This is a genomic window from Agreia sp. Leaf335, assembly GCF_001423605.1.
In the GTDB taxonomy this organism is placed as follows: Bacteria; Actinomycetota; Actinomycetes; order Actinomycetales; family Microbacteriaceae; genus Agreia.
The window spans coordinates 792269-849660 of record NZ_LMOQ01000001.1 but is presented as its reverse complement, the minus strand read 5'-3'; the positions used below and the strand labels follow the sequence as shown (position 1 = coordinate 849660).

The 57392-nt window shown below is 66.2% G+C and carries 53 protein-coding genes and 1 tRNA gene (2 of these 54 running past the window's edge); 21 read left to right on the top strand and 33 right to left on the bottom strand.

Annotation, left to right across the window (positions count from 1 at the left end):
• From ASF79_RS04065 to ASF79_RS04050, 4 genes are all read left to right on the top strand, one after another.
• Positions 1-320, top strand: partial view of an LLM class flavin-dependent oxidoreductase gene (locus tag ASF79_RS04065; protein WP_200920076.1) — the end only. Its footprint begins 631 nt before the window's first position; only the last 320 of its 951 coding nucleotides appear in the window; its start codon lies beyond the left edge, outside the window; its stop codon occupies positions 318-320.
• Between the two features lie 7 nt (positions 321-327).
• Positions 328-1194 carry a DNA-3-methyladenine glycosylase family protein gene (locus ASF79_RS04060; RefSeq protein ID WP_235500621.1) on the top strand — a complete coding sequence of 289 codons (867 nt, stop codon included), beginning with the start codon at positions 328-330 and terminating at the stop codon, positions 1192-1194.
• Between the two features lie 70 nt (positions 1195-1264).
• Positions 1265-2188 carry a dihydropteroate synthase gene (folP, locus tag ASF79_RS04055; RefSeq protein ID WP_055852147.1) on the top strand — a complete coding sequence of 308 codons (924 nt, stop codon included), beginning with the start codon at positions 1265-1267 and terminating at the stop codon, positions 2186-2188.
• Between the two features lie 20 nt (positions 2189-2208).
• Positions 2209-2958 (top strand): pyrimidine reductase family protein, encoded by a 750-nt coding sequence (locus ASF79_RS04050; protein WP_055853121.1) that lies wholly within the window; start codon positions 2209-2211, stop codon positions 2956-2958.
• A gap of 12 nt (positions 2959-2970) precedes the next feature.
• Here the strand turns inward: ASF79_RS04050 and ASF79_RS04045 are convergent, their stop codons facing one another.
• Together ASF79_RS04045 and ASF79_RS04040 are read right to left on the bottom strand one after the other, a co-directional pair.
• A complete protein-coding gene (locus ASF79_RS04045) occupies positions 2971-3405 on the bottom strand; it encodes a VOC family protein (RefSeq protein WP_055852144.1) in 435 nt (144 codons plus the stop codon).
• 134 nt (positions 3406-3539) lie between these two features.
• Entirely contained in the window at positions 3540-4313 is a 774-nt protein-coding gene (locus ASF79_RS04040; protein WP_055775157.1) for a hypothetical protein, read from the bottom strand.
• Between the two features lie 190 nt (positions 4314-4503).
• Here ASF79_RS04040 and ASF79_RS04035 point away from each other — a divergent pair, with 190 nt between their 5' ends.
• The 5 genes from ASF79_RS04035 to ASF79_RS04015 all read left to right on the top strand — a co-directional run bounded on the left by ASF79_RS04035 (position 4504) and on the right by ASF79_RS04015 (position 11434).
• Complete coding sequence (locus tag ASF79_RS04035) at positions 4504-6516, top strand: DUF262 domain-containing protein (protein WP_055852140.1); 2013 nt, start codon at positions 4504-4506, stop codon at positions 6514-6516.
• Positions 6517-6582: 66 nt separating this feature from the next.
• Positions 6583-7638, top strand: coding sequence for a permease (locus tag ASF79_RS04030; RefSeq protein WP_055852137.1), 1056 nt, complete (start codon positions 6583-6585; stop codon positions 7636-7638).
• Positions 7631-8401, top strand: a complete 771-nt coding sequence (locus tag ASF79_RS04025; protein WP_055852135.1) for a TIGR03943 family putative permease subunit — start codon at positions 7631-7633, stop codon at positions 8399-8401. Before ASF79_RS04030 ends, ASF79_RS04025 begins: the two co-directional genes overlap by 8 nt.
• A complete protein-coding gene (locus ASF79_RS04020; protein ID WP_156366152.1) occupies positions 8391-9839 on the top strand; it encodes an Ig-like domain-containing protein in 1449 nt (482 codons plus the stop codon). The genes ASF79_RS04025 and ASF79_RS04020 overlap by 11 nt, the downstream gene beginning before the upstream one ends.
• Before the next feature lie 170 nt (positions 9840-10009).
• Complete coding sequence (locus ASF79_RS04015; RefSeq protein WP_055852127.1) at positions 10010-11434, top strand: HNH endonuclease signature motif containing protein; 1425 nt, start codon at positions 10010-10012, stop codon at positions 11432-11434.
• 15 nt (positions 11435-11449) lie between these two features.
• On the opposite strand, the gene ASF79_RS04010 is transcribed toward ASF79_RS04015, so the two are convergent.
• From ASF79_RS04010 to ASF79_RS03980, 7 genes are all read right to left on the bottom strand, one after another.
• Positions 11450-13912 carry a lamin tail domain-containing protein gene (locus tag ASF79_RS04010; RefSeq protein WP_055852124.1) on the bottom strand — a complete coding sequence of 821 codons (2463 nt, stop codon included), beginning with the start codon at positions 13910-13912 and terminating at the stop codon, positions 11450-11452.
• Between the two features lie 86 nt (positions 13913-13998).
• Positions 13999-15126: an FAD binding domain-containing protein gene (locus ASF79_RS04005; protein WP_055852121.1), complete on the bottom strand. Its 1128-nt coding sequence runs from the start codon at positions 15124-15126 to the stop codon at positions 13999-14001.
• Between the two features lie 147 nt (positions 15127-15273).
• A tRNA-Gln gene (locus tag ASF79_RS04000) sits at positions 15274-15345 on the bottom strand.
• Between the two features lie 132 nt (positions 15346-15477).
• Positions 15478-16467: an NAD(P)/FAD-dependent oxidoreductase gene (locus ASF79_RS03995; RefSeq protein ID WP_055852111.1), complete on the bottom strand. Its 990-nt coding sequence runs from the start codon at positions 16465-16467 to the stop codon at positions 15478-15480.
• Between the two features lie 3 nt (positions 16468-16470).
• Entirely contained in the window at positions 16471-17988 is a 1518-nt protein-coding gene (gltX, locus tag ASF79_RS03990; RefSeq protein WP_055852109.1) for a glutamate--tRNA ligase, read from the bottom strand.
• A gap of 74 nt (positions 17989-18062) precedes the next feature.
• On the bottom strand, positions 18063-18767 hold the full coding sequence (locus tag ASF79_RS03985) for a hypothetical protein (RefSeq protein ID WP_055852106.1): 705 nt from the start codon (positions 18765-18767) through the stop codon (positions 18063-18065).
• Positions 18768-18770: 3 nt separating this feature from the next.
• The gene (locus tag ASF79_RS03980) at positions 18771-20165 is read right to left on the bottom strand and encodes a DHA2 family efflux MFS transporter permease subunit (RefSeq protein ID WP_162239062.1); all 1395 of its coding nucleotides are present in this window, start codon (positions 20163-20165) and stop codon (positions 18771-18773) included.
• A 116-nt stretch (positions 20166-20281) separates the two neighbouring features.
• On the opposite strand from ASF79_RS03980, the gene ASF79_RS03975 reads away from it, so the two are divergent.
• The gene (locus ASF79_RS03975; RefSeq protein ID WP_055852101.1) at positions 20282-20932 is read left to right on the top strand and encodes a TetR/AcrR family transcriptional regulator; all 651 of its coding nucleotides are present in this window, start codon (positions 20282-20284) and stop codon (positions 20930-20932) included.
• 14 nt (positions 20933-20946) lie between these two features.
• On the opposite strand, the gene ASF79_RS03970 is transcribed toward ASF79_RS03975, so the two are convergent.
• The gene (locus tag ASF79_RS03970) at positions 20947-21717 is read right to left on the bottom strand and encodes a fumarylacetoacetate hydrolase family protein (protein WP_055852098.1); all 771 of its coding nucleotides are present in this window, start codon (positions 21715-21717) and stop codon (positions 20947-20949) included.
• A gap of 84 nt (positions 21718-21801) precedes the next feature.
• On the opposite strand from ASF79_RS03970, the gene ASF79_RS03965 reads away from it, so the two are divergent.
• Entirely contained in the window at positions 21802-22038 is a 237-nt protein-coding gene (locus ASF79_RS03965) for a hypothetical protein (RefSeq protein WP_055775196.1), read from the top strand.
• 44 nt (positions 22039-22082) lie between these two features.
• Here ASF79_RS03965 and ASF79_RS03960 read toward each other — a convergent pair whose 3' ends face one another.
• Genes ASF79_RS03960 through ASF79_RS03950 form a run of 3 tightly spaced genes read right to left on the bottom strand, consistent with a single transcriptional unit; the run spans position 22083 to position 24959 of the window.
• Entirely contained in the window at positions 22083-23189 is a 1107-nt protein-coding gene (locus tag ASF79_RS03960; RefSeq protein WP_055852094.1) for a branched-chain amino acid aminotransferase, read from the bottom strand.
• Between the two features lie 30 nt (positions 23190-23219).
• Positions 23220-24290 carry a 3-isopropylmalate dehydrogenase gene (locus ASF79_RS03955; protein WP_055852091.1) on the bottom strand — a complete coding sequence of 357 codons (1071 nt, stop codon included), beginning with the start codon at positions 24288-24290 and terminating at the stop codon, positions 23220-23222.
• 57 nt (positions 24291-24347) lie between these two features.
• Positions 24348-24959 carry a TetR/AcrR family transcriptional regulator gene (locus ASF79_RS03950; RefSeq protein ID WP_055852088.1) on the bottom strand — a complete coding sequence of 204 codons (612 nt, stop codon included), beginning with the start codon at positions 24957-24959 and terminating at the stop codon, positions 24348-24350.
• A 54-nt stretch (positions 24960-25013) separates the two neighbouring features.
• On the opposite strand from ASF79_RS03950, the gene ASF79_RS03945 reads away from it, so the two are divergent.
• From ASF79_RS03945 to add, 5 genes are all read left to right on the top strand, one after another.
• Positions 25014-25811, top strand: a complete 798-nt coding sequence (locus ASF79_RS03945) for an SDR family NAD(P)-dependent oxidoreductase (RefSeq protein ID WP_055852085.1) — start codon at positions 25014-25016, stop codon at positions 25809-25811.
• Positions 25812-25917: 106 nt separating this feature from the next.
• Entirely contained in the window at positions 25918-27363 is a 1446-nt protein-coding gene (locus ASF79_RS03940; protein ID WP_055852080.1) for a purine-cytosine permease family protein, read from the top strand.
• On the top strand, positions 27360-27815 hold the full coding sequence (locus ASF79_RS03935) for a nucleoside deaminase (protein WP_055775214.1): 456 nt from the start codon (positions 27360-27362) through the stop codon (positions 27813-27815). Before ASF79_RS03940 ends, ASF79_RS03935 begins: the two co-directional genes overlap by 4 nt.
• A complete protein-coding gene (locus ASF79_RS03930; RefSeq protein WP_055852077.1) occupies positions 27812-29188 on the top strand; it encodes an NtaA/DmoA family FMN-dependent monooxygenase in 1377 nt (458 codons plus the stop codon). Before ASF79_RS03935 ends, ASF79_RS03930 begins: the two co-directional genes overlap by 4 nt.
• A gap of 4 nt (positions 29189-29192) precedes the next feature.
• Complete coding sequence (gene add / locus ASF79_RS03925) at positions 29193-30269, top strand: adenosine deaminase (RefSeq protein WP_055852074.1); 1077 nt, start codon at positions 29193-29195, stop codon at positions 30267-30269.
• Here add and ASF79_RS03920 read toward each other — a convergent pair.
• Positions 30216-31766: an MFS transporter gene (locus tag ASF79_RS03920; RefSeq protein WP_055852069.1), complete on the bottom strand. Its 1551-nt coding sequence runs from the start codon at positions 31764-31766 to the stop codon at positions 30216-30218. The genes add and ASF79_RS03920 overlap by 54 nt on opposite strands.
• Positions 31767-31935: 169 nt before the next feature.
• On the opposite strand from ASF79_RS03920, the gene ASF79_RS03915 reads away from it, so the two are divergent.
• The gene (locus ASF79_RS03915; RefSeq protein ID WP_235500620.1) at positions 31936-32538 is read left to right on the top strand and encodes a TetR/AcrR family transcriptional regulator; all 603 of its coding nucleotides are present in this window, start codon (positions 31936-31938) and stop codon (positions 32536-32538) included.
• Positions 32539-32636: 98 nt separating this feature from the next.
• Here the strand turns inward: ASF79_RS03915 and serA are convergent, their stop codons facing one another.
• The gene (gene serA / locus ASF79_RS03910; protein ID WP_055775227.1) at positions 32637-34226 is read right to left on the bottom strand and encodes a phosphoglycerate dehydrogenase; all 1590 of its coding nucleotides are present in this window, start codon (positions 34224-34226) and stop codon (positions 32637-32639) included.
• Between the two features lie 88 nt (positions 34227-34314).
• Between serA and ASF79_RS03905 the strand changes: the two genes are divergently transcribed.
• Positions 34315-34716 carry a DoxX family protein gene (locus ASF79_RS03905; protein WP_055852066.1) on the top strand — a complete coding sequence of 134 codons (402 nt, stop codon included), beginning with the start codon at positions 34315-34317 and terminating at the stop codon, positions 34714-34716.
• On the opposite strand, the gene ASF79_RS03900 is transcribed toward ASF79_RS03905, so the two are convergent.
• The 10 genes from ASF79_RS03900 to otsA form a co-directional block, all read right to left on the bottom strand.
• A complete protein-coding gene (locus ASF79_RS03900; RefSeq protein ID WP_055852065.1) occupies positions 34713-35075 on the bottom strand; it encodes a hypothetical protein in 363 nt (120 codons plus the stop codon). The genes ASF79_RS03905 and ASF79_RS03900 overlap by 4 nt on opposite strands.
• A gap of 9 nt (positions 35076-35084) precedes the next feature.
• A complete protein-coding gene (locus ASF79_RS03895) occupies positions 35085-35582 on the bottom strand; it encodes a hypothetical protein (RefSeq protein WP_055775235.1) in 498 nt (165 codons plus the stop codon).
• Positions 35583-35612: 30 nt separating this feature from the next.
• Positions 35613-36416, bottom strand: a complete 804-nt coding sequence (locus tag ASF79_RS03890; protein WP_055777293.1) for a DUF1684 domain-containing protein — start codon at positions 36414-36416, stop codon at positions 35613-35615.
• A gap of 16 nt (positions 36417-36432) precedes the next feature.
• Positions 36433-37188 (bottom strand): DUF998 domain-containing protein, encoded by a 756-nt coding sequence (locus ASF79_RS03885; protein ID WP_055852062.1) that lies wholly within the window; start codon positions 37186-37188, stop codon positions 36433-36435.
• Positions 37154-38179 carry a ketol-acid reductoisomerase gene (ilvC, locus tag ASF79_RS03880; protein ID WP_055775241.1) on the bottom strand — a complete coding sequence of 342 codons (1026 nt, stop codon included), beginning with the start codon at positions 38177-38179 and terminating at the stop codon, positions 37154-37156. The genes ASF79_RS03885 and ilvC overlap by 35 nt, the downstream gene beginning before the upstream one ends.
• A gap of 70 nt (positions 38180-38249) precedes the next feature.
• Positions 38250-38759, bottom strand: a complete 510-nt coding sequence (gene ilvN / locus ASF79_RS03875; RefSeq protein WP_055775244.1) for an acetolactate synthase small subunit — start codon at positions 38757-38759, stop codon at positions 38250-38252.
• 3 nt (positions 38760-38762) lie between these two features.
• Positions 38763-40592 carry an acetolactate synthase large subunit gene (locus ASF79_RS03870; RefSeq protein WP_055852060.1) on the bottom strand — a complete coding sequence of 610 codons (1830 nt, stop codon included), beginning with the start codon at positions 40590-40592 and terminating at the stop codon, positions 38763-38765.
• Positions 40593-40673: 81 nt separating this feature from the next.
• Positions 40674-42368: a dihydroxy-acid dehydratase gene (gene ilvD, locus ASF79_RS03865; protein WP_055852057.1), complete on the bottom strand. Its 1695-nt coding sequence runs from the start codon at positions 42366-42368 to the stop codon at positions 40674-40676.
• A 19-nt stretch (positions 42369-42387) separates the two neighbouring features.
• Complete coding sequence (gene otsB / locus ASF79_RS03860; RefSeq protein WP_055853115.1) at positions 42388-43224, bottom strand: trehalose-phosphatase; 837 nt, start codon at positions 43222-43224, stop codon at positions 42388-42390.
• A complete protein-coding gene (otsA, locus tag ASF79_RS03855) occupies positions 43221-44753 on the bottom strand; it encodes an alpha,alpha-trehalose-phosphate synthase (UDP-forming) (RefSeq protein ID WP_055775257.1) in 1533 nt (510 codons plus the stop codon). Before otsA ends, otsB begins: the two co-directional genes overlap by 4 nt.
• Positions 44754-44947: 194 nt before the next feature.
• Here otsA and ASF79_RS03850 point away from each other — a divergent pair, with 194 nt between their 5' ends.
• Complete coding sequence (locus ASF79_RS03850) at positions 44948-45142, top strand: hypothetical protein (RefSeq protein ID WP_055852054.1); 195 nt, start codon at positions 44948-44950, stop codon at positions 45140-45142.
• 3 nt (positions 45143-45145) lie between these two features.
• On the opposite strand, the gene ASF79_RS03845 is transcribed toward ASF79_RS03850, so the two are convergent.
• Genes ASF79_RS03845 through ASF79_RS03825 form a run of 5 tightly spaced genes read right to left on the bottom strand, consistent with a single transcriptional unit; the run spans position 45146 to position 50186 of the window.
• The gene (locus ASF79_RS03845; RefSeq protein WP_055852051.1) at positions 45146-45913 is read right to left on the bottom strand and encodes a FadR/GntR family transcriptional regulator; all 768 of its coding nucleotides are present in this window, start codon (positions 45911-45913) and stop codon (positions 45146-45148) included.
• 14 nt (positions 45914-45927) lie between these two features.
• Positions 45928-46719: a 3-oxoacyl-ACP reductase gene (locus ASF79_RS03840; protein WP_200920079.1), complete on the bottom strand. Its 792-nt coding sequence runs from the start codon at positions 46717-46719 to the stop codon at positions 45928-45930.
• Positions 46716-48083 carry an aldehyde dehydrogenase family protein gene (locus ASF79_RS03835; protein ID WP_055852049.1) on the bottom strand — a complete coding sequence of 456 codons (1368 nt, stop codon included), beginning with the start codon at positions 48081-48083 and terminating at the stop codon, positions 46716-46718. Before ASF79_RS03835 ends, ASF79_RS03840 begins: the two co-directional genes overlap by 4 nt.
• Complete coding sequence (locus ASF79_RS03830) at positions 48080-48832, bottom strand: gamma-glutamyl-gamma-aminobutyrate hydrolase family protein (RefSeq protein WP_082495664.1); 753 nt, start codon at positions 48830-48832, stop codon at positions 48080-48082. The genes ASF79_RS03835 and ASF79_RS03830 overlap by 4 nt, the downstream gene beginning before the upstream one ends.
• The gene (locus ASF79_RS03825; protein ID WP_055852044.1) at positions 48819-50186 is read right to left on the bottom strand and encodes a glutamine synthetase family protein; all 1368 of its coding nucleotides are present in this window, start codon (positions 50184-50186) and stop codon (positions 48819-48821) included. Before ASF79_RS03825 ends, ASF79_RS03830 begins: the two co-directional genes overlap by 14 nt.
• A 246-nt stretch (positions 50187-50432) precedes the next feature.
• Here ASF79_RS03825 and ASF79_RS03820 point away from each other — a divergent pair, with 246 nt between their 5' ends.
• Together ASF79_RS03820 and ASF79_RS03815 are read left to right on the top strand one after the other, a co-directional pair.
• The gene (locus tag ASF79_RS03820) at positions 50433-52004 is read left to right on the top strand and encodes an amino acid permease (protein ID WP_055775276.1); all 1572 of its coding nucleotides are present in this window, start codon (positions 50433-50435) and stop codon (positions 52002-52004) included.
• 130 nt (positions 52005-52134) lie between these two features.
• Complete coding sequence (locus ASF79_RS03815) at positions 52135-52497, top strand: hypothetical protein (RefSeq protein ID WP_055775279.1); 363 nt, start codon at positions 52135-52137, stop codon at positions 52495-52497.
• A 28-nt stretch (positions 52498-52525) separates the two neighbouring features.
• On the opposite strand, the gene ASF79_RS03810 is transcribed toward ASF79_RS03815, so the two are convergent.
• The 3 genes in view from ASF79_RS03810 to ASF79_RS17650 are tightly spaced (each overlapping or abutting the next) and all read right to left on the bottom strand, a layout consistent with a single transcriptional unit that may run on beyond the window.
• Positions 52526-53215: a response regulator gene (locus ASF79_RS03810; protein ID WP_055852041.1), complete on the bottom strand. Its 690-nt coding sequence runs from the start codon at positions 53213-53215 to the stop codon at positions 52526-52528.
• Positions 53212-54426 (bottom strand): sensor histidine kinase, encoded by a 1215-nt coding sequence (locus ASF79_RS03805; RefSeq protein WP_055852039.1) that lies wholly within the window; start codon positions 54424-54426, stop codon positions 53212-53214. Before ASF79_RS03805 ends, ASF79_RS03810 begins: the two co-directional genes overlap by 4 nt.
• Positions 54423-57392, bottom strand: partial view of an efflux RND transporter permease subunit gene (locus ASF79_RS17650; RefSeq protein WP_055852035.1) — the 3' portion only. The gene runs 597 nt beyond the window's last position; 2970 of the gene's 3567 nt are visible here — the last part of the coding sequence; the start codon falls outside the window, past its right edge; it ends in the stop codon at positions 54423-54425. The genes ASF79_RS03805 and ASF79_RS17650 overlap by 4 nt, the downstream gene beginning before the upstream one ends.

The following is a 57392-nucleotide window of genomic DNA, read 5'->3' as shown; positions in this document are numbered from 1 at the left end:
TCGATGACGATGCCTCCGTCGCACGAGACCGCGCGCGGCCGGCCCTCGAGTGGATCGGCGACCCGGATTGGGCGCCGCACATCGAGCCGCTGCCCTTCGCCGACGAGTTCGTCGCGCTGAGGGAACGCTCGGCAACCCGCGCCGAATTCGTCGCAGCGCTTCCCGACGAGTGGGTCGACGCCCTCGCGCTGGTGGGAACCCCCGATCGGGTACGCGAGCGCATCGCCGAACTTCACGCGAGCGGCGTCACCAGCGTCGTCTTCATTCCCGCCGGCGACGACCCGATGGGCCGACTCGACTCGCTCGCCCGCGCGCTCTGATATCGCGGTGACGCCCTCGTCGACCACGATCGATCTTCCCTTCTCTCCGCCTTACGAGCGCGAGAAGGCGCTCGCGCTGATCGCGGCGCACGCCGTTCCCGGATCCGAACGGGTCGACCCCCATGGCCTGTCCGCCACGCGCATCATGAGCGCTCCGAGCGGACCGGTCGCAGTTCGCGTCGAGCTCGGCACCCGGTCGGTGACGACGACCATCTCGAGTGACGAGCCGAACGACGTCGAGGCCGTCGCATCCCTCGTTCGTGCGTGGCTCGACCTCGATCTCGACCCGTCGACGATCACGGATGCCTTCGGCCGCGATCCGCTACTCGGCCCGATGGTCTCGGCCCGGCCCGGCCTGCGGGTGATCGGCCATCCCGACGGGTACGAGGCGGCGATCACCACGGTTCTGGGTCAGCAGGTCTCGCTCCTCTCGGCCCGCACCTTCTCCGGACGGCTCGTCGCGGCATTCGGAGAACCCGGGCCGGATTCGCTACTCATCTTTCCCCGACCCGAGGTGCTCGCCTCGGTACCGACCGATGAACTGCAGCGGGCCATCGGTCTGACCGGGGCACGCACTCGAACACTCCAGGCCGTGGCCCGGGCCTGTGCAGAGGGCCTCGTACTCACCCCGTCTGTCGACCTCGTCGAGACGAGGGTGTCCCTTCTCTCCATCGTCGGAATCGGTCCGTGGACGGCCGACTACCTGGCCGTTCGAGCCCTCGGCGACCGCGATGCGTATCCGGCGGGAGATCTGGTCTTACGCCGAGCGCTCGGTGTGAGCGCGGCCGGCGAGGCCGAACGCCTTGCCGAGCCATGGCGCCCCCTCCGCTCGTATGCACTGATCCACATCTGGACGACGACGGCGTTCTCCTGACTCGCCTGCCGAGAAGGTGAACAACTCGGGCACACAGGCCGCACGCCTTCGCGAGAGGCATGATGGATCCATGACGACCCCCTCGGCGACCTCCGGGTTTCCGCTGCCCCCTCTCACCACACCGGTTCGCACCATCGGCGCCCGCACCATCGACTTCTCCGCCCGCATCGCGGTCATGGCCATCATCAATAGAACGCCCGACAGCTTCTTCGACCGCGGCAAGACCTTCGCCCTCGACCGCGCGATCGAGGCCGCTCTCGCCGCGGCGTCCGCCGGCGCCGACTGGGTCGACATCGGCGGGGTCAAGTTCGCGCCCGGTCCGGAGGTCTCCGCAGCCGACGAGCTCGACCGCGTGCTTCCGGTGGTTCAGGCCGTTGCGGCAGAGTCAGACGTCGTCATCTCGGTCGACACCTTCCGGCCGGAGGTCGCCGAAGCGTGCATCGCCGCAGGCGCGTCGGTCGTCAACGACACCACCGGGTTGCAGAACCCGGCGCTCGCCGAGTTGGCCGCATCCACCGGCGCCACCCTCGTCATCACCCACAGCCTTGCCCAGCCGCGCACCGCCTACGCGGCGCCGCGGTACGACGACGTCGTGCAGAACGTCGTGGACTTTCTGCGCGAGCGCGTCGACCTGGCCATCGGCCTGGGCCTCGACGAGACGCAGATCATCATCGACCCGGGGCACGATCTCAACAAGAACACGCTGCACTCGCTCGAGATCACGCGCCGCTTCGACGAGATCGCCCACATCGGCCTTCCCGCCATCGCGGCCGTGTCGAATAAGGACTTCGTCGGCGAATCGCTGGGTGCAGAACGAGACGACAGGGTCGACGGATCCCTGGCGGCCGCCACCGCCTGCGCGCTGCTCGGCGCCCGGATCGTGAGAATGCACGATGTCGCGCGGTCGGTTCAGGCCATGCGCATGACCGAGAAGATTCTGGGTCTGCGCCAGCCGCAGTATCTGCGACACAACATGGCAGACGTGAATGAGTGATCGACGAGAAGACTGCTGACATGACCGACACCCGCATCACTCTGCTCTCCCCCGGCGCTGCGCCACTCGACGCCGCCGCCCTCGCCTTGGCGTACTCGGTCGCCGATCGCAGCGTTACCACCCTGCGCGTGAACTTCATCACGAGCCTCGACGGCTCCGCCACCGTGAAGGGTCTCTCCGGCGGCCTCGGTGGCCCCGCCGACAAGCTCGTGTTCGACACTCTCCGACGCCTGAGCGACGTGGTTCTCGTCGGCGCCGGAACGGTGCGCAGTGAGGGGTACGGCGCCATGCGCCTGTCGGATGCTGACGTCGAGTGGCGAGAGGCGCGCGGCTTGGCCGCGCAGCCGGCTTTCGCGCTCGTCTCCGGTCGACTCGATCTCGACCCGACGAGCGACGTCTTCGCGAAGGCTCCCGTTCGACCGCTGGTCCTGACCTCGGCTTCGGCCCCGGCCGGTGCGCGAACGGCGCTCGGCCGCGTAGCCGATGTGATCTCGTGCGGAGACGACCAGGTCGAACCGCAGCGCATCGTCGACACCCTCGTCGAGCGCGGGCTCACTCAGATTCTCTGCGAGGGCGGTCCGAGCCTGTTCGGCACGTTCATCGCAGCCGACCTCGTCGACGAGCTGTGCCTGACCGTCAGCCCTCTTCTGGAGGGCGGGGCCGGCATCCGGATCTCACACGGCGAGAGCGACGCGGCTCGCCGGATGCGACTCGTGCACGTGCTCGAATCCGACGGGCTGCTCCTGACGCGCTATGCGCGCCGACGCTGACTCACACGCGCCTCACGACTGAGGCGTCGGCTCCTCGGGCGAACCGCCGATGTTGACCATCCAGCTCACGCCGAAGCGATCGCGGAGCTGACCGAAGCTGTCGCCCCACGGCGCCTTCTCGAGCGGCACGAAGATGGACGCGCCCTCGCTGAGCTTGTTCCAGAAACCCGTCAGTTCGTCGACGTCTCGCCCACTGAGCGAGACCGAGTAGTTGTCACCCGGGGTGAACGGCATGCTGTTCGGGGTGTCGGCCGCCATGAAGATGAGCCCACCCGGCGCGACGAGCTGGGCGTGCATGATCTTGTCGGCCTCAGACGGATCTTCGTTCATACCGAAGTCCGCATAGCGGCTCATGGTGAGTTCTCCTCCGAAGACCGAGTGATAGAACTCCATCGCCTCTTTCGTATTGTCGCGAAAACCGAGGTAGGGGGTGAGGATCGATGGCATCTGAGTCTCCTTCGTGGAACGCCGATATTCCTAGTAGGAATATTCTGCAGCAGCGACGTTTCGGTCGCAATACCCAAGAGAGGCCCTCGCCCGTGGGCGAGAGCCTCTCTCGTATGACGCCGAAGCGGTTTGGCCTAGGCCTCGCTCATCACGAGCTTCTCGGCCTGTCCGCGAGCGGCGAGGGCCGCGGCGCGAGCGGCGAGGCGGCGGGTCTGCTCGGCCTGTCCTGCGTCGAGCACCTCCTGGTCGACCTCGAAGTTCGGAACGTGCTTCACACCGTTGTACTTCTCGATGTAGGCGTCGAGCTCGGGGCCCGACTCCCACGACGTGATGAGGCAGTAACGGGGGTCGCTGCCGAGGTGGGTGGCGGCGTGCCAGAGACGCTGGGTGTCGATGATCAACTGGGCACCGGCCGGAAGGGCGATGCGGTATTCGACGCTGGGGTCTGTGCGGTTCTCGCGCAGAACGAAGAAGCTCTCCGTGTCGTCGGTCAGGTTGAAGAAGCCGCGAACGACCCAGCCCGTTCCGTCGGGGTTCAGGCGGTTGTTGTCGTCCTGGTGCAGGTTGTAGAGGCAGTCGGCGTAGGAGTTCGGCTGCAGCTCGATGACGCGGCAGCGGCCGACGTTCGCGCCGGGCTCCTGAGCACGGGCGGTGAGGGTCGGGGCCTTCTCCGTCTGCGACGGGATGAACACGCCGTCCTTGTCGGTGCGCGGCGGCTTGTGGTTCCAGAAGCCGTTGCACTCGATGTCACCGAAGGCGCTCGCGAGAGGAGCGAAGCGGGTGTCACCCGACGACTTCCAGTCGACGTACTCGATGTCGAGCCATTCTTTGGGGTCGATCTCTTTGTTGTAGCGATCGAGTACGACATAGCCGGTCTCTTCCAGAGCGGCAGATTTGATGTAACCCATGATTAGAAATCATGTCCTTTCGTTGGGGGCCAGCACGTTTTAACAGGCCCAACTTAGGCAAGGCTAACATCGAGGCTCTATCTGTTGTAGAAGAAGTGCCGCAAACCCGATCTACTAGACTCGACGGCTGCGCGGCACCGCAGCACACCACCCAACGAGACGTGCGAGACGAGACGGGTTCAACAAAGACATGGTCACTGCCACGAACATCGATGCGACCGCCGTCAATACGGTCGCGTGGCTCTCTGCAGACGACACCACCATCGTCGTTCCTGTCTATCAACGGCAGTACCGCTGGGACATCGGCGCGTGCGAGAAGCTGCTCACCGACATCCGGGCGGTCTCGCAGACGCACGACCGGCACACCCACTTCATCGGCTCGATCCTCTCGTCGAAGAGCACCGACGACGCAGACGATTCCGAGCTGGTGCTCATCGATGGCCAGCAGCGCATCACCACGTTGATGCTGCTGATCGCCGCCCTGCACCACACGGTGGAGCACAGCGATCCGACCCTCGCCGCAGAATTGCAGAGAGTGCTCGTGCGCGCGGCCGACCCGAGCCGAACCAAGTTGCGCCCCCACCGCGCCTGGGCTCAGGTCTTCGAAAGCGTCGTTCTCGATCGGCTCGGCGCCGGCGACGAGCTGCGCGACTCCCGCTTCGACGACAACTACGCCTTCTTCCGCAGTCAGGTCCGACTCGACGAGGTGCCGCGCATCTGGCGCGGACTGCAGAAGCTCGAGCACGTCGCCATCACCCTCGGTGCCGACGCCAACGCCCAGCAGATCTTCGAGAGCCTCAACTCCACGGGCGAACCGCTGCGCGACCACGAGCTCATCCACAACTACGTGCTGATGGGCCTGACCCACCTCGAGCAGAGCGAGATCGAGGAGTCGTTCTGGCTGCCGATCGAGCAGAACACCGGCGAGCAGATCGCCTCGTTCTGGCGGCACTACCTGGTCATGACGACGGGCCGCGAGGTCACCGTCGTCGGCCAGCGCGGGGTGTACGACGCCTTCCAGCAGCAGTTTCCAAGGCTCGATGTCGAGACTCTGCGCGAGCACGCCGCCGAGTGGCGCTCCTACTCCGCCGCCTACCGGGTTCTTCTCGAGCCGAGCCTCGAGTCCGACCCCGAGGTGTCGCGCCAGCTCGGCTACCTCAACACCTTCGGCCGGGGCATGTACCCGCTCGTCATGCGCGCCTACCTCGACTATTCGCGTGAGACGCTCGACCGCACGTCTCTCGTCGAGCTGCTCGAGAACATCCAATCTCTGATGCTGCGCCGCACGCTCGTCGGGGTGAGCAACGACCGCCTGGTCGCTCGGCTGAGCAGGGCGCGCGCCGACGGCCCGGATGCGCTGGTACGCGCGATCTCCCGCATCACCCCCAGCGACGAACGCGTGCGCGTGGCCCTGAAATACGCCGAGTTGCCTCACGCCGCCTACGTGCTGGGGCGACTCAGCGATGTCGAATCAACCGTCGATCTCGACGTGGAGCACATCGTTCCACTCGCGCCCGGCGACTCGTGGAGTGGAGACGGCGCACGCGAGTGGGCCGATTACACCGACGACGAGCAGAACAGCCACCGGGCCCTCGCGCAGACCATCGGCAACCTCGCTCTGCTCGAGGAGCACCTCGCCGAGCGGGCCGCAGACAAGTCGTTCCCCGAGAAGCGCGACCGCTCGTATGCGAAGAGTTCGATCGCCTTGACGAGCGAACTGGCCGAGACGGAGCTCTGGGGCACGCGCGCGATCGCCGCCCGCACCGTGCGTCTCACCGAGAAGTTCTTGCGGGTCTGGAAGCGACCGGCCGTCGTGATGATCGACGACGACGGACTCACGCCCATCCTCGACGCCCAGAAGAGACGCGGCTGGCCGCAGGGCTGGCAGCGCGAGTTCGAGTACGTGGAGTACCGCGGCGAGCACTGGGAGGTCTATGACATCAAGTACCTCTTCAACCGCATCTTCAAGCGGCTCTGGGCCGACTCGCGTGCCGACGTCGTGGCGTTCAGCGCCCGCCGGGGCGGACCGATCTACGACGCGCAGTCATGGAACGGTCACTGGGACACGCTCGACGAGGAGCACTTCCTCTACATGGGCTGGGACTCGCGCTACATGCTCACGGCGGTGCAGGGTGTTCTCGAGGAGGCCGGCATCGCGGCCGAGGTCTTCGTGAAGTACTCCTACATCGGCGCGGTGATGTAGCTCGGCGGGTTCTCGCGCTCCGGCTGTTCACGTTCGCACTCAGCGGCCATGCCTATGCTTGACACGATGATCTCCTCGCCGCCCCTGCCCGTAGCTGAGGCGAGCGCGAGTGCTAGTGCGAGCGCGTCTAACAGGCGTCGTCGCGGCATGATCGGCGTCGGCGTCGGACTCGCCCTCACCGCAGCCGTCTTCGCCACCCGAGTGTTCGCGCCCTCGTCGACGGCCGACCAGCTGCCGAACATCGCCCGCGATTTTCTGACGCTCTCGATCAGCGTCGTGGTCGAGTCCATCCCCTTCGTCTTTCTGGGCATCATCCTGTCGATCGTGGTGCAGATCTGGTTGCCCGAATCACTGATGCAGCGAGTGCTGCCTCAGCGACCCGTGCTCAGGCGTGCCGTGATGTCGCTGCTCGGGGTGCTGCTTCCCGTCTGCGAGTGCGGAAATGTGCCGCTGACACGGGGAATGATGGTGAAGGGCCTCACCGTCTCCGAATCCATGACGTTCCTGCTTGCGGCGCCGATCCTGAATCCCGTCACGATCATCACGACCTATCAGGCGTTCGGGTGGGACAACGGGATCCTCGCTGCGCGCATCATCGGCGGCTTTCTCATCGCCAACCTCATCGGCTGGCTGTTCAGCCGGCACCCGAGGCCCGAGGAGCTGCTCACCCGTGGATTCGAGGCGACGTGTCGCGTCGGCCATGATCACGCCTCGCACACGCCTCGTCTGAAGCGCAGCGTCTTGGCGTTCTCGAGCGAGGCGAGTGCCATGCTGCCGGCCCTGTTCATCGGCTCGGCGATCGCCGGACTCATTCAGGTCGGCGTCAGCAGGGACGTTCTCATCGCACTGGGAAGCAACCCCGTCTGGTCGGTGCTCGCGTTGATGGCCCTGGCCTTCGTGATCGCCATCTGCTCGAACGTCGACGCCTTCTTCATTCTGTCGTTCGGCTCGACCTTCATGCCGGGCGCCATCGTGGCCTTCCTGGTGTTCGGCGCCATGGTCGACGTGAAGATGCTCGCGCTGCTTCGAACGACGTTCACCACGTCGACCCTCGCCAGGCTCACGGCGGTCGTCGCGCTGGCCTCGCTGGTACTCGGATTGGGAGTGAACCTCATTGCTTGAACGAATCCTCGCGCGCTGGCAGGGTCTCGCCCTGAGCCTGATCGGCATCGTCTCCATCTCGTGGCTTGCGCTGACCGGCCAACTCGGGCTGTACATCCACCCTCGCTATTTCGTCTTCACCGTGATCATGGCCGTGATCGGCGGCCTGCTCACTCTCGCCGCCTTCGCCATCGCCCCGGAGAAAGACGACCACGAGCCCGAGCAGGTCGACACCACCGTGACGCGGCCCCGATGGCGCTCGCTCCTCCCCCTCGCCGGGATCGCAGCCATCGGCGTGGCCTTCGTGGCTCTCGTGATCGTTCCGCCGTCGACGCTCACCACGGCGACGGTCGAGAATCGCGAGCTGAACAACTCGGCCACCAGCGGGCAGGCGGATTCCGCCTCGCGCGTCGAATTGGCCGGAGCCGACGTGAAGTCGCTGAGCCTGCGAGATTGGTCCGCACTGCTGCGCGACGGCTCCGGCAGTGACTTCGTGGTCGGCAAGACCACGACCCTCTCGGGCTTTGTGACGGCCGACTCGACCGACCCGGAGAACGTGTTCTACCTCACGCGGTTCGTCATCACGTGTTGTGCCGTAGACGCGCAGCCGATCGGAGTTCCCGTCTACTCCCCCGGCTGGTCGTCGACCTATGCCGTCGACAGCTGGGTAGAAGCGAAGGGCACGTTCGGCCTCAATCCGAGCGCCGAGAGCAGCGAGAGCGTCGTGCTGTCGAACCCCACCGTGACGGCCATCGATCAGCCGGCCGAGCCGTATGCCTACTGACGGCGTGGCTGCCGAGGGGCGCGGCTCGACCGAGGGGCGCGCCGGGAGGCGGGCTGCGCGGCGGTACCGTCGACTCACGATCATCGTGGTCGCAAGCCTCGCCGTGCTTGGCGGAGTATTGGGAGCGGCGAACACCCTGCAGGGGCCGCGACTCACCTCGGCAGAGATCAATGGGCAGGGCGCCGTCGGCAGGCCCGGACAGCGCCTCGTTCTGCACGCCAATCAGCCGATCGCGCACGTCGACGCGTCGCAGGTGACCGTCACGCCGTCGGTTCCCTTCACCGCGACCACGTCGGGCAGCGACCTCACTCTCACTCTCAGCGGAATGCTCGACTACGAGACCGACTACACGGTGACCGTCGCGGCGAAGAGCCTCTACTCCGGAGCGGCAGCCTCGCTCGACTACTCCTTCACCACCCCGGATGTCTCGGTCTACACGCTCATCCGCGACACAGGCAGCGTGGCCGGCGACGAGCCCGACAGGGTCGTGCGTGAATCCCTCTCGAGCGACAGCCCCGGTGACGAGGTGTTCACCGCTCCTCGCATCCAGGAGTACGCGGTCAGCGGGTCGAAGCTCGCCGCCATCGTGCTCGACGAGCAGAACAAGACCTCGCTCGTCGTTCGCGATCTCTCCACGGGCGTCGACACGGCTGTCGCAACCGGCGTCGAGACCGGGTCGATGCGCTATCTCAAGTCGTCCGGCGCATCCGGGCTCTTCGGCTTTACGATCACCGGCGAGTCAGCCCCCGACGGCTCCACCTCGCCGACCACGCTCTTCGTCTACGACCCCTCCAGCGGCGGCGCCACGGCCCGAGAGGTCAAGGGGTTCGACGGCGCGCAGCTGCCGGCTGTCGCCTGGGCATTCGTTCAGGGAACGACGTCGGCCGTGATCCAGGACTACGACCAGCAGCTCTTTCTGATCGACGTCACGACCGACTCGGTGCCGAGCCCGCTCGGCCGTCACGCCGAGGTGCACGGTTTCATCCCCGGCACGGCGCAGCTCGTGGTCTCCGATCTGCAGGATTTCACCCTCATCGATCTGCAGGCGGCGAAGACCGAGCCTTTCGACTCACTGACGGCGCAGGCAGACCCGAGCTACTATCCCGGCAAGAGGCTCTACCTGGGTGACCAGGGCGACTACGTGCAGGAATTCGATGTGCCGGACAGCGAATACCAGTACTCCACGTCGGCGCTCATGCTCATCGACGAGAGCGGAACCCGGCAGATCTATCGACCAGACGCGGGCACCCGCATCCGGAACATCTGCCTGTCGCCGAATGGCCGGGTCGCGGCTGTCGAGACGTTCGCCGAAGACAAGCAGAACGACAAGTACCCCAATGTGCCGTCGTATCTGCCGATGACGACGACGTTCATCGACCTCTCGTCGCTCGAAGCGACGAAGTCGGTCGACGGGTGGATGCCCGACTGGTGCCAGTAGCCGACGAGGTAACGAAGAGCACCGACAGGTCGGGAGCGACGTACAGGTTCCCGCCACCGCGCCAGGCTCGATCTGGCCGAAAATCCGGAGCTATCCTCAGCCTTATCTCCTGATCAAGTGGCGAATGGACCGCCAGACTCAATGTCGGTGGCTCCTGCTTGAATTCATGTATGGAACTCAAGGACGCGACCCTCGGCGACATCGCCGAACGCCTCCACGAGCTTCTCGCGTCAGACCGAAAACTCGCGGTCGGCGACGAACTTCTGAGGTCGGCGCACGACTGGGAGGTGGCCGGCCGAGCAACCGATGCCGCGCGCACCTGGGTTGCCGCCGAGATCGAAAACGAGTCCCGCCGCGAACTCGACACGGCTGGGCTCGCCTACCGGCACGGCTTTTCGACCGCCAAGAAACTGATCGCTGCGACCGCGACGGTGTCGGAGCGCACGGCCGGCTCGCGCATGGCCCTCGGCAGACAACTCCGATCGTCGCTGTCGATAACCGGGCTGCCTGTGCCGAGCAGCTTCCCGGCCGTCGAGAACGCGCTGTGCTCTGGCCAGATCGGGGTCGATGCCGCGTCGATCATCTGCCGTACCCTCACCGAGGCGGTTCCGGGCACCCTCCGACCCGAGGCCGTCGACGAGGCCGAACTGCATCTCGTAAGCGCTGCGACGGCAACAGTCGGCGATGCCGGCCACACGCGGCGATACACCGTCGACGAGATCGGTCGACTCGCGACCCGCATCCGCGAACATCTCGACCCCGATGGCGCCGAACCGCGCGACGCCGTCAAGCAGGCATTACGCGGCTTCAGCTATCCAAGAGTCGGCGCAGACGGCATGGCTCGAGGCACGTACGCGCTGCCGCCGCTTCAGCTGGGTATCTTTCTCAGCGCGGTCGACTCCATCCTCAGCCCTCGCACGGCAGACCCGGGGAGGCCACAGCCAGGCAGCGACGAGGGCATCTCCGACTCCGAGGCAGCAGAGTGCGTTCCACCAGATCTGCGCAGCTCACAGCAGAAGCTCCTCGACGCCGTGATGACCCTCATCGACATGGCCGCAGCATCCCCTGCAGCATCGCGGCTCAACGGGGCCGCACCCACGGTGAACGTTCATGTCACGCTGAAAGACCTCACGAAGGGCCGTGGGGTCGGCTGGATCGACGGCAGTAGCGAACCCGTGCCCATGAGCACCGTGAACGTGCTCCAGTGCGACGCCGACACCGTCCTCACCGTGTTCGGCGACAACGGCCAGGTATTGCACCAGGGCAAGACGCAGCGCTTGGCCAGCCGCGTACAACGGCGGGCCCTCGCAGCGCGAGACGGCGGCTGCGTGATCCCCGGATGCGCCGTTCCACCATCGCGATGCCAGGCCCACCACGTCATCCCGTGGGTCAGCGCCGGCTTCGCAGCCGGTCGAACAGACATAGACAACCTGGCTCTGCTGTGTCCGTTCCATCACTCCACGATCCATACCTCGGCGTGGACTCTCGAGGTGATCCGTGGAAAACCGCACGTAAGGCCGCCCGATTGGCACGACCCGAGACGCACGCCTATTCCGGTCGGGCAGCAACGCGCGGGTCGGCCCTACTTCCGCTGACCGGGCGCCGACGGCCTACTCAGCCGAAGCGGAGCGGCGACGACGCCCAATCACGACACCAGCGCCCAGCATCAGCAAGAGCGCACCGATCGCGGTTGCCGGCAATGGCTGAGCGCCGGTGGATGCGAGGCTGCCAGGCTTTGCCGGCCCATCCCCCTGCACGGGCGTGGTTCCCGACGGCACCGCGGCGGCTGCCGTCACCGTGAACGGGCTGCTGGCCACGACCGTGGCAGGGTCGGATGCCGCGGCGACGGTGATCGTGTGAGCCCCGACTGTCGTGTCGGCCGGGATCCGCGCATCGCGGAGCGTCAGCGCACCCGTCGAGTCGGTGACCACGCTGCCCAGCGTCACCGGGTCGGAGTGCAGAACGACCGCGTACTCCGTATCCGGAACGAGACCAGCCGCGACGATCGTCGTCACGCCGCCGGCCTGCACGGTCGACGGGGTCGCTGTGACCGTCGGCGCCGAGGCGGGCGGGTTCGGACCCTGCGGGCCGAGCGCGAGGTCGCACGAGATGGTGCCCGACCACAGGGAGTGGCCGCCATTGTTGCCGTCGTCGGCGCGGATGACCTCCTTGACGCCGTTGACACAGGTGGAGCTCGGCGCGATGGCGAAACCTTCGTTGTTGTTGTTCGGCAGTCCCGTGGGGCGGTCGTAGATGCGGTCGACGACGAACCCGCCCTGAGCGTCGATCTTGAGCAGCGTCGCTGAGCCGGCCGAGCTGTTGTCGGCGACAGCCCACACGCGCTGCGCATCGGCATCCCACTGCGTCTCTTGGATCATCGGCAGACCCGTGTCGATCGAAGCGACGCGGTGGAAGGTGCCGTCGGCGTTCAGCGCATAGGCGTAGAGGTGCCCGTTCTTCTCCAGTGCGCCGAAGTAGAGGCCTGTGCCGTGACCCTCGTAGATCGACGGGTCGTAGGTCTTGCCCGTGCTCTGGTCGATGAACGCGTTCGTCGTGAGGTAGGAGTCGGGCACCCACGTGATGCCCTCGAAGCCGAGGTTGGAGTCGGCCTTGACCGGGTCGATCACGCCGGCGAGATCGGCGGTCAGATCCCACTGCACGGTCGGATGCAGCGTCGCACCGGACTCGTTCGGGTCGAAGCGCAGGACGCTGTCGAGAGGCACGCCGCTCGCCGCGTTGTCACGCTCGGTCGTGATGTACAGAAAACCATCGGGGCCGACAGTAATTCCCTCGGAGTCGGGCTGTCCGCCGCCGCTCGGGAAGACGATGTCCTTGCCGGCGGACCAACCGTTCGCCGTGTCCGGAACCCAGAGGTCGCCACTCTTCACGAGGCGGTAGACGTGGCTCTTGTTCTTCACTGCCCACATGACGGTCGGAGCGCTCGGGTCGATGTCGAGGCCGGAGACATCTTGTCCCGAGAGGGTCGTGACGAACTGGCACGCGTTGTCGGAGACGACCGGGTTCTGACTTCCGGGCCAGGCGATGCCGCCCTCGATGGCCTTTCCGAAATCCGAGGGCGCCTCCGTCTGGCACGCGGCCTCGCCACCGCCCGGGGCGCTCGGCGCGATGATGGTGCCGGCGCAGGCCGTGGCGTTCGACGATCCGAAGCTGGCCGCGGCCGTGTGCACAAAGGCGCCCGTGGCGTCGGCACAGCGCGACCATGATCCGGGCTGAGCATCGCTCGCGCCCCATCCGACCGTGTCGACGATGGTGGATCCGTCGGCGCGGTAGACCTTGACCGAGTCGCCGTCGGAGCTGAGGCCCTGGTTCGAGAGCAGCACGAGGTAACCGCGGGCGGGCACGACGGTGCCGTTCGGTGCGCTGATGGCGGCGGGCAGGCTGGTGCTGTCGGACTGCAGCCAGGCTGAGACGTCGACATCGATGTCGCCGGTGTTCACCAGTTCGTAGGCGTCGTGGGTGGGATCGTCGTTCGCCGAGGTGACCTCGTTGATTTTCACGGACTGCCATCCGGAGTCGTCGCCGCCACCCTCTCCCGGGTCCTCTCCCGGCTCGGTAGGAGCGGGGTTGAGCTCGCCCTTCGACGGGGCAGCCTGCTGCACGAAGTCGCCCGTGCCGTTCGGGACGCGCCCGTAGGTGTCGAGATGAAAGTCGCCCCACTCGTAGGAGTCGAGCAGCGTCGTGCCGTCGGCGGCGAACAGACTGACCTTGTCGCCCTTCTTGAGCTTGAAGGTCGAGCTTTCGGCCACGTAGACCGCTCCGGCGGCGATGACCGTGTTACTCGGCAGCGTCAGGGTCACGGTGTTGCCGCGGCCGGTCAGCATGAATCCGGATGCGTCGAGCGGCTGGGCCGCCGTGTTCACGAGTTCGACCCAGTCGGGTGTGCCGTTCGTCTCGATCTCGTTGATTCGCAGCGCACTTGCCGCGGCGCTGACCTGGCTGGTGTCCTGCGAGACGACGTCGGCCGTCGCTGCGGCAGGAACGGCGAAGAGACCGGCGAGCAGCACAGCGGATCCGACGGAGAGGGCGAGAGGACGAGACAGGAGTTTCAGCACTCCGCCACAGTGGCGGCGGCACATGAACACCGGGTGACGCGCGGGCAACGGGGGCCTGAATGGCGCGAGGTCGGCAGCGCTTCGAGTCAGCGAGCGAACGGCAGCGATGCGGCCAACCGGCGACCGTAATCCGAGACGGCTCGTCCCACTGCGAGACGCTCGACGTCATACCGGTTCAGGGCGTCGCGCACGTCGAGCTCCGCGAGCAGCGCGGCGATCGTCATCGCGTCTCCGGCCGCCTTCGCCGCGCCCATAGCGGTGTGCGGCCGCACCATCACCGCAGCGTCGCCGAGCAGAATTACCCGGCCACGCGTCATCCGTGATGGCACGTAGTCGTAGATGGCCTGCAGGAACGGGCGTGGTTCGGCCACGACCGCATCGGCAAACGGGGGCGGAAGCTCAGCAATTGCAGAGCTCACCAGTTCGTTGCGTCGTAGCGACGGCAGTTGCCCGGGCGCCAATGAAGTGCTGGAAGACGGCCGGCCGGCATCCTGCATCAGGGCGCTGAGCGCTGCCGTTGTGAGCGCGCGATACCAGACCCAGTTGTAGCGTCGTTCGCCCACCGCCGTCTCACCGTTGGGGCCGGGCACCAGGTAGCCCAGCATGTGCGCCTCGGCGCCGTTGAAGAAGGCGAAGCGGTCGAGCAGCGTCTCAGCCGAGTCGGCGGGCAGCGACGACTCGGGAATGAGACCGCGCCAGGTGACGTACCCGGCGTAGGAGTTCTCGGAGTGTCCGGGGTCGACGAACTCTCGAGCAACGGAGTTCAGCCCGTCCGCGCCGATGACGAGGTCGACGTTCTCCTCCCGCCCGTCGTCGAATCGCACGCTCGCCCCGTCTTCGGCGGACGAGACGCTGTGCACCGGGCTCGAGAGACGATACGAGTCGGCCGGAAGCAGTCCGCGGAAGGCCTCGTAGATGTAGTCCCACGAGAGCTGAGTCTGGGGCGAGGGGTCGCCGTAGACGACGCGACCCGATCGGTCGAGAGTGATCCTCTCGCGAGCGACGACCCCGACGTCGCCCGCGTCTTTACGCCCCGCCAATCGCAGGATGTCGAACAGTTCCTGCTGGGCGACCAGGCCGGCTCCCCGCTTCGCGAGGCCGTGCTCTGATCGCTCGTACACGGTGACCCGATGCCCCGCCTGCGAGAGGAGCACTGCGGCAAAGAGCCCTCCGATAGAGCCCCCGACAACGGCGATGTTCAGCTTTCCGCTCATGCCCCGAGGCTAATCACGGCTCCGTGGCGGCGGTTCCTACAGACGACGCAAGTTGGGCGCGTAAGTGGCCCGAGTCTCTCCGGCGTTGCGCCAACGAGCCCAACAAAAAAGGCCCGACTAGTTCTTATGAACTGCGGGCCTCTACTGCTGGGGTACCTGGACTCGAACCAAGAACAAAAGAATCAGAATCTTCCGTGTTGCCAATTACACCATACCCCACTGCATCAGAACCGAAGCCCTGACCGAGAGTCAACACTAGCCTACGCAGGGGCCGCACTCAAACCGAGCAGCCTCGTTCGTTGAGCTTGTCGAAACGAGAACCCTTCGACAAGCTCAGGGAACGGACACGCCCTACAGCGAGCCGATCAGGTAGCGGTTGATCACGGCCGCGGCACGCGCGCCCTCGCCGGCGGCCACGATCAGCTGGTGCGGCCCGGGAGGAACCACGTCGCCTGCCGCGTAGATCCCGGCCACAGCGGTGCGACCATCGGCGTCGGCCTCGATCCAGCCGTCTGCCGTCTCAGGAATCTGCAGCGTCGACGCATAGTCGAGCTTCGTCTCCCACAGCGGCCTGATGAAGCCACCCGTGCGCGGGATCACCTCGCCGTCGACCAGCTTCACTCCGGTGAGACCCGTCTTGTCGCCCACGACGTCGTCGATCTGTCGCCGCTCCACCCGGATGCCGCGGGCGGCAAGCGCCGCCTCGTCGGTGTCAGAGACGGTTCCGACTCCGTTGGTGAACACGATGAGATCGCTCGACCACTGCGAGATCAGCAGCGCACGCTCGGCCAGGTCGTCGCTCTCGCCGATCAGAGCGAGGGGCTCGTCGCTCTTCTCGAAGCCGTCGCACTCGACGCAGCTGTGCAGGCTCGACCCGTAGTACGCACGAACGCTCGGCATGGCGGGAAGGGTTTCGCTGAGGCCCGAGGCGATCAGCACGGCCGACGCGGTGACGTCGACCGACCCGCCGCCGCGGATCGCGGAAGCCTGCACACGGTACTCGGGCCGGCCTCTCAGCTGCTCCGCGGGCGTGCCCGCCGCATCCGATACCGAGACGCTTGTGACCAGCGCCTGCTGGAACGACGCCATCGGGTAGGACTCGAACTCGGCTCGACCCGTCTTGCGCAGCTCGAGCGGTGAGACGCCGTCTCGCGTGAGAAAACCGTGGCTCTTCAGCGTGGCCGAGTGACGAGGCCTGTTGCTGTCGATGAGCAGAACCGTGCGGCGTGCGCGCACGAGATTGAGCCCAGCAGACATGCCGGCGGGGCCCGCGCCGATGATCACGCAGTCGATGTGCCCTTCGACGGGCGCTACAGCTTTGGGCCGCGAGATCTCGATCATGGGCTAGGCCAGCCGGCTCGAGAGGCGGTCTATGCGAGCGATCGACTCGGCCTTGCCGAGCAACTCGAACGATTCGAAGAGCGGCGGCGAGATCTTGCGTCCCGATGCGGCAACACGAAGGGGGCCATACGCCACACGAGGCTTGAGCGAGAGACCGTCGATCAACGCAGCCTGCAACGCAGCCTGGATTTCGGTGGCGTTCCAGTTGCTCTCTTCGATCAGTTCGAGGGCGTTCATCGATGCGCTGAGCACGAGCCCGGCGTTCTCGGGAAGCCCGGCCAGGGCATCCGGCTGGTACTCGAGGTTCGCGCCCTGCACGAACAGGAAGCCGAGCATGGCCGGAGCATCGCCCAGCAGAGCCATGCGCTCCTGCACGAGCGGCGCCGCCTTCAGCAGCAGCTGCTCCTGGTAGTCGTTGAGCGGTTCGGTCAGGATGCCGTCACGCACGAGATAAGGAATCGTGCGGGCCGCGAAATCGACGCTGGCGAGCATGCGGATGTGGTCGCCGTTGATCGACTCCGCCTTCTTCAGGTCGAAGCGGGCCGGATTGGGGTTGACGTCTTTCACGTCGAACGCGGCGATCATCTCGTCGATCGAGAAGACATCGCGGTCGTGGGTGAGCGACCAGCCCAGCAGCGCGAGGTAATTGACGAGGCCCTCGGGAATGAAGCCACGGTCGCGGTGGTGGAAGAGATTGGACTCCGGGTCGCGCTTCGACAGCTTCTTGTTGCCGTCGCCCATGACGTAGGGCAGGTGGCCGAACTGCGGCACCCACTCGGCCACGCCGATGTCGATGAGCGCGTGATAGAGGGCGATCTGCCGGGGCGTCGACGAGAGCAGGTCTTCTCCGCGAAGAACGTGCGTGATGTGCATCAGCGCATCGTCGACCGGGTTGACGAGGGTATAGAGCGGGGCCCCGTTGGGGCGCACGACCACGAAGTCGGTGAACGAGCCTTCGGGGAACGTGATGTCACCGCGAACCAGGTCGGTGAAGCTCAGCTCGGTGTCGGGAACGCGCAGTCGCAGCGCGGGCTGGCGGCCCTCCACCTTGAACGCCGCGCGCTGCTCGTCGGTGAGCGTGCGGTCGAAGTTGTCGTAGCCCAGCTGCTTGGCGCGGCCTGCGGCCTCGTTGCGCGCGTCGATCTCTTCGGCGGTCGAGAAGCTCTCGTAGAGATGGCCGGAGGCCTTGAGCTTCTCGATGACCTCGAGGTAGATGTCCGTGCGCTCAGACTGACGGTAGGGCGCGTCGGGACCGCCGACGTCGATGCCCTCATCCCAATCGAGGCGCAACCAGCGCAGCGCGTCGAGCAGCTGACCGTAGCTCTCCTCCGAGTCGCGCGCCGCGTCGGTGTCTTCGATGCGGAAGACGAGCTTGCCGCCCGTGTGCCTGGCATACGCCCAGTTGAACAGGGCGGTGCGGATCAGGCCGACGTGCGGCGTACCGGTGGGCGACGGGCAGAACCGAACGCGAACGTCGGCGCCAGAGGCGGTGGACACAGGGTGCAAGGAGGGATTCGACATACCACCTCAATCCTACCGATCATGCCCGCTCCCCGAGCTTGTCTTTCGTTGCAACCACGTCGTGAACGAACCGGTCAGAGGCCATGTTTGCCGTCGGCCCAGTAAGGGCGAGTGGTGATCGCACGTCGCGGGAGCTCCAGGTGCTCCACGAGGAAGCGTCGTTGTTGCTGGATGGATTGAGCGCGGCCCAGGAGCAGAGCACCGTCGACTCTGGCAAGGACCCCTTCGTGGTGCGACACCTCGAGCCAGGCCTTGAGGGTACCTCCGGGCTCGCCGGTAGCGGGGAGGAAGGAGTAGCGCGGCCATCGTTTGGAGAGCGACGCAACGGCGGCCGGGTGAACTTCGAGCGCGACGATGGCGCCGGCGCCGCCTGAAGCGTACGCGTCGAGCGTGCCGAGGGCGGAACTGTCGCCCAGATAGAGGCGCTGGTGCCCGACTTCTCGTAGTGCGCGATGCCGGCCCGAGAGCACCGACACGCGAGCTCCGACACTGAGCTCTCTCATCCATCTCGCTCCCGGGCCATCGGCCTCGGTGGTGACCAGAATGCTGACCTCGTCTTCGACGCGGCCGCGCACGGCGTTGACGGTGTACCGACGACTCAGAGTGGGAGTGACACGGAATTGGACCTCGTGACCGGGCCGCCACCCACCCGCCGGTGGCGGGCTCTGCAGCACGATCTCGATGAGACCGGGAGCCGGTGCGGCAACATCGACTACCTCCGCGGATCGTCCCAGCACGGACTCGATGATGTTGTTGAAGGTCGCGGGTGATGTGGGCATGGGTTATTCGGCGACGACGGATGCCGCAGGCGCGGTGGCATGCTGCACACGCGGCAGAAAAAGGGCAAGCACCAGCGGGAGGGCGCTGAGGCCGAATACCCACCAGAAGGTCTGCGAGAAGGCGGCAGCACCGGCGGAGCCGGCGGAGAGATTGGCGAGGATGACGGCGATGACGGTCACGCCGAAAGGAGCGCCGACGCGTTGCACGATGCTGAACGCAGCGCTGCCCCGTGGCGCTTCGGCGTGACTGAGACCGGAGAAAGCGAGCGTTGTGACGGGGAACGTGACGGCACCGAACCCGATACCCTGCAGGACCTGTGCGGCCAGGAGCAGAGTGGTATCGCCGTGGACTCCCGCGAGGGCGAACGGCACGATGCCGATCATGGTCAACACCACGCCGCCCATGACGATGAACCGCCCGTCGAGGCGGGCGACGAACTTCCGCACGACGAGGAAGAACACCATCGTGCCGAGGCCCTGCGGGATCAGCAGCAGGCCGGTCTCCAGCACCGTGTTTCCGCGGAGCTGTTGATAGAACAGCGGGAGCAGGAACGCGAGCGCATAGGTGGAGAACCCGCTCATGAACGTGATGAGGCTGCTGAGGCCGAAGCTGCGCCGTGCGAACACACGAACGTCGATCAACGCGGGAGCCTTGCTCCGCAGCGAGTGCAGGATGAACGCGGCCATCAGGACGACGCCTGCTGCCAACGGGATCAGGACGCCCGGTGAGGCGAAACCATCATCACCGGTGACCTGACTGACACCGTACGCGAGGGCGATGACGCTGGGGGTGAGGAGCACGAAGCCCAGCGCATCGAGTCGATGTCCGCGCTGGCTCGGCGCAGAGGGAAGGAAGATCGGCCCCAAGACGAGCGCGGCCAGGCAGATCGGGATGTTGACGAAGAACAGCCAGTTCCAGTTCCACGACTGCAGGATCACTCCGCCGAGCACGGAGCCGAGGATCGGAGCGACTTGAGCAGGAAGAGCTACCGCCACCAGTGCGGAGCCCAGACGTGCGGGGCCGGCGGCCCGGGTGAGGATCGAGAACGTGATCGGCAAGACCATTCCGCCTCCGATCCCCTGCAGCACACGGAACGCGATCAGCCATGGCAGCGACGGAGCAAGTCCGCACAAGACCGACCCGACCAAGAACAGCGCCACCGCGAACATCCACGCCTGCCGTGAGCCGCATCGTTCGGAGATCCAGCCGCTGACCGGAATCACGGCCACGTAGGCCAAGAGGTATGCCGTCGCCACCCACTGCGTCTGCGCGACCGAGGCGTGGAACACGGTCGAGAGGTGGTCGAGAGCGATGTTCACGATTGTCGTGTCCAAGAGAGTGGTGATCGCCCCGAGGACTAGGACGATGCTGATCACTTTGAGACGCGATTTCGACACCAGCTCAGTATCAGGAAGGGATTGTGTTGAGGTCATGCGTTCATACTGAACGGTTTAGTACAGCAAGTCAAACGGTACGGTACAGTTCAGGGAATCGAACTAAGAAAAGGACGGTCATGGCACGATCCGCCGGAACGCAGAAACCCCTCCGGGAGGGCCTCCCGGCAAAGCGGGCCGCGATCCTCGCGGCAGCTCAAGATCTCTTCTTGAGCCAGGGGGTGAACGGCGTCAGCATGGACGCGATCTCCGCGCGCGCGGGAGTATCGAAGGTTACCGTCTACGACTACTTCGGCGACAAAGACCGCCTCTTCCTGGCCATCCTCTCGGACGCGGCGGAATCGCTGAAGAACTCGGTGCGTCAGACCTTCAGCGAGCATCTGATGGACGACGCCGCGCTGACCACGGTCGCGCAATTGCAGGCTGCGCTCACGGCCGTCGCCATCGATCTGGGCACGACGATCCACTCGACGAGTTACGCAGCAGTCGTCGCCCTCGTCACCCAACAACGTCTGCAAGGGGCAGTGACCAGCGACGAGCTCGCGACAGACGTCGCCGAACAGGCCCTGGTGGAACGCATCGGGCACTTCGCCGAACGCGGCCTCCTCGACACGACCGACCCTCGCCTGGCGGCCAGGCACTTCGGTGCGCTGACCGTACTCCTGGCCTACAACGACGATCCGGACCCGGCGCGCGCGGATCCGGATCGCGTGCGCCAGACCATGGTCGATGGCGCACGCGCGTTCATCCGCGCCTACGGGTCACGGTGACGGAACGTCGGTGACTAGCGGTTCTTGGCCGGGTTGCTCAGCAGGCCGAGACCCGCGATCGAGATCTCGACCTTCTGGCCGTCGACGAAAGGACCGACGCCCGCGGGCGTTCCCGTGAGAATGACGTCGCCGGGCAGCAGGGTCCAGACGCTCGATGCGAACGCGATGATCTCGGGAATCGAGTGGATCATCTGGTTCGTGTTGCCGCTCTGGCGCAACTCACCGTCTACGCGCACCTCGATGGCGGCATCCGAGAAGTCGAACTCGGTCTCGATGACCGGGCCGAGCGGGCAGAACGTGTCGTAGCCCTTGGCGCGGGCCCACTGGCCGTCGGACTTCTGGATGTCGCGGGCCGTCACGTCGTTCGCGATCGTGTAGCCGAAGACCACGTCGGCGTAGTCCTCCTTCTTGACGTCGCGGGCGATGCTGCCGATCACGACGGCGAGTTCGCCCTCGTGCTCGACCTGCGAACTCTCGCGCGGCAACTGGATGGCGTCGCCCGGGCCGATCACGGACGTGTTGGGCTTCAGGAAGATGAGGGGCGTCGTGGGTGCCTCGCCGCCCATCTCGGCCGCGTGGTCGGCGTAGTTCTTGCCGACGGCGACGACCTTCGAGCGAGGGATGACCGGGGCGAGCAGCTTGACGTTCGCGTCGAGCGGTACCCGCTCCTCGGTGGTCTCGTAGCCCACGAACATGGGGTCGCCCACGAGAACGACGATCTCCGTCTCATCGACGATTCCGAACCGGGGCTCTCCCCCGCTGACCGTAAAGCGCGCTATTTTCACGCTTCCGAGCCTAGTCCGAACGCTACGCTATCGAGGGGCGAGCAACTCCTCGCCCGTACAGAGCAAGCTTCGAGGAGTACAACCATGTCCGACTATTCCTTCGGCGGAGCGGCCGACATCGACCGCGCGATCGGATTCCTCGTGAGCCTCGACAACGAGCAGCGCAACGCCCTCGCCGTACTCGAGATCGACCAGGCCATCGACGAGTTGCAGGCCGAGTACGTCAAGGTTCAGGCAGACCCGAGCCACGTTCCGAGCCACGAGTTCATCGCAGCGCTCAGCGGCTACCTCGAGATGGCCGACGACCGCGAGCGCGAGTAACAAAGCTCGCTGATCGAGCAAGCCGCCCGCGGTCGTATCGAAAGCTACGCGTCGAGGCGGGTCAGCCAGCCGTTGACGTCGGGGATGCGACCGTACTGGATGTCGGTGAGCTCCTGACGCAGCGACATCGTGAGCTCGCCAGCCGGGGCATCCGGATCGCCGACCACGAAGCCGTCGCCCTTCAGCGCGGCGATCGGGGTCACCACTGCGGCGGTGCCACAGGCGAACACCTCGACCACATCGCCGGATGCGACTCCGTCACGCCACTCGTCGAGCGTCACCCTGCGGTGCTCGACCTTGTGGCCGCGGGCCTTGGCCAGCTCGATGATGCTGTCGCGGGTGACGCCGTCGAGGATGCTCGACGATTCGGGAGTGACCAGCGTGCCGTCTTTCTTCACGAGGAAGACGTTCATGCCGCCGAGCTCCTCGAGGTACGTGCCCTCTGACGAGTCGAGGAACAGCACCTGCGCGCAGCCGTTGGCGTAGGCCTCCTCCTGGGGCAGCAGCGACGAGGCGTAGTTGCCGCCGGTCTTCGCCGCACCCGTGCCGCCGCGGCCGGCGCGCGCATAGTCGGTGGACAGCCAGATCGAGACCGGGGTCACTCCGCCGGGGAAGTAGGCACCGGCGGGGCTCGCGATCACGTAGTAGCCCACCTTCTGGGCGCTGCGCACGCCGAGGAAGCTCTCGTTGGCGAACATGAACGGCCGAATGTAGAGACTCGTCTCGCCACCCTCGGGAACCCACGATCCATCGGCCGCGATCAGCTGCTTGAGCGACTCGACGAAGTCCTCGGTCGAGAGCTCGGGCAACGCGAGACGCCGAGCCGAGCGCTGCAGCCGCTCGGCGTTCTTCTCCGGGCGGAAGGTCCAGACCGAGCCGTCTGCATGACGGTACGCCTTCAATCCCTCGAAGATCTCCTGGGCGTAGTGCAGAACGCTTGCCGCGGGGTCGAGCAGCAGCGGACCATACGGGATGACAGCCGCGTCGTGCCAGCCGTCGTTCACGGTCCAGTCGATCTTCACCATGTGGTCGGTGAAGTGCTTGCCGAAACCCGGATCGGCGAGGATGGCTTCGCGCTCGACCTCGGCACGCACCGTCTCCGAGGGCGTGAGGGTGAACGTGAGCGGGAAGGTGCTGTCGAGATCGGTCATTGCGGGTTCCTTAGTCGAAAAGGTTCGGTGTCAGCGGGCGAGCGACGCGGTCACGGCGTCTCTGATGGCGTCACCCACGGCGCTGGTCGCGCGCGGGCTGTCTGCCTGCCGGGTGGCGATGTCGGCCGTCACGGCCTCGCGGACCGTGCCCGCGGCATCCGGAACCCCGAGGTGGTCGAGGAGGAGTGCCACCGACAGGATCGCGGCCGTGGGGTCGGCGATCTGCTTGCCTGCGATGTCGGGCGCGGATCCGTGGACCGGCTCGAACATGCTGGGGAAGGCTCCGTCGGGGTTGATGTTGCCCGAGGCCGCCAGGCCGATTCCGCCGCTGATTGCGCCGGCCAGATCGGTGAGGATGTCGCCGAAGAGGTTGTCTGTGACGATGACGTCAAATCTAGCAGGGTCGGTGACCAGGAAGATCGTGGCCGCATCGACGTGCAGATAGTCGACCGCGACCTCGGGGAACTCGGCCCCGACCGTGTCGACGAGCCGGCGCCAGATTCCTCCCGCGAAGGTCAGCACGTTCGTCTTGTGCACCAGCGTGAGCTTCTTGGCAGCGCGTGACTGAGCCAGCTCGAAGGCGAAACGCACCACTCGCTCCACCCCGTACGCCGTGTTGATCGACACCTCGTTCGCGATCTCGTGAGGCGTTCCGACGCGGATGACTCCGCCGTTGCCGACGTACGGCCCCTCGGTTCCCTCGCGAACGACCACGAAGTCGACCTCGCCCGGATTCGACAGCGGACTGTCCACGCCGGGGTAGATCGTGGTGGGGCGCAGGTTCACGTAGTGGTCGAGCGTGAATCGCAGCTTCAGAAGCAGCCCTCGCTCGATATTCGCGTTCGCGAGACGCGGGTCTCCGGGCACTCCCCCGACGGCGCCGAGCAGAATCGCGTCGTGCGACGAGATGGATGCGAGATCGTCGTCGGTCAGCACGTCGCCGGTCTCGAGAAAACGGGTCGCGCCCAGCGAGAAGTGCGTCTTCTCGATGACGAGTCCGGCAGACGGGGCCACCGCGTCGAGCACCTTCACCGCCTCGGCGACGACCTCGGGGCCGATGCCGTCTCCGGGAATGACGGCGAGTCTGATGGTGCGCGACATAGTGCTCCTGCGTTGGATCGGTGCGGAATCGATACGTGCAAGGTTACTTGTCCACACCTACCGGGTGGTTGCGACGTGGTGAAGCGGCGCCAGAGCGTTGTCGAGCGCGGCTTCCAGCGGCCACGCGGACCGCTCGGGTTGACTGAGGACTAGACCGCCCTGGATCGCCGCGAGGATGACGGTGGCGATCCTTTGCGAATCGGCCGAGCTGTCGACCGATCCCGCCGCCTTCATGCGCCGAACCCCGTCGGCGAGCTGCTCACGCCAGTCGCGCATCGTCGTCGCGATCGCACTTGCCAGATCGGGGTCGGTCGTCGCGGCCTGCGTCGCGAGCGAGCCGATCGGACATGCCCAACGGCCCCGGGCGATGTAGTACTCGACAAGCATTCGCCGCCAGCGCTCCCAGGACTCCCACGACCCGAGATCATGAATCTCGGGCTCCTGCGCTTCGAGAAGCTGTCGTCCTTCCCACGCGGCGACCTCACGAACCAGCTCCGCTTTGCCGCCAGGAAAGTAGTGGAACAGCTGGCTCTTGCTGGTCAGGGTGGCCGCTCGCACCGTGTCGAGTGTGGTGCCGCCGATTCCCGACGCGAGGATCTGCTCCCCCGTGGCCTCGATGATCCGCTGGCGCGTCAGGCGCCCTCGCTCGGTGATCTTCGACGAATCCATCTGTTCAGCTTAATGCATTGGACCACAAGGTCCAGTTAATGCTAGGAATGGACCATGAAGTCCAATCAAGAAATTCTCCAGTCCCTTCCCACAGATGCCCGCCTGGCAGGGCGCACCGCCGTCGTCACCGGCTCCAGCAGCGGAATCGGCGAGGCCATCGCCCGAGTGCTCGCCGCGTCCGGCGCCACCGTCGTCGTCAACGGCCGCGACGAAGCCCGCTCCCAGGAGGTTGCGAGTTCGATCATCGATGCGGGGGGTTCGGCCCACGTCGTGACCTCGGACCTGGCCGGCAGCTACGACGATCTACGCACCTTCGCGCGACTGGCAACGGATGCGCTCGGCGGACGCGTTGACATCCTCGTCAACAACGCCGGAATCTATCCGGCGCCGCCGACAGCGGATCTCTCCGACGCGGACCTCGACGCGGTGCTGGCCATCAACGTGCGTGCACCCCACGTGCTCGTTGCCGAATTCGCCCCCGCGATGGCCGAGCGCGGCACCGGGTCGATCATCAATATCGGCTCGTGGATGTCCCGCGTGGGTGTTCCGTTCGGCGCCATCTACACGGCTTCGAAGGCCGCCCTCGAACAGATGACGCGCACCTGGGCTGCGGAGTTCGGGCCGCAGGGAGTCAACGTGAACACTGTCGCACCGGGCGCGACGAGCACCCCAGGCAACGCCGACAGCGCGGAGATCCTCGCAATCATGACCGCAGCGACGGCCGCCGGCCGCCCGGTTCGGCCGGTCGACATCGCCTTCGCCGTTCGCTACCTCGCGTCGGACGAGGCGTCGTTCATGCACGGCACCGTCATGGACATCGATGGTGGAATCGTCAACACTCGGCTCGGCTGAGATGGCCCGGGTTCGACAGAGCGCTTTCGTTTCGATCGTGTAAATGGCCTGTAACGCGTTGTCGCAACGCAGGCCCCTGCGAGTTCGGCGGTTCTAGGCTCCGATCATGACAGTGACCGCACCCCCGAAAACGCAACTCGTCGAACCCGGAGGCATCGAGCCGATCTCGTCGAACAGGCGCCACGGGTCACCGTGGCAGTTGTTCGCGACCTGGACCTCGCCCAACCTCGAGTTCGCCACGATCTTCGTGGGAGTCATCGCCGTTCTCTACTTCGGTCTGAGCTTCTGGCAGGCGGTGGCCGCGGTATTGCTGGGCAACTTCCTGGGAAGCCTGAGCCAGGGGTTCCTGTCGACCTGGGGGCCGCGCGAAGGTCTCGCCCAGATGCTGCTCGGCCGCACGGCGTTCGGGTTCTGGGGCAACATCATTCCCGCCGGCCTCAACACGGCCATGGCCGGGCTCGGCTGGTTCGCCGTCAATTCCATCAGCGGGGCCTTCGCGTTGGCCACTCTTACAGGCTGGAGCCCGGTGCTCACGCTCGCCATCGTGGTTGTCGTCGAGGTGACGGTCGCATTCGTCGGCCACGACATCGTGCAGCTCTTCGAGCGGTATGCCATGTTCGTGCTGGGTGCGATCTTCCTGGTCGCCGGCATCTTCATCCTGGTGAACGCCGACACATCGGCCCCAGCGGGCGGAGACGGCTCCGGCGGATTCGGCGGCTTCGCGGGCTTCATGCTCGCGGCCGGCGCCGCGTTCGGATACACGGCCGGCTGGAACCCGTACGCCTCGGACTACACCCGCTACCTACCAGCCGGCACGAACCACAGAACCATCGCCGTCGCATCCGGTCTCGGCAACTTCGTTTCGACCAGCTTTCTCATGATCGTGGGTGCGGCATCCGCCACGATCGTGCACACCGGTCTGGCCGAGGACGCCAGCCCCACCGACTCGTTCACCGCTGGCATGCCCGGCTGGATCTCGGCTCTCACGCTGCTTGCCATCGCCGTGGGCGCCATCTCGGCGAACGCGCTGAATATCTACTCCGGGTCGATGTCCTTCCTCGCGATCGGCATCAAGATTCCCTTCGAACGGCGCCGGGCCATCGTGGCGCTCGGTTTCGGCGTGCTGGGCTTCGTGATCGCCCTGCTCGCCCTGCCTGACGCCGGCGCGAGCTATGAGAACTTCCTGCTCGTGATCGCCTACTGGATCGCACCGTGGCTCGGTATCGTTCTCGCCGATCGCTGGTTGCGGCGCGGGACAGCCGTGCTGGCACTCGTCGTCGACGAGAAGAACAAGTACCGCAACCCCGCAGGCATCGTCGCGTTCGTCGTCGCCGCGGTGGTCTCGATCGGGCTCTTCTCCAACCAGGCCGTCTACGTCGGCCTGCTCGTGCGAGTCGCGCCTGAGATCGGCGATCTCACAGCGCTGGTCGGCTTCGTCGCCGCCGGGCTGCTGTACGTCGTCGTCTTCCGCATGATCCGGCCGGTTCTCGGACCTCCCCTGTCGGCCGAGACGACCACGATGCCAGCCGAGCGAGTGGAGGCCTCCGCGTGATCTACGAGACCGACGCAGACAAGTTGTCCGTCGCTCGCGACGAGGCGAGAAAGGGAGCCGCGGAAGGCGGCATCCCGATCGGCGCAGCCCTGTTCACCAGCGCGGGGGTGTTGCTCGGCAGCGGCCACAACCGCCGCGTACAAGACGGCGACGCGGCGATGCACGCCGAGACGAACGCTTTCCACAACGCCGGGCGCCAGCGCAGCTACCGAGACACGGTCATGGTCACCACTCTCTCGCCGTGCTGGTACTGCTCGGGCCTCGTGCGCCAGTTCGGAATCGGCCGCGTCGTGGTCGGAGACGACGAGAACTTTCTGGGCGGCCAGGACTGGGTCGCGGAACACGGCTGCGAGGTCACCGTGGTCAACGATCCTGAGCTCATCACGATGATGGCTGCGTTCATCGAGGGCAACCCGGCGCTGTGGAACGAGGACATCGGCGAGGAGTCATGACGAAACAGCTCGTACTCGGGGCGTTCGAGGAGTTCACCCCGAACTTCATCGCCAACGCGTGGCACCATGAGCGAGGAGACACCAGTGCGTTCGCGACGCTGGAGTTCTGGCAGGACATGGCGGCCCGCCTGGACGCGGCCGGGTTCGACTTCTTCTTTCTGGCAGAGGCCATCGGCTATCCGATGAACGACGCCGGGCAGGTGCCCGAGGCCGTCATCCGCGACGCCGTGCAGTTCCCCGTTCACGATCCGCTCGCGCTGATCTCCGGTCTCGCGACTGCTGCCCCGCGCATCGGCTTCGTCGCAACAGCATCGACGACGGCCCAGCACCCGCTGCTCAACGCACGCACCTTCACCACCCTCGACCACCTCACCGGCGGACGGATGGGCTGGAACATCGTCACGAGCGACAATCAGCAGGCCCTCGTGCGCCTGCTCGGCCAGACGGATGTGACGCCTCACGACGAGCGCTACGCCCGTGCGACCGAGTTCGTCGATCTGACGCTGCGCCTCTGGGAAGAGGCATGGGACGACGGCGCGGTCCTCGCCGACAAGGCGAGCCGCACGTTCTCCGATCCCACGAAAGTGCACCGCATCGAGCACGAGGGAAAATACTTCCGGTTCGACGGCTACTTCCCCGCCACTCCGTCTCCGCAGCGCACACCGACCCTCTTCCAGGCGGGCACCTCGGCAGCCGGTACCGCCTTCGCCGCGCGGTACGCCGAATGCGTGTTCACTCAGGACAGGGAAGCTGCTCGACTCTCGGCGACCGTCACCCGCCTGCGCGCCCAGGCCGTCGCCGCAGGTCGACCGGCCGACTCCGTCAAGATCATCAACGGGGCGAGCTTCGTCATCGCCGACACGGCGGAGGAGGCGCAGCGCCTGCGGGCGGAGCTCAACGCCACCCCCACCAGGGAGGCGACCGCGGCCCTGTTCCTCGGCTGGTCAGGAGTCGACCTCGGCGCCCTCGACCCCGAGGCCACACTCGACTCCGTCTCGACCGAGGTGGGCCACACGATGATCGAGATGTGGCGCAATCCGAACGGCTCGAGTCCGACCGTCGGCGAGATCCTCGACTCGCTCGCATCGACCTTCGGCGGGATGCGCTTCACCGGAACTGCCGAGTCGATCGCGACCGAAATCGCGGCTCTCGTGGAGGAGACCGATATCGACGGGTTCCTCGTCGAGAACTGGTATGGCGGCTACGAGGGCTATCGCGACTTCGTCGAGCAGTTGATGCCCGTTCTGCGAGGGCGGGGGCTTCTGCCCGATGTCCCCCGGTCTGGCACCCTTCGCAGCATGCTCACCGGAGAGCCCGACGTGCCCGAGTGGCACCCGGCTCGCGCCGTCCGTGGCGCCCAGAGCAGCACCTGAGGCGATGGACGATCCTCTCGACGGCGCCACGGAGGCGCTCCTTGTCGCGCTCCCCAAGGTGTCGTTGCACAACCACCTCATCGGGGCTGTCTCGGCCCAGACGGTGCTCGATCTCGCTCGAAAGCACGACGTCGTCCTCGACGGCGGTCGCGACGCGGAGTCGCTGTACGACCACGGCTCCTACGAGGACCTGAACGAGTTTCTGCGCGTACTGGATGTCGCGGGTTCCGTCATGAGAGACGCCGACGACTTCCGCCGGGTCGCCTTCGAGACCCTGACCGACGGAGGGGCGGCGCTCGGCGTCGTGCACCGAGAGATCTTCCTCAGCCCACCCGGGCATCCGGGTGTGCCGTATCGCACGATCATCGACGGCGTGCTGGCGGGCATGCGCGACGCAGAGGCGGAGACGGGCATCACCAGTCGCATGGTAATCGGCCTCAACCGCAACGACTCCGCGTCGGCCGCAGTCGAGCTGGTCGAACAGGTGGTCGAGTACCGCATCGACGAGGTCGTGGGCATCGGCCTCGACTACTCCGAGTCGATCGGGCCTCCGGCGCGCTTCATCGAGGCGTTCAGGCTCGCGGGCCGATCAGGACTTCATCGCACCGCCCACTCCGAGAGCGGCCCACCCGCGAACATCGAGGTCATCCTCGACGAGCTCGGAGGAGAGCGCATCGACCACGGCTACCACGTCGTCGACGACGCCCGCATCACGGCGCGGTGCGTGGCGGAAGGCATCACCTTCACATGCACTCCCGTGAGCTCCGACATCGGCCGGTACTCCGGGAGCGGCGACGGATCGCACCGTCGGATCGCCCAGATGGTCGACGCGGGCCTGCGCATCACCATCGACTCCGACGACCCGCCCATGTTCGGCACCGATGCCGTCAACGACTTCCGAGCACTCGCCCGCGCTCTCGGCTACGGGCTGCCCGAGTTCGCCGACTTCACCCGGAATGCGGTGAACGCGGCCTGGCTGGACGGCAGCGACCGGGCGGCCCTCTCACAGGTCGTCGAGTCGCGACTCTCAGCCCTCGGAGCGAGCTCGGCGCAGAGAGACCAGGGCCAGCACGATCGCTAGCGCCATCAGGCCGACACCGATCCCCGAGGTGAGCACCACGCCGCTGTCGAACGACGCGCGAGCCGACTCGAGCAGGGAGGCTCCGGCCGGACCACCGACCGACTCGGCCACCGAGACGGCTCCACCGAGCGTCTCTCGTGCCGTGTCCGCATCCTGGGAGCTGAGCCCGGCGGGCAGGCTGACCCCGCCCCGGTAGGCCGCTGTCAGAATGCTGCCCAGCACGGCGGTGCCGAGCACGGCTCCGAGCTCGTACGAGGTCTCCGATACCCCGGATGCCGCGCCGGCCTTGTCTGCGGGCACCGACGAGATGATCAGGTCGTTCGAGATCGTCTCCGCAGCGCCGATACCGAGGCCGAGAACAGCGAACGCGATCGCCAGTGTCGCCTCGCTCGCGTGCTGCCCGGTGACCATGATGATGGCGTAGCCGGTGCCGGCGAGTGCAAGACCGGTCGCGACGACGACACTCGGCCTGACGATGCGCACGATGGGAACGACGACGAGACCCGCCACGACCATCACGATCAGCCCGGGAACCAGCGCCAGAGCCGCGTCGAGGGGGCGCATCCCCAGCACGAGCTGCAGGTGCTGCGAGACGAAGAAGAGGAACCCGACGAGCGAGAAGACGCTCACCAGGTTGATGAGCACGGCGCCGGTGAACACGCCGCGACGGAACAGCCTCATGTCGAGCATCGGGTTCTCCCGAGCGAGCTGACGGCGCACGAAGAGCGTTCCCGCCGCCGCGCCGGTCAGCACCAGAAGCACCTGGAGCCATTCGAAGCCGTGCGTCGCGAACTCTTTGATCGCGAAAACGAAGGGAACCAGCGTGATCATTGTGAGGCCGATGCTCACGACATCGATGCGCCCCGGGTTCGGGTCGCGAGACTCGGGCACGAGTAGCGGCGCGAACACGAGCAGCGGAATCAACACGGGCACGGCGATGAGGAAGACGGAACCCCACCAGTAGTGCTCGAGCAGGATGCCGCCCACGATGGGGCCGAGCGCGGAGCCCGCGGCGAAGCCGGACGCCCAGATGGCGATCGCGAGTCGACGCTGCTGGCGATCGAGGAAGATGCTGCGCAACAGCGAGAGCGTCGACGGCATGAGCATGGCACCGAAGAAGCCGAGGCCGGCACGAGCGAGAATCAGCAGTTCGGCCGTGGGTGCGAAGGCCGCGACGATCGACACGAGAGCGAACCCCGTGGCGCCGATCAGCAGCAGGCGACGTCGACCCCAGCGGTCGCCGAGGTTACCCATGGCCACGAGCAGCCCGGCGAGCACCAGCGGGTAGGCGTCGATGATCCAGAGCTGCGCAGCGGCAGACGGTCGAAGCGACTCGGAGATCACCGGAAGTGCGAAGCTCAGCACCGTGTTGTCGACGCTGGAGATGAGCACGGGCAGCATCAAGACGGCCAACGCGAGCCAGTTACGGAGGGAGGCGCGCGGCGGCCGCGCGTCGTCGGAGCGCTGGGCGGGCGTGGGGGTCGTGAGCAGAGCCATGATCTGTGTTTCTTCGTTTCGTTTCGTATGCGGTACGGCTATGACTATACCGTCCAGTCGGTACAGTAGCTACCTCCTCAACGGCGGATGTCGTCTCAGCATTCCCCGATGGCCCGATGATTTTGTGTCGAGGGCACCCGACGCCGCCGAGGCGGCTACCATCGAACCGATGCCCGCCACCCCAGAGAACCCGCCGACCGACTCCGTCGCGCCCGCCGCGTCATCCACGCGCGACCGCATCCTCGATGCCTTCGCCGAACTGCTCGGCGAGCACGGCGAGCGCGCAGCGACACTCGATGCGGTAGCCGCCGCGGCAGGCGTATCGAAGGGCGGGCTGCTGTATCACTTCGGCTCCAAAGAGGCCCTGATCGCGGGCGTGCTCCAACGCCTGGCAGAGCTCGTGGCGCGCGATGTCGAGGCCATCCGCGCCTCGCCGGCCGGGCCCGTCGCCCAGCTGATCCGCTCATCGATGGCCACGGGAAGCGCCCTCGACAAGGCGCTCGTAGCGACCTCGCGCCTCGCGCAAGCGTCGAATTCGACCGCGCGCGACGCGCTCCGCGCCGCCAACGACGCCTGGTACCAGATCGTGCTCGAGAGCACGGGCGACCCGGTGCTGTCGCGCGCGATCATGCTGATCAGCGACGGCCTCGCCTACGGCTCGGCATTCCTCCCCGAGTCCATGACTCCGGAGACGGCCGAGCTCACCAGCTCGGACATTGACGATCTCGTCGATCTGATCACCGAGGTAACAGCACAGCGCTCAGGCCACTGAGCCCTGCGCTGATCGAGTAGCGAGGAACGAGCGTATCGAGATCACGTTCGGCGGTGGCCTCGATACGGCCGCAGGCGGCCTACTCGACCAGCGCAGTCCTACTCCGTGAGGTCGATCTCCTGCAGCGAGTCGGCGTCGATGGCCGTACGCAGCTTCTCGAGCAGCTCGTCGGGGGCGGGAGAATCGACGGTCAGTACGCTGAGCGCCTTGCCGCCGGCCACGTGCCGGGCGATCTGCATTCCGGCGATGTTGATGTCGGCGTCGCCGAACTCCTTGCCGTAGATGGCGACGATTCCGGGGCGGTCGTCGTAGGTCATCACGATGAGGTGCTCTGCAAAGGGAACCTCGACGTCGTAGCCGTTGATCTCGACGATCTTCTCGATCTGCTTGGTTCCGGTCAGCGTTCCCGATACAGAGATCTGCGACCCGTCGCTGAGCGCGCCCTCGAGCGTGATGAGGTTGCGGTACTCCTCGGAGACCGCCTCGGTGATCAGGCGCGTCGTCACGCCGCGCTGCTCGGCGAGCAGGGGTGCGTTGACGTACGAGACCGTCTCGCTGACGACGTTCGTGAAGATGCCCTTGAGGGCGGCGAGCTTGAGAACGCTCACGTCGAAGTCGACGATCTCGCCGCGCACGATGACATCGACGCTGGTGAGCGGGCTGTGCGCGAGACCGGAGAACACCTGTCCGAGCTTCTCGACCAGCGGGATGCCGGGGCGCACCGTCGGGTCGATGACTCCGCCGGCCACATTCACGGCATCCGGAACCAGCTCGCCCGACAGGGCCAGGCGAACCGACTTGGCCACCGAGACACCCGCCTTCTCCTGCGCCTCGTCGGTGGATGCGCCCAGGTGGGGCGTGACCACGACGTTGGGCAGGGCGAGCAACGGCGAATCGGTGGGCGGCTCGCTGACGAACACGTCGAGTCCGGCTCCCGCGATGGTTCCGGCGGTGAGCGCCCGGTGGAGCGCGTCTTCGTCGATGAGACCGCCGCGGGCGACGTTGACGATGAACGAGGTGGGCTTCATCAGCGCCAGCTGCTCGTCGCTGATCATGCCGGTGGTCTCGGGCGTCTTCGGCATGTGGATGGTGATGAAGTCGCTCTGGGCGAGCAGCTCGTCGAGGCTGAGCAGCGTGACGCCGAGCTGCTGCGCGCGAGCCGAGGTGACGTAGGGGTCGTAGGCGACGACGTTCGTGCCGAAGGCCTGCATGCGTGCCGTGATGAGCGCGCCGATGCGGCCGAGACCGATGATTCCGATCGTCTTCTCGTAGAGTTCGACGCCGGTGTAGGCGCTGCGCTTCCACTTGCCCTCGGCGAGAGCGGAGTGAGCGGCCGGGATGTGACGGGCGAGGCTCAGAATGTGGCCGACGGTGAGTTCTGCGGCCGAGATGATGTTCGACGTGGGGGCGTTGACCACCATGACGCCGGCGGCCGTGGCCGCCTTGATGTCGACGTTGTCGAGACCCACACCGGCACGCGCGATGACCTTGAGCTGGGGCGCCGCGGCGATGGCCTCAGCGTCGACCTTCGTCGCAGAGCGCACGAGGATGGCGTCGGCCGTCGACAATGCGGAGAGCAGTGCCGGCCTGTCGGTTCCATCGACGTTGACCACCTCGAAGTCGGGGCCGAGCGCCTCGACAGTGGCGGGTGAGAGTTCTTCGGCGATCAAGACGACCGGTTTCGACACGGATCGGATCCTTCGGTTTGGCTCTGTAAAGAGGATTTCCGCGGGACTGCGCGGCCAGAACCATATTAGGGGCAGGCACAATGAGCACATGACCGATGCGACTCTGACCGTAATAGTGACGATCGTCCGCATCGCTATCGCGGTGGTCTTCATCGCCATGGGCATCAACCACTTCGTTCCGAAGTCGGCGCGGGTCATGGCCAAGATGATCCCGCCGTCGCTTCGCCGCGACGGCCTCTTCGCCCCTCTGAACCTCGTCTACCTCACAGGAGCCTGTGAGATCGCGGGCGGAGTCGGCCTGCTCGTGCCGCAGACCCGGCTCGCGGCGGCCATCGCGCTCGTCGTCTTCCTTGCCGCCGTCTTTCCCGCGAACGCGTACGCGGCTGCCCATCGGGAGCGTTTCGGCGCGGTCGCCATCCCGTTCTGGCCGCGACTGGTGGCCCAGATCGTCTTGGCCGCCCTGATCGTGTGGGTCGGCGTCGCCGCCTAGAGCCCGCCGAGCAGCAGCGACTCCAGGTCGGCCTTGATCACCATCGCTACGGCGAGGGCTACGAGGAAGACGATCGCCTTCGCCCATGCAGGCAGACGCCAACCGACGAGGAAGCCCACCCCGTAGGTGACGATCGGCGCGGCGATCGAGCCGATGAAGACGAGCCACGACAGACCGGTGAGGCCGAGACCGAAGGTGGCGATCGCCTCGAGGAGGTTGGCCACCCCGACCCATACCCAGATGGCGGAGATCAGAGCGAAGAGCAGGGCGATGCCCCAGCCGACCTTCTTCGAGAAGGTGAGTTCGCGAAAGCTCGAGTGTGTGGCGGCGGCGGGCTGTGCTGCGGTGTTCTTGGTCATGGCGAGGTCCTATGCTCCCTGAATGAAGGGCCAGGGCACGAGCACGAAGACTCCGAGCAACAGCCAGCCGAGGCGGGATCGCCAGGTTCTCTTCTGCGTGAGCAGCAGGGTGGACACGAACCACAGCGGCGCCGCGGCAATCGAGAGGAACTGCCCGATACGGAAGCAGATCTCGAGGAAGAGGCTGTCGAGTGGAAAGAATGTGACGGTCGTGCGGGCCACCACGATGCCCCACCCGATGGTGAAGAGCAGGTAGACGCCGCCGAGGATTCCCAGCGTGATCAGGGCCGCGGAGCTCAGCTGCGCCGACGCCTTCTCGGCCGCGGCCAGCTCTGCCTCGACCTCGGCGTCTTCGGCGAGCTCAGCCTGCTCGAGAACGGTCGGAGCCTCGGGCCGCTCGGTGTTCGCGGGCCTGACCTCTGCGGCTTCGCCCGACTGGATGGGTGGCGTCAGCGTGGGGTCGTCGTCGCCGGCCCAGCTCAGGGCATCGTCGTTGCGGCTGGTCATGTAGGCAAGGTTAGCCGCTCGCCGCAGACGCTAAACCGAGAGGACGCGCTTCTCTCCCGCATCGACAGGGAACACGAAGCGATTCTGCTGCGGAGGCATCGGGCAGTTGAACCAGTCGGAGAATCCGCACGGCGGAATGTAGGCGCGGTTGAAGTCGAGCTCGACCGTGCCGTCTCGGCGAGGACGCACAGCGAGGAAGCGCCCCACGTCGTAGGTCTCGTCACCCGTGGTGAGATCCTGAAAGACGAGCAGCAGTTTTCCTTCGTCTTCGAAGGCCGCGAGTGTGCGCGATTGCCCGCCGATCACCACGTCGATGTCGCCGGGAAGAACCTCGTCGCGCAGGCGACCGTCGTCTTTGATGTGTTCGATGCCGATGGCGCGCTTCTCGGTCGGCGTGAACGTTCCCTCGAGAACCCATTCGGGCTTGAACGCGTAAGCGGAGATGCGATCGAAGTTCTCGGCCTTCTCGTTGGCCGGGTCCCAGACGCGCACGATGTAGTGCCCCTCGAGTCCGGAGTAGACCGTGCCTGTCACTCCCCCGCCGAAGGAGAGCGTCGACGGAACGACGGTGTCGGATCCGGCGATGTCGACCGTGCCGTCGACCAGCTCGCCGTCGACGCGGATGCCGTCGGTCGCGACCGCGGTGACCGTCACGCCGCCGCCGGCCGGGGTGGGCGCCCAGAGGCCGGGCACGCCGTCGATGGAGCGCTCGGAGTCGATCTCCGTAGTGCTGACGAGGGCCAGCGGACCCTGCGGCGAGGTGACGTAGCGGTGGCGAGTCTGGCGGAAGCGCAGGAAGTCGGCTTCGGCGGCGGAGGTAGAGGTGTTGTTCACAGCGTCCATGATCCTCTCAACTCGCAGCTCGCGCGTGCGATTCCCTTCGCCGCGACGATCGTCGCCGGTCGAGAGGTCGTGCTCCGAGGCAGACGACGAACGCCCAGCCGAGGATTCCGGCGAGGCAGATGCGCTCCGTGAGGCCGAGCATCGACGGAATCCACGCGATCGACACCGCGAGCGAGACGAGTCCGACCACAGCGACACCGAGCATGATGGCAGCCCTTCGGAGCACGCCGACCATCTCGGGTACCCGACGCATCCATAGCGTGAGAAGGATCATGGCGGCGAGGGCGGCAAGGAACCCGATGGTGGCGAACGCCACGTGCACCGCGCCCACCGTCGTCGTGGGTGCGATGCCGAACTCCCCGGGCGCATTCACATCGGTCGGGAAGAACACCAGCGCGGCCGAGCACAGACCGGCCACCGCGAGAAGCAGCGAACCCAGTCGCCTTGTCAGGGTGCTCGGTCCGATGCGAGCGACGACAAGGAGCACGCAGAACGTCATGGCCGCTCTGGCGAGGAAATTGAGGTTCATCGCCCAGCCGAAAGGTCCGACAGCGAGATTGCTCTCGGCGTCGGATATCGGGCTGTAGTGAGGTGGCAGAAGCTGCAAGACCACGTCGATCACGACGTACGCGACGACGAGCGACAGGCCCGTACGGGCAGCGAATCGGAGAAACGGCGACGGCCGCCCCGACTGAGTCGGGGCGGCCGTCGTACTGTGAGTCAGGAGACTACCGGGCGGCGGAGCCGTCGGTGTAGTCGGCATCCTGCTGCTTCCAGGCGAACAGAGCGCGAAGCTCCTTGCCCGTGGCCTCGATGGGGTGCTGGGCACCCTTCTCGCGGAGCGCGAGGAACTCGGGGGCTCCGGCATCCTGGTCATCGATGAAGCGCTTCGCGAACGCGCCGTTCTGGATGTCGGCGAGAACGGCCTGCATGTTGGCCTTGACGTCGGGCGTGATGACGCGGGGGCCCGACACGTAGTCGCCGTACTCGGCCGTGTCGGAGACGCTCCAGCGCTGCTTCGCGATGCCGCCCTCCCACATGAGGTCGACGATGAGCTTCAGCTCGTGCAGCACCTCGAAGTAGGCGATCTGCGGCTGGTAGCCCGCCTCGGTGAGCGTCTCGAAGCCGTACTGGACGAGCTGCGAGACACCGCCGCAGAGAACGGCCTGCTCACCGAACAGGTCGGTCTCGGTCTCTTCGGTGAACGTGGTCTTGATGCCACCGGCACGCAGACCGCCGATCGCACGCGAGTACGACCATGCGAGGTCCCAAGCCGAGCCCGAGGCGTCCTTCTCGACGGCGACGATGACGGGAACGCCACGGCCTGCCTCGTACTCGCGACGAACGGTGTGGCCCGGGCCCTTGGGGGCGACGAGGATCACGTCGACGCCGTCGGGCGCCTGGATGTAGTCGTAGCGGATGTTGAAGCCGTGACCGAAGACGAGCGTCGCGCCCTGCTTGAGGCTGGGAGCGATGTCGTCACGGTAGATGTGACGCTGGAACTGGTCGGGAGCGAGCAGCACGATCACGTCGGACTGGGCGGTCGCATCGGCGACGCTGAGCACCGTGAAACCGGCCTCCTGAGCCTTGGCGATCGACTTCGATCCCTCTTTCAGTCCGATGACGACATCGACGCCCGAGTCGCGGAGGTTGAGCGCGTGGGCGTGGCCCTGCGAGCCATAGCCGACGACGGCCACCTTCTTGCCCTGGATGAGCGACAGGTCTGCATCTTTGTCGTAGAAGATTTCGGTCACTTTATTACTGCTCCTTGTTATGTGGGTGTTCGGTGGCCGTTCCCGTCGACGAGCTCAGGGAACGGGCCTCTTAGTTCTTGAAGACGCGTTCGGTGATGCTCTTCGATCCGCGGCCGATGGCGAGCAGGCCCGACTGAGCCAACTCCTTGATTCCGTATGGCTCGACGACGCGCAGGAACGCACTCGTTTTACCCGAGTCGCCTGTGATCTCGATGACCAATGCATCCGTAGAGACGTCGACGACGCGAGCTCGGAAGAGATTCACAGCCTCGAGCACGTGGGACCGCGTCGAGTTGTCGACCCGCACCTTCACGAGCATGTGTTCGCGTTGAACCGACTGGTCGGGCTCGAGCTCGACGATCTTGATCACGTTGATGAGCTTGTTCAGCTGCTTGGTGACCTGTTCGAGCGGCAGCTCCTCGACGTCGACGGCGACCGTGATGCGCGAGAGACCCTCGATCTCGGATGCGCCCACGGCGAGGCTCTCGATGTTGAATCCGCGGCGGGCGAAGAGGCCCGCGACCCGCGTGAGCAGGCCGGGCTTGTCTTCGACGAGCAGGGAGAGAACGTGGTGGCTCATGGTCTACTCCTCATCCCACTCTGGGGCGATCTGCTGTGCGTGTTCGATCATCGAGTTGCTGACCCCCTGCGGAACCATCGGCCAGACCATGGCGTCTCGGCTCACGATGAAGTCGATCACCACCGGTCGGTCGTTGGTCTCGATCGCGAGCTTGATCGCCGCGTCGATCTCCTCGACCTTGGTGACCCTGATGCCGAGAGCGCCGTACGCATCGGCGAGCTTCACGAAGTCGGGCACCATCGCCGTGCCGTGACCGGTGTTGAGGTCGGTGAACGAATGCCGTCCGTCGTAGAACAGGCTCTGCCACTGCCGCACCATGCCGAGTGACGAGTTGTTGATGATCGCGACCTTGATCGGGATGTTGTTGATGGTGCAGGTCGCGAGTTCCTGATTGGTCATCTGGAAGCATCCGTCGCCGTCGATCGCCCAGACGAGGCGATCGGGCTCCGCGACCTTTGCGCCCATGGCGGCGGGAACCGAGTAGCCCATGGTGCCGGCACCACCGGAGTTGAGCCAGGAGTTCGGTCGCTCGTACTTGATGAACTGCGCCGACCACATCTGGTGCTGGCCGACGCCGGATGCGTAGATCGCCTCGGGACCGGACAGCTCGCCGATGCGCTTGATCACGTATTGAGGCGAGAGCAGGCCGTCGGTGGGCTCGGCGTAGCCGAGCGGGAACTCGACCTGCAGACCGCGCAGATACTCCCACCAGTCGGCGATGTCTGGTTTCGTCTCTGTGGCCGCAGCCGTTGCCACGAACGCCTTGGTGAGATCGGCGATCACGTCTTTCGCGTCTCCGACGATGGGAACGTCTGCCGCACGGATCTTGCCGATCTCCGCGGGGTCGACGTCGACGTGCACGATCTTGGCATTGGGAGCGAACTCGCTCACCTTGCCCGTGACCCTGTCATCGAAGCGGGCTCCGAGTGCGACGATGAGGTCGCTCTCCTGCAGGGCGAGAACGGCGGGAACCGTTCCGTGCATGCCCGGCATGCCGAGGTTCTGCTCGTGCGAGTCGGGGAAAGCGCCGCGCGCCATCAGCGTGGTGACGACAGGCGTTCCTGTCGTCTCGGCGAGCACGGCGAGCTCAGGCGATGCCTGGGCCCGGATGACTCCGCCGCCGACGTAGAACACCGGCTTCTTCGCCTCGAGGATGAGCTGCGCCGCGGCCTGGATCTGCTTGCCGTGCGCCTTGGTGACCGGGCGGTAGCCCGCGAGGTCGACCTTCGGGTTCCACACGAACGGTGCCGACTTCTGCTGGGCGTCTTTCGTGATGTCGACGAGCACGGGGCCGGGCCGGCCTGTGGATGCGATGTGGTACGCGGCAGCGAGGGTCGCGGGAACGTCCTCCGGCTTGGTGACCAGGAAGGAGTGCTTGGTGATCGGCATCGTGATTCCCACGATGTCGACCTCTTGGAAGGCGTCGGTGCCCATCAGGGTCGAGAAGACCTGACCGGTGATGATGAGCACGGGAACCGAATCCATGTAGGCATCTGCGATGGCCGTCACCAGGTTGGTGGCCCCGGGGCCCGACGTCGCGATGGCGACGCCCACCTTGTTCGTCGACGAGGCGTAGCCTTCGGCCGCGTGACCGGCGCCCTGCTCGTGTCGAACGAGGATGTGCCTGATCGTCGTCGACGCCATGAGCTCGTCGTAGAAGGGGATGATCGCGCCGCCGGGAAGTCCGAAGACGTCTTTGACCCCGAGGTGCTCGAGCGAGCGCAGGATCGCTCCCGAGCCCGTCAGGATGTCAGGGGTGTTCGCTCCGGCGGACGAGGAGGCCGGCCTGGGGAACGCCGGAGAGCTTGGCACGGGAGATGGATCCACGGGCATGTTGTTTTCCTAGCTTGGTGCCTGCACAGCTTGTCGCCTGTGCACTGAGCAGACGAACGGTGATGAGGGTGGAGCGCGGTACTACCCCGTGATGGCGCCGGTCGCTGCCGACTTCACGAGCTTGGAGTACTTTGCCAGAACGCCACGGGTATAGCGCGGGGGAAGAGGGGCCCAGCCGTCTCGGCGGGCTGCAAGCTCATCGGCCTCGACGAGTAACTCGAGGGAGCGAGCGGCGATATCGACCCGTATTAGATCACCATCGCGCACGAAGGCGATAGGACCTGCGTCCACCGCTTCGGGTGCTATGTGGCCGATACACAGTCCGGTTGTGCCGCCTGAGAATCTGCCGTCGGTCAATAGTAGTACATCTTTTCCGAGGCCGGCTCCCTTGATGGCGGCCGTGATGGCGAGCATCTCACGCATTCCGGGGCCGCCCTTCGGGCCCTCGTAGCGGATCACCACGACGTCGCCGTGCTCGATCAATCCCTCGGTCAGGGCGTCCATCGCGGCGCGCTCGCGCTCGAAGACCTTCGCAGGCCCCTCGAAGACCGCGGCGTCGAATCCGGCCGTCTTGACGACCGCACCCTCAGGAGCCAGGGACCCCTTGAGAACCGTGAGGCCACCCGTGGGGTGGATCGGGTTGTCGAGCGTGCGGAGCACCTTGCCGTCGAGCCCGGGGATGTCGAGCTCGGCCAGGTTCTCGGCCAGCGTCTTGCCCGTGACCGTGAGCACGTCTCCGTGCAGCAGACCGGCGTCGAGCAGAGCCTTCATCAGCACCGGCAGGCCACCGTGGCGGTCCATGTCGTTCATGACGTAGCGGCCGAACGGCTTCATGTCGGCGAGGTGCGGAATAGTGTCGCCGATGCGGTTGAAGTCGTCGATCGTGAGGTCGACCTCGGCCTCGTAGGCGATCGCGAGAAGGTGCAGGATGACGTTGGTCGAGCCCCCGAGCGCCATCGCCACGGCGATGGCGTTCTCGAACGCGGGCTTGGTCAGGATGTCGCGGGTGGTGATGCCGAGGCGCAGCATGTTGACGACGGCCTCGCCGCTGCGGTGCGCGTAGTAGTCGCGACGGCGGTCGGCCGAAGCGGGAGATGCGGAGCCCGGCAGGCTCATGCCGAGGGCCTCGGCGACGCTGGCCATGGTGTTGGCCGTGTACATGCCACCGCAGGCGCCCTCGCCGGGCGCGAACGCGCACTCGATGCGCTTCGCGTCGGCCTCGCTCATGGTGCCGGCCTTCACTCCGCCGACAGCCTCGAACGAGTCGATGATCGTGATGTCCTTCTCGGTGCCGTCGGAGAGCTTGACCCACCCCGGTGCGATCGAGCCCGCGTAGAGGAAGACGCTCGCCAGGTCGAGCCGGGCAGCGGCCATGAGCATGCCGGGCAGAGACTTGTCGCATCCGGCCAGAAGAACCGAGCCGTCGAGACGCTCGGCCTGCATGACGACCTCGACGCTGTCGGCGATGACCTCACGCGAGACGAGCGAGAAGTGCATGCCTTCGTGGCCCATCGAGATGCCGTCGGAGACGGAGATGGTGCCGAACTGAAGCGGGTAGCCGCCGCCGGAGTGCACTCCCTCTTTGGCGCCCTGGGCGAGACGGTCGAGCGACAGATTGCAGGGCGTGATCTCGTTCCACGAGCTCGCGATGCCGATCTGTGGCTTCTCCCAGTCGGCATCTCCCATGCCGACAGCTCGAAGCATTCCGCGCGAGGTGGTTGCTTCGATTCCATCGGTGACGACGCGACTGCGCGGCTTCATGTCTATTTCGGGCATGTTACGAGTTTAGAACCACTCAGATAGCAGAGATGTGCGCCTCGGCTCGGAATTGGCCGAGCAGAGCGAGCACCTGGGCGACCTCGGCCTCGTCACTCACGCGGAACTCCGCGATCGTCTTTCCCGACCCGCTCTTCAGACCGAAGTCACCGCTGCGCAGCACTGCGAACGCGTCTTCGTCGGTCACGTCGTCGCCCGCGTAGAGAACGGCGGTGGCCTTCGTGTACTCCTTGAGGTGCAGCAACGCCTCGCCCTTGGTCGTCGACCGGATCGAGAACTCGAGCACGTTCTTGCCCTCGCGCACGGTGAGACCCTCGATCTCCGACTTCGTCTCGGCCAATGCCATGAGGTGGGCCTGCCTGCTGCCCTCTTCTGATGCGAGCCGGGTGTGCAGGGCGAAACCTGCCGGCTTCGACTCGATCCACACATCGTCGACGCGGTCTGCCACCTCTTCGAGCACCTCGCTGAGTACGTCGACCTGCGCGAGTTCCTGCGTGTCGAGCGTGAGCCGCGTGGGGCTGTCGAGCCGGATCTCCACCCCGTGCGAGCCGACGAGCAGCACATCGTCGGGAAGATCGCTCACCTGCTCGAGACTCTCCATGGCTCGACCGGAGATGAGGGCGACGCGGGTCGAATCGAGCTTCAGCAGGTCGAGCACCGCTCGCCTCGCCTCGGGCAGCGCGCGCGCGTGGCTCGGAACGTCGACCTCGGGGGCGAGGGTGCCATCGAAGTCGAGCGCGACGAGCAGCCGTTCGGTGCGGGCGAGTTCACGCAGTCGCACGATCAGTTCATCGGTCTCGTCGGGCTGGATGCCGGTCTCGGCGACGCGGTCGGCCGCGGTCGACGGAGTGCTCATCGGTCGGATGCTCCCCATTTGGTCGCGACATACGAAGGCGTGCCGCTCGGATCGGTCAAAGTCGACAGAAAGGCCGTCGACCAGCGTGAGACGTCGTAGTCGCGCACCCGCTTGCGCAGCGCGCGCATCCGCTTCGTGCGTTCGCCCTTGTTCATGTGAATCGCCTCGAGGATCGACTCCTTGAGCCCGTCGATGTCGTGGGGATTGACCAGGAGCGCGCTTTTCAGTTCGTCGGCAGCGCCGGCGAACTCGCTGAGAACGAGGACGCCGTCGTCGTCGATTCGGCTGGCGACATATTCTTTGGCCACGAGATTCATGCCGTCGCGCAGGGCGGTGACGAGCATCACGTCGCTGGCGAGGTACAGCGCGACCATCTCTTCTCGCGGGTACCCCTGGTGAAGGTAGCTGATCGCGGTGTGGCTGATGCTCGAGTAGTCGCCGTTGATGCGCCCGACGGTGAGTTCGACCTCGTCGCGCAACTGCTGATAGGCGGCGACGCGTTCGCGACTCGGACTCGCGACCTGCACGAGCGTCACGTCTTCGACCGCAACCGTGCCATCGGCGAGGAGTTCGCCGAACGCCTTGAGCCGGTGGCCGATGCCCTTCGTGTAGTCGAGCCTGTCGACGCCCAGCATGACGACCTTGGGGTTTCCGAGACCGGCGCGGATCTCCTTCGCCCTGGCCTGGATGTCAGGACGACGAGCGAGGTCTTCGAAGCTCTCTGTATCGATCGAGATGGGGAAGTGCCGCGCGTGCACGGTGCGTACCAGGCTGCCCCTCCTCGACGTCGAGACTCGGGCCGGCTCGATCGCCTCGGAGATCTGCTCGTCGATCGGCACATCGATCGCCGTGCCCTTGGTCGTGAAGCTGAGCAGCCGACGTACGGCACGCGTGAAGTTGCCCGCGTCAGCGGCGCGCTGGAACCCGATGAGGTCGGCCCCGAGGAGCCCCTCGATGATCTGAGCCCGCCACGGCAACTGCGAGAAGATGCCGTATGCAGGAAACGGAATGTGGTTGAAGAAGCCGATGGTGAGGTCGGGGCGCAGCTCTCGCAGCATCTTCGGCACGAGCTGAAGCTGATAGTCCTGCACCCACACCGTGCCGTCGGTCGCCGTGACCGACGCGGCCTTCTCGGCGAAGCGCTGGTTGACACGCACGTACGACTCCCACCACTCGCGGTGGTACGTGGGCGGCGCGATCACGTCGTGATAGAGCGGCCACAGGGTGTCGTTCGAGAATCCCTCGTAGTACTCCTCGATGTCGGCAGCGCTGAGGGTGACGGGAACGATCGAGATGTCGTCGTGCTCGAAGGGCTCGGACTCGTCGTCGGCGACGCCGGCCCACCCGACCCAGGCGCCGTCGGCCCGCTTCATGACCGGCTCGAGCGCGGTCACGAGGCCGCCGGGCGAGGTGCGCCATTCGACGCTGCCGTCTGGGCGGGTCACCTTGTCGACAGGGAGCCTGTTGGAGACGACGACGAGATCGTAGGTACCGACAGGGGTGTTCGGCCGCGATGCGGCCTCGTCCATGGAAATGGTGAACTCCTCGTTTGCGGCCGACGAAGGCATCGACCGTGTAGACCAGTGATCAGGCTACCAGCCGCCCGCGTTCGCCCATCGGGTTGCCGAGCGATGCGCTATACAAGACGACGCCGCGCATCCGATACCCCGAGCCGACGCACCGACAGAGCGGCTAGCCTGAAGACCTGACCCCGGAGGCTCGTATGCGCAAATTCATCTTCAACTCGAGTGTGATCGGTGCCGTCGTCGGCGCTTGGTCCGTGCTGCAGACCACCAGGCAGGGGCCGCGCGACTGGCGCCTCGTTCTCATGTGGGTGAGCTGGGGCATCACCGTCGCCCTCGCCGTCGGCAGCGTCATGCAGGCAGACGACGACGCGCGCGAGCTCGACGCGAAGTAGTACTCAGGCGAGGAACCCGCGCAGCAGGGCCTCCGAGCCCTCGAGGTGTTCGTGCATCGCGGCGGCCGCTTTCTCGGCGTCACCGGTGAGGATCGCGAGCACGATCTGCTCGTGCTGCTCGTTCGAGTGCGCGATGTTGCGCTCGAGCAGCGGGATGTGGTCGAGGAACTCGTTGACGCGCATCCGGTTGTCGGCGAGCAGCGCCATCAGCGACGGAACGCCGACCAGCTCGCCGATCGCGAGATGCAGACGCGAGTCCAAGCGCCGATAGTCGTCGACCGCGGCATCGGCAGTCTCACGCAGGCTGGTCCACAGCAGCTCGCGCTGTGCCTTGGTCAGCGCTCGATCGGCGGCCTCCCGCGCAGCGCCCACCTCGAGGATGCCGCGCAGACCGAGCACGTCGTCGAGATCCTCCGACGACACCTGCTCCGGCTGCGACGCCGTGTCGTCGAGCACGCTGCTCAGGCCGACGAGCGGAACCCGGTCGCTCACGAACGTTCCGCCGTAGCGCCCGCGTCGGGAGACGAGGAAGCCGGCATCCGCGAGCGCCTTGATCGCATCGCGCACGGTGTCTCGGCTCACCCCGAAGCGCAGCGCGAGATCGCGCTCGCTCGGAAGGGCCTCCCCCGGCGAGACCACCCCGAGCCGGATGGTCTGCAGCAGCCTCGAGACGGTGTCTTCGAAGGCATTGCCGGTGCGCACCCGACGCAACAGAGCGTCGCCGGCCAGGCCCGCGGCATCCGGATGCGGCCCGCTCGCGGAGTCGGTCATCGCGTCGCCGCCCGCTACTCGGGCGTCACGTAGGCGGAGCTGATTCCCCCGTCGACGAGGAAGGTCGAGCCCGTGATGAACGAGGAGTCGTCGCTGGCGAGGAAGGCGACCGAGGCGGCCAGCTCCTCCGGCTCGGCGAAGCGACCGAGCGGAATGTGCACAAGTCGGCGCTGGGCCCGAGCCGGGTCTTTCGCGAACAGCTCCTGCAGCAGCGGCGTGTTCACCGGGCCCGGGCAGAGGGCGTTGACCCGGATACCCTGACGGGCGAATTGCACGCCCAGCTCACGCGACATGGCGAGAACGCCGCCCTTCGACGCCGTGTACGAGATCTGCGAGGTCGCCGAGCCCATGACGGCGACGAACGATGCCGTGTTGATGATCGACCCGCGCTTCTGTGGAACCATGTAGCGCAGTGCGGCCCTCGAGCAGAGGTACACCGACTTGAGATTCACGTCTTGCACCTTCTCCCAGGCGGGAAGCTCGGTGGTCTCGATGGAGTCGTCGTCGGGAGGCGAGATCCCGGCGTTGTTGAAGGCCACATCGACGGATCCGTAGGTGTCGAATGCGACCTTGAACAGGTTGTCGACCTGGGCCTCGTCGGTGACGTTCACCTGCACGAAGAGGCCGCCGACGGCCTCGGCCGCACGCTCGCCCGATGCGGCATCCATGTCGCCTATGACGACGGTGGCACCCTCGGCGGCGAAACGGCGTGCCGTGGCGAAGCCGATTCCGCTGGCGCCCCCGGTGATCACCGCCACCTTGCCGGCGAGCCGCTTCGTGAGGTCGATGGTGGGCAGGTCGGTCATGAGAGCTCCTCTACGGCGATGAAGACGTTCTTTGTATCGGTGAAACTGAGGGGTGCGTCGGGGCCGAGCTCACGGCCGAGGCCGGACTGCTTGAAACCACCGAAGGGCGTCGTGTAGCGAACCGAGGAGTGCGAGTTCACCGAGAGGTTGCCCGCTTCGACGGCGCGTGAGACGCGCAGGGCGCGGCCGACGTCGCGGGTCCAGATGCTTCCAGACAGGCCGTACTCCGTGGCGTTCGCGAGCGAGACCGCGTCTGCCTCGCCGTCGAACGGAAGCACCGTGACGACCGGGCCGAAGATCTCCTCGGTCGCCGTGCGGTCGTTACGGCCGGGCGTGAGAACGGTGGGAGGGAACCAGTAGCCGGGCCCGGTGGGCGCCGATCCCCGGAAGGCCACCTGGCTGTCGTCGGGAATGTACGCGCTCACCGACGCGTGATGCTTCGCCGACACGAGTGGGCCCATCTCGGTGGACTCGTCGCGCGGGTCTCCGACGGCGACCTTGGCCACGGCGGGCTCGAGCAGTTCCATGAAGCGGTCGTAGACGCTGCGCTCGACGAGGATCCGGCTCCGTGCGCAGCAGTCCTGACCCGCGTTGTCGAATACACCCGCCGGCGCCGACGCGGCGGCCTTCTCGAGGTCGGAGTCGGCGAACACGATATTGGCACTCTTGCCACCGAGCTCGAGCGTCACGCGCTTCACCTGATCGGCGCTGCCCGCCATGATCTTCTTGCCGACCGCGGTCGACCCGGTGAAGACCACCTTGCGCACGGTCTGGTTCGTGACGAAGCGCTCGCCGACCACCGAGCCGTGGCCGGGAAGCACCTGGAAGAGCCCGTCGGGCAACCCGGCCTCGCGCCCGATCTCCGCGAGCCGCACCGAGGTGAGCGGTGTCCACTCGGCGGGCTTCAGCACCACGGCATTGCCGGCCGCGAGCGCGGGCGCGAAACCCCACGCGGCGATGGTCATCGGAAAGTTCCAGGGGGTGATGACTCCGACGACTCCGAGCGGTTCGTGGAACGTCACGTCGAGCCCGCCCGCAACGGGGATCTGCTTGCCGAACAGCCGCTCCGGCGCGGCCGAGTAGTAGGTGAGCACATCGCGCACGTGTCCCGCCTCCCAGCGGGCCTGGCCGATCGGATGGCCGGAGTTGAGGGTCTCCAGCTGGGCGAGGGCCTCGACGTTCGCGTCGACGGCCGCCGCGAAATCGCGCAGGGTCTGCGCCCGCTCGGCCGGAGCCCGGCGCGCCCACGTCTTCTGCGCATCCGCAGCCCGCGCGATGGCGTCGTCGGTGCCCGCGACGTCGAAGAGCTCGACGTCGGTGACGACCTCTTCGGTCGCGGGGTTGATCACGGTGTAGCTGCTCATGCGTTCGGGCTGTCCTGTTCCTGTGCTCGGTACTTACTCGCGGCCTCGACGAGGCCCGCGAACAGTCGGATGTCTTCGCGCGACTCCTCGGGGTGCCACTGCACGGCGACGCCGAACGGAACCGAGTCGAGTTCGACGGCCTCGATCGTGCCGTCGGGGGTGCGCGCGGTCACGACGAGTCCGTCGCCAAGCGTGTCGATCGCCTGGTGGTGGTAGACGGGAACATCGATCGTGTCCGAGAGGAGGCCCGCCAGGCGCGAATCCTGCTCGACGCTGACCTCGACGTGATTGAAGACGCCCTCGCCCGCCTGGTAGCGACGGTCACCGACGACGTCGGGCAGGTGCTGATGCAGCGTCCCCCCGCGCGCGACGTTCAGCATCTGGGCGCCACGACAGATTCCGAGGAACGGAATCTCGCGCTCGATCGCGCGACGCAGAAGCGTGTCCTCCCACGCATCGCGATCGGGCCGCGGCTCGTCGGTCTCCGGATGCGCCTCCTGACCGTAGCGGGACGGCTCGATGTCCTTTCCTCCGGTGAGGATCAGTCCATCGAGCGAGTCGAGCAAGCGGTCGGCGATCGCGTCGCTGACGGCCTGCGGCGGAAGCAGCACCGCGATGCCGCCTGCCTTCTCGACCGCGTCGAAGTAGACCTTCGGCAGAAACGAGGCGGGCACATCCCAGACCCCGGTCTTCGCGCGCTCGAGGTAGGTGGTGAGCCCTATCACGGGCAACTGCTCAGAGGCGCTCAAAGCCGCGGATCCTCTCCCAGTCGGTGACGGCGGAGTCGAATGCCTTGAGCTCGATGCGGGCGTTGTTGACGTAGTGGTCGACGACCTCGTCGCCGAACGCCTGGCGTGCGATCTCGCTCGACGCGAACAGCTCTGCGGCGTCGCGCAGGTTCGTGGGAACCCGCGGCGCACCGGATGTGTAGGCGTTGCCCACGGTGGCGTCCTCGAGCTCGAGTTCGTTCTCGATGCCGTAGAGGCCGCCCGCGATGAGCGCAGCCGTGGCCAGGTACTGGTTCACATCTCCTCCGGGAACGCGGTTCTCGACACGCATTCCGAGGCCCTTGCCCACCACTCGCAGAGCGCAGGTGCGGTTGTCGAGGCCCCACGCCACGGCGGTCGGGGCGAACGAACCGTCGACGTAGCGCTTGTAGGAGTTGATGTTGGGCGCGAAGAACAGCGTCAATTCGCGCAGGGTCTTGAGCTGGCCGGCCATGAAGTGACGGAACATCGTGGACATGCCGTGTTCGGCATCCGGGTCACTGAAGACGGCGGTGCCGTCGGTTCCTCTGAGGCTGATGTGCACGTGGCACGAGTTGCCCTCGCGCTCGTTGAACTTGGCCATGAACGTGAGCGACTTGCCGTGCTTGTCGGCGATCTCCTTCGCCCCGTTCTTGTAGATCGAGTGGTTGTCGCACGTGACCATCGCGTCGTCGTAGCGGAAGCCGATCTCCTGCTGGCCAAGGTTGCACTCGCCCTTGACGCCTTCGCAGTACATGCCCGCGCCGTCCATCGAGACTCTGATGTCTCGGAGAAGAGGCTCCATGCGGGTGGAGGCGAGCAGCGCGTAGTCGATGTTGTAGTCGCTGGCCGGCGTCAGCTGCCGGTACCCCTTCGCCCATGCCGAGCGGTAGCTGTCGTCGAACACGATGAACTCGAGTTCTGTGGCGACCTTGGCCTCGAGACCTCGATCTGCGAGCCGCTTCATCTGGGCAGCGAGGATCTGTCGGGGAGACGGCTCGACAGGCGTCTCGTCGAGCCAGTGCAGATCTGCGGTGACCATGGCGGTACCGGGGAGCCAGGGGATCGAGCGCAGTGTGGACATGTCGGGCATCATCGCCATGTCGCCGTAGCCGTGCTCCCAGCTCGACATGTCGTAGCCGTCGACGGTGTTCATCTCGACGTCGACCGCGAGCAGATAATTGCAGCACTCGGCTCCGTGCGACGCGGCGTCCTCGACGAACAGCCGGGCCGAGAGACGTTTGCCCACGAGCCTGCCCTGCATGTCGGTGAACGCGACGATCACGGTGTCGATCTCGCCGGCCGCGACCTGAGCGGTCAGGGCGTCGAGCGTGAGATTTCCTCCTGTGGATGCCACGGTGTACTCCTTCGTCGATGGTCGCCGCGGGTAGGCCCCGCGCTGCAGAACCCCGTCGACCCGACCATTACACCACACGACATCGGCGGCTCAGTCGGCATTCTGTCGGGCACTCGTAACACGCAATTTACACACAAAGGTGGTGCCAACCAACCAATAGAACGCTAGTGTGTGGTCAATTCGTGCGAGGGAGCCGATGGCGTTCCGCTGTGCACTGCCGAGACAACGAGCTACCGGAGGATCCACGTGACTGACAGCAAGACCCGCCGTTCCGGCGTCACCTACAGCAAGGCTGCAGACGGGTACTTCGAGAAACGCACGCTCAAGAGGTCGGCCGGTATCTGGGGGCTGTGGGGGCTCGCCGTCGCGGCGGTCATCTCGGGCGACTTCTCCGGCTGGAATTTCGGCATCGACTTCGCCGGCTTCGGCGGCATGCTCATCGCCTTCGCGCTGCTCATCGTCATGTACTACGGCATGATCTTCTCGATCGGCGAGATGGCCGCGGCCATGCCCCACACCGGAGGCGCGTATTCGTTCGCGCGATCGGCCATGGGCCCCTGGGGCGGACTCGTCACCGGCCTCGCCGAAACGATCGAGTACGTCGCGACGACCGGCGTGATCGTCTTCTTCTCGGCACAGTACGCGAACAGCATCACGACCGAGCTTCTGAACTTCGACCTCTCTGACAACATGTGGATCTGGTGGCTGGTGCTCTACGTGGTCTTCATCGCATTGAACTCGGCCGGAGCCGCCATCTCGTTCAAGTTCGCCATCGTCGTCTCCATCATCTCCATCGCGATCCTGCTCGTCTTCTCGGCCATGGCCGCATTCTCCGGTCTCTTCAGCTGGGACAGCCTCTTCAACATCGAGCCCGACCCGGGCCAGTCGTCGTTCCTCCCGCACGGCGTCGTGCCGATCCTCTTCGCACTCCCCTTCGCCATGTGGTTCTTCCTCGGCATCGAGGAGCTCCCGCTCGCGGCGGAGGAGGCACACAACCCGGTGCGTGACATCCCCAAGGCAGGATTCTGGGCGCGCGGAACGCTGATCGTCACCGGACTGCTCATCCTGTTCCTCAACACCGGCGTCATCGGAGCAGAGAAGATGGGCGTCTCGGCGGAGCCCCTGCTCGACGGCTTCCGCGCCATCGTCGGCGATCAGGCCGCGGCCGCGCTGGCGCTCTTCGCCCTGATCGGTCTGCTCGCCTCGCTGCAGGGCATCATGTTCGCCTACGGACGCAACATGTACTCCCTCTCCCGCGCCGGCTACTACCCGAAGTTCTTCTCGCTCACCGGAAAACGACAGACGCCGTGGGTCGCCCTCACCGTGGGTGCCGTGATCGGCTTCGTCGCACTCATCGTGCTCGACATCCTCTCGAAGGTCGACGAGGAGGGCGCGGGCGCCGTCGCCGGCGCGATCATCCTGAATATCGCGGTCTGGGGCGCCGTCGTGGCCTACCTGCTGCAGATGATCTCCTTCGTGATCCTGCGCAAGAAGTTCCCCAACGCTAAGCGTCCCTATGTGAGCCCGTGGGGCATCCCGGGCGCGGTGATCGCTGGCGTCATTTCGGCCCTCATCTTCCTCGGGTTCCTTCTCAACGTCACATTCCAGCCGGCGATCATCGCGATCGTGATCGTCTACGCGCTGATCCTCGTCGGATTCGCGGTCTGGGGACGCAAGCAGCTCGTGCTGTCGCCCGAAGAGGAATACGCGCTCTCGGGTGGCCTTCACGGTGACCCGGAGAAGGACGGCTACGGGGGCGCCGTCGCCGAGGAGATCCGAACGGACGACCTCGACCCGACCGGTGGGCCGAAGGCGTAGCCGAGCGACTTCGACACGCCCGAGAATCACCCGCGATCCCGCCTATTGGGCGGGATCGCGGCGTGTCTGCAGGCCATCCGAAGCGGCACGGCGCACACTGCTCTTACGACCGTGGTGGAAGGTGTGACAAATGCTCGGATGGCGACGACGCGCAAAGGCAGAACGGCAAGACGAGGCGAACCAGCAGCGCCTCTCCGAGCTGGTGAACCAGACCCTCATGGAGAACTTCGGACCGTACGGCTCGTTCGCCATCACGCGGCGCAGTTCGACCGACACCGACGACATCTTCCACACCGTGCTCGCCGCGTCGGTAGCCCGCGACATCGTCTCGACTCTGACGAGCCACGGAGTCTTCCGTGCCGCCGAGACCCCCGTGTCCCGCACTCCCCTCGCCCCGATCAACACCGTCGATGTTCCCGCCGAGCTGGCCAAGGCCGTCACCGACGCGGCGCCCCGCACCACGACCCTGGTCGGACCGGTCCGCGCAGCGTAGCTCGAGCCTTCCGACTACGAGCTACGAGCTACAGCGCAACCTCGTTGCGAAACGCGAAGACGACAGCCTGTACCCGATCGCGCAGTTCCAGCTTCTGCAAGACACGGCCGACGTGGGTCTTCACGGTCGACTCTGACAACCAGAGTTCCTGAGCGATCTCGGCGTTCGAGAGTCCGCGCACGACGGCGTCGAAGATGTCACGCTCCCGACCTGTCAGCGCCCTCATGCGATCGAGCGCGAGGCGACGGGCCTCGCCTCCGATGCGCGTGGTCGTGTCATCGATTGGAGCGCTGAGCGCCTCATAGCGCCGGACGAGTTCGGCGGTGATTCGAGGTGAGAGCACAGCGTCGCCGGCCGCCACCGCACGCACCGCGGCGAGGATGTCCTCGCTCGACGAGTCCTTCAGTAGGAACCCGCTCGCGCCGGCATCCAACCCGCCGAAGGCGTACGCATCGACATCGAACGTCGTGAGTACGATGACGCGGCTGGCAGGCCCTGCCGAGGTGATTCTGCGCGTCGCGTCGATTCCGTCCATCCGGGGCATCTGCACATCCATGAGGACCACATCGGGAACCGTCGTCGCCGCAAGCGACACGGCCTCGAGACCGTCGCTGGCCTCTCCGACCACCTCGATGTCGTCGGTCGCGCCCAGCACCATCGCGAGACCCTTGCGAATCAGTGCCTGGTCGTCGGCGATGAGTACCCTGATGAGACTCATGCTCCTGCACCGGGCAGAACGAGTCTGACGAGCCAGAACCCCTCGTCGTCTGGGCCCGCCGTGACGGTGCCGCCGTAGAGGGCGGCACGCTCACGCATACCCACCAGCCCCCGACCGACCGAGTCGCTCAGAGGCGTGTCGCGGATCCGTCCGTCGTTTCGTACGGTCACCACGAGGTCGCCCTCCGTGTCCACCATGACGGAGGCCAACGACGGGCTGTCCGTGTGGCGCAAGACGTTGGTCAGGGCCTCCTGCACGACGCGGAACACCGTCATCTGCACGCCCGATTGCGAGGGTGTATCTCCGCGCACCGTGAGGCTCACGGGTACACCGACACCGCGATAGACCTCGACCAAGCGCTCCAGATCTTCGTAGCTCGCACCGGCAGACAGCGAGGTGCTCTGCGGCGATGATTCGAGAACACTGATCACCCGCCGCATCTCGCCCAGCGCCGAACGCGCCACGCCGCCCACCTGGTCGATCGCCTCCCGCGCTCGGCGCGGCTCCTGTTCGAGCACGGCGCTGGCGCCGTCGCCCAGGCGCACGATCACCGAGAGGGAATGCGCGACGATGTCGTGAACGTCTCTCGCGATGCGCGACCGCTCGGCGAGCGCAGCGAGTTGCACCTGCTGATCGTGCTCGCGCTCGAGATGACGGGCACGCTCGACGAGCCCGTCGATGTAGCGCTTTCTCGACCCCGAGTTCTGACCCCAGAGCAGAGCGACGAGGAGGATGAGAAACCCGGTGACCACGTAGGCCACCACGCCTGCGATGCCATCGCCGAGCGCCCTATTGTTGGCGGGCAGGACACCGAGGGGAGAGAGAAGAGCTGCAGCGAGAAGGACACCCGCCGAGAGCGACGCGCACTGCCACGCCCGGCGAGGAGCGTCGTACAGGGCGATGGCGAACACGGAGTATGCGACCGCGAGGGTGCCCAGTGTCGGGTCGAAGAAGGCCAGCGGGAGGGTCGCGACAAAACTGATTGCGAACGACAGGACGGGTCGGCTTCGGCGAAAGAAGACCAGCCCCGCTGCGACCAGCAGCACGCTGACCCCGGGAGCGACCGCCTCCGTGCCCGGGATCGCTGCCACGCTGAAGCAACTCAGCAGCACCCAGCTCAAGGCGATCAGCACGTCGACCGTGCGCGGCCGTCGCCTGCCCTGATGGGCGAACGAGGCGAGGCCGTGGGTCACGCTCGCCGGCACGGTCATGTCGTCAGTCTCCCATGGTCATCTTCGCCCGCCGCCGCCTGCACTGTCAGGGCGTCACCGGCCAGAAGGGTGGCGTCTCCTGTGCCGGCCCTCTCCGACTTTCTCTCGCGTCTGGCTTTCCGGCGCTCCACCCCGCGGTGCTGCAGAACGTAGATCGCTGGAACGACGAGCAGAGTCAGCACTGTCGAAGACAGGAGTCCGCCGATCACCACGATGGCGAGAGACTTCGAGATGAAAGCGCCACCGCCTGTGAGCCCGAGAGCCATCGGTAGCAACGCGAACACCGTGGCGCACGCCGTCATGATGATCGGGCGCAGCCGAAGTCGCGATCCATGCGTCACCGAATCGTCGATGCTTGCACCCTCCCGCCGGTATTCGTTGATGAGGTCGATGAGCACGATGGCATTCGTCACCACGATTCCGATGAGCATCAGCATGCCGATCAGAGCCGGAATACCCATGGGTGTTCCCGTGACGAGCAGACCGACGATGGCGCCCGTCGCCGCGAGGGGAACCGATACAAGCAGCAGTAGGGGCTGCAGCAGCGAACGGAATGTTGCGACCAGCACGATGTAGACCAGAGCAAGCGCGATCACCATGGCGAGTCCGAGCTGCATGAACGACGCGGATTGATCCTCTGCTGCGCCGCCCTGGTCGAGGCTCACGCCATCGGGCAGGTCGACTTTAGCGACGGCTGCGTTGATCGCTGCAGTCGCACCCCCGAGATCTCCCGCCTTCGGCGTGACAGAGACGGTCACGACGCGCTCGCCATTGCTTCGTGTGATGGTCGAGGGAGCGTTGACGACCTCGACCGCTGCGAGGTCGCTCACCAGGAGCGGCGTCGCGCGCACATTCTCGATGTCGCGCTGAAGCTGCGTCAGGCGCTCCGTTTCGGCCTGCTGCACCTGGCCATCGGCGATGGCCTTTCGTGCGGTCTTGATCTGCTCGTCGAGACCGTCGATACCGGAGGCGGCACCGTCGATAGCCGCGCTGAGTTGAGCCACGAGCTGCTCATACGGAACAGCGGCGAGTTCACCCGCTGTCACCGGCGCCGGATCTGCCGGCGGCGGGTTGGCGATGAGGCTCGCCAGTTGCCCACGCAGGGCCGCCAAGTCCGCAACCGACTTCGTCCTGGATGCGACGAGTTCGGACACCTGATTGGCTGCCTGTCGATTTGCTTCCGCCTGCGCGGCGGCGGCAGCGTTCTCCTGCTCCTGAGTGGCGGCGTCTGTGGCGGTCTTCTGCGCACGCTGCTGCTGGATAGCCGAAACCGGCAGAGGGAGGGCGCCTATGGCAGCGGGGGTCGTGTCGGTCTGCTGAGAGCGGAGCACGAGGTCGTGAGTCACACCATCGACACTGACCGCACCCAGTCGTTCGCCCTCGACGGCGGCTGCGATCGCCGCCCCGACCTCGGCCGTGGTGAAGCCCTGAGCGGCTGCGGCATTCTGGTCGACGGCCACCTTGAGCAGCGGCTGATCGCCCGCCAGATCGGTGGTCACCGCACTCACCTTGTCGACCGTGCCCAGGCGCTCGGAAATCGATGTCGCCGCGGCCGCCAGATCGACCTCGTTGTTTCCCTTCACGAGCACATTGATCGTGGAACTCGTGGTCTGAGTCGCCTGCGCCTGGACTGTTATGTCCTCAGCGCGGGGCAGATTCTCGACAGCCTTGCGGATCGCCCGCATCGCCGCCCCGGGATCCGCGTTCGCCGTGAGTACGAGATCGAGCCGCACCGGGGCGCCCTGCATGCCCACGGTCGTCTGGTACGACTCGACCTCCGACACAGACGAGATCGACTTCTCGAGGCCGGCCGCCACGGCGTCGCCCGAGACGAGAGTCGCCGTTACAGGCATCTTCTGCTGCACCTGCACGGCGCGAGCGTCCGAAAATCCACCGAGCAGGTCTGTCTTGAGCGAGCCGGCGCCCACGAGACTGCCACCGAAGACCAGCACAGCGACGACCACCATCAATACGGGGCGGCGTAGAGCGAAGGCGAGCGCCGGCAGATATGCGCGCTGCAGCCGGGTTGTCGCTTCGACGTGTTCGGCAACCGGAGAGGGCGCCGCACGCTCGACACCCTGCGTGGACGCATTCGGTTTGCGCAAGAACCAGTACGCGAGCACCGGCACGATGGTGAGCGACACGATGAGCGAAGCGAGGAGCGCTACCGCGACGGTCACGGCGAACGGACGAAACAGTTCACCCGCTATACCGCCGACGAACGCGACCGGCAGGAACACCGCCACCGTCGTGAGCGTCGACGCCGTAACCGCGCCCGCAACCTGCGCCACCGAGGCGCGCACGCCATCCGGAGTGAGCCCCGCATCGCCTCGACGCCGAACGATGTTCTCGATCACGACGATCGAATCGTCGACCACGCGACCCACCGCGACGGTGAGGGCAGCCAGGGTGAAGATATTGAGAGACAAGCCGCCGAGGCGCAGACCGATGATCGCGATGAGCAGAGACAGGGGAATCGAGATCGCCGTGATGATCGTGGCCCGCGGCGACAGCAGGAAGACGAGAATGATGAGGATGGCGAAGAGCAACCCGAGACCGCCCTCGACGGACAGGTCGTGGATCGACTTCTCGACCATGGTCGACTGATCGAAGATCGTGTGGCTGGCGCTGGCCGTTCCGAGGTCGGCAACCTGAGCCGCGACGACGTCGGCCACCGCGTGCGAGACCTGCACGGCATTGGCATCCGACGTCTTCGTTATGGTCAGTCCGATAGAGGGCCGGCCATCCACGCGCGAGAGCGAGCTCTGATCGACCGGAACCAGCGCGACCGCGGCCACCTGCGACAACAGCACGGGGCCCGCGAGCGCGGGAATGGGCATCGACGCAATATCGGCGAGCGACGCGTTCTCCTGGCCAACCTCGATCGCGAGCGATTGCTCACCCTCCACGCTGGTGCCGGCCGGCACGACGGTGCCCGCCGTTCGGAGAAGAGCGCCGACGGTGGC

Bases quoted from the DNA above. Each gene is read 5' to 3' on its own strand.
- folP (WP_055852147.1), top strand. From the start codon at position 1,265: ATGACGACCCCCTCGGCGACCTCCGGGTTTCCGCTGCCCCCTCTCACC.
- ASF79_RS04050 (WP_055853121.1), top strand. From the start codon at position 2,209: ATGACCGACACCCGCATCACTCTGCTCTCCCCCGGCGCTGCGCCACTC.
- ASF79_RS04045 (WP_055852144.1), bottom strand. From the start codon at position 3,405: ATGCCATCGATCCTCACCCCCTACCTCGGTTTTCGCGACAATACGAAA.
- ASF79_RS04040 (WP_055775157.1), bottom strand. From the start codon at position 4,313: ATGGGTTACATCAAATCTGCCGCTCTGGAAGAGACCGGCTATGTCGTA.
- ASF79_RS04035 (WP_055852140.1), top strand. From the start codon at position 4,504: ATGGTCACTGCCACGAACATCGATGCGACCGCCGTCAATACGGTCGCG.
- ASF79_RS04030 (WP_055852137.1), top strand. From the start codon at position 6,583: ATGATCTCCTCGCCGCCCCTGCCCGTAGCTGAGGCGAGCGCGAGTGCT.
- ASF79_RS04020 (WP_156366152.1), top strand. From the start codon at position 8,391: ATGCCTACTGACGGCGTGGCTGCCGAGGGGCGCGGCTCGACCGAGGGG.
- ASF79_RS04015 (WP_055852127.1), top strand. From the start codon at position 10,010: ATGGAACTCAAGGACGCGACCCTCGGCGACATCGCCGAACGCCTCCAC.
- ASF79_RS04005 (WP_055852121.1), bottom strand. From the start codon at position 15,126: ATGAGCGGAAAGCTGAACATCGCCGTTGTCGGGGGCTCTATCGGAGGG.
- ASF79_RS03995 (WP_055852111.1), bottom strand. From the start codon at position 16,467: ATGATCGAGATCTCGCGGCCCAAAGCTGTAGCGCCCGTCGAAGGGCAC.
- gltX (WP_055852109.1), bottom strand. From the start codon at position 17,988: ATGTCGAATCCCTCCTTGCACCCTGTGTCCACCGCCTCTGGCGCCGAC.
- ASF79_RS03985 (WP_055852106.1), bottom strand. From the start codon at position 18,767: ATGCCCACATCACCCGCGACCTTCAACAACATCATCGAGTCCGTGCTG.
- ASF79_RS03975 (WP_055852101.1), top strand. From the start codon at position 20,282: ATGGCACGATCCGCCGGAACGCAGAAACCCCTCCGGGAGGGCCTCCCG.
- ASF79_RS03965 (WP_055775196.1), top strand. From the start codon at position 21,802: ATGTCCGACTATTCCTTCGGCGGAGCGGCCGACATCGACCGCGCGATC.
- ASF79_RS03960 (WP_055852094.1), bottom strand. From the start codon at position 23,189: ATGACCGATCTCGACAGCACCTTCCCGCTCACGTTCACCCTCACGCCC.
- ASF79_RS03955 (WP_055852091.1), bottom strand. From the start codon at position 24,290: ATGTCGCGCACCATCAGACTCGCCGTCATTCCCGGAGACGGCATCGGC.
- ASF79_RS03950 (WP_055852088.1), bottom strand. From the start codon at position 24,959: ATGGATTCGTCGAAGATCACCGAGCGAGGGCGCCTGACGCGCCAGCGG.
- ASF79_RS03945 (WP_055852085.1), top strand. From the start codon at position 25,014: ATGAAGTCCAATCAAGAAATTCTCCAGTCCCTTCCCACAGATGCCCGC.
- ASF79_RS03940 (WP_055852080.1), top strand. From the start codon at position 25,918: ATGACAGTGACCGCACCCCCGAAAACGCAACTCGTCGAACCCGGAGGC.
- ASF79_RS03930 (WP_055852077.1), top strand. From the start codon at position 27,812: ATGACGAAACAGCTCGTACTCGGGGCGTTCGAGGAGTTCACCCCGAAC.
- add (WP_055852074.1), top strand. From the start codon at position 29,193: ATGGACGATCCTCTCGACGGCGCCACGGAGGCGCTCCTTGTCGCGCTC.
- ASF79_RS03920 (WP_055852069.1), bottom strand. From the start codon at position 31,766: ATGGCTCTGCTCACGACCCCCACGCCCGCCCAGCGCTCCGACGACGCG.
- ASF79_RS03915 (WP_235500620.1), top strand. From the start codon at position 31,936: ATGCCCGCCACCCCAGAGAACCCGCCGACCGACTCCGTCGCGCCCGCC.
- ASF79_RS03905 (WP_055852066.1), top strand. From the start codon at position 34,315: ATGACCGATGCGACTCTGACCGTAATAGTGACGATCGTCCGCATCGCT.
- ASF79_RS03900 (WP_055852065.1), bottom strand. From the start codon at position 35,075: ATGACCAAGAACACCGCAGCACAGCCCGCCGCCGCCACACACTCGAGC.
- ASF79_RS03895 (WP_055775235.1), bottom strand. From the start codon at position 35,582: ATGACCAGCCGCAACGACGATGCCCTGAGCTGGGCCGGCGACGACGAC.
- ASF79_RS03885 (WP_055852062.1), bottom strand. From the start codon at position 37,188: ATGCCGACTACACCGACGGCTCCGCCGCCCGGTAGTCTCCTGACTCAC.
- ilvN (WP_055775244.1), bottom strand. From the start codon at position 38,759: ATGAGCCACCACGTTCTCTCCCTGCTCGTCGAAGACAAGCCCGGCCTG.
- ASF79_RS03870 (WP_055852060.1), bottom strand. From the start codon at position 40,592: ATGCCCGTGGATCCATCTCCCGTGCCAAGCTCTCCGGCGTTCCCCAGG.
- ilvD (WP_055852057.1), bottom strand. From the start codon at position 42,368: ATGCCCGAAATAGACATGAAGCCGCGCAGTCGCGTCGTCACCGATGGA.
- otsB (WP_055853115.1), bottom strand. From the start codon at position 43,224: ATGAGCACTCCGTCGACCGCGGCCGACCGCGTCGCCGAGACCGGCATC.
- otsA (WP_055775257.1), bottom strand. From the start codon at position 44,753: ATGGACGAGGCCGCATCGCGGCCGAACACCCCTGTCGGTACCTACGAT.
- ASF79_RS03850 (WP_055852054.1), top strand. From the start codon at position 44,948: ATGCGCAAATTCATCTTCAACTCGAGTGTGATCGGTGCCGTCGTCGGC.
- ASF79_RS03845 (WP_055852051.1), bottom strand. From the start codon at position 45,913: ATGACCGACTCCGCGAGCGGGCCGCATCCGGATGCCGCGGGCCTGGCC.
- ASF79_RS03840 (WP_200920079.1), bottom strand. From the start codon at position 46,719: ATGACCGACCTGCCCACCATCGACCTCACGAAGCGGCTCGCCGGCAAG.
- ASF79_RS03835 (WP_055852049.1), bottom strand. From the start codon at position 48,083: ATGAGCAGCTACACCGTGATCAACCCCGCGACCGAAGAGGTCGTCACC.
- ASF79_RS03815 (WP_055775279.1), top strand. From the start codon at position 52,135: ATGCTCGGATGGCGACGACGCGCAAAGGCAGAACGGCAAGACGAGGCG.
- ASF79_RS03810 (WP_055852041.1), bottom strand. From the start codon at position 53,215: ATGAGTCTCATCAGGGTACTCATCGCCGACGACCAGGCACTGATTCGC.
- ASF79_RS03805 (WP_055852039.1), bottom strand. From the start codon at position 54,426: ATGACCGTGCCGGCGAGCGTGACCCACGGCCTCGCCTCGTTCGCCCAT.